General features: G+C 51.3%; 51 protein-coding genes and 1 pseudogene (2 of these 52 only partly in view). 22 read left to right on the forward strand and 30 right to left on the reverse strand.

Translation table 11 applies throughout. The features are described from left to right. Positions 1–934, reverse strand: partial view of a YadA-like family protein gene (locus RSJ68_08085; GenBank protein WNU96411.1) — the 5' portion only. The gene continues 164 nt to the left of window position 1, outside the view; 934 of the gene's 1,098 nt are visible here — the first part of the coding sequence; the start codon lies at positions 932–934; its stop codon lies beyond the left edge, outside the window. 830 nt (positions 935–1,764) lie between these two features. Between RSJ68_08085 and waaA the strand changes: the two genes are divergently transcribed. After that, entirely contained in the window at positions 1,765–3,027 is a 1,263-nt protein-coding gene (waaA, locus tag RSJ68_08090) for a lipid IV(A) 3-deoxy-D-manno-octulosonic acid transferase (GenBank protein ID WNU98377.1), read from the forward strand. Positions 3,028–3,175: 148 nt separating this feature from the next. On the opposite strand, the gene RSJ68_08095 is transcribed toward waaA, so the two are convergent. Then, the gene (locus RSJ68_08095; protein ID WNU96412.1) at positions 3,176–3,397 is read right to left on the reverse strand and encodes a glycine zipper 2TM domain-containing protein; all 222 of its coding nucleotides are present in this window, start codon (positions 3,395–3,397) and stop codon (positions 3,176–3,178) included. A gap of 238 nt (positions 3,398–3,635) precedes the next feature. Next, positions 3,636–4,685 (reverse strand): 3-deoxy-7-phosphoheptulonate synthase AroG, encoded by a 1,050-nt coding sequence (gene aroG / locus RSJ68_08100; GenBank protein WNU96413.1) that lies wholly within the window; start codon positions 4,683–4,685, stop codon positions 3,636–3,638. A gap of 424 nt (positions 4,686–5,109) precedes the next feature. Between aroG and tsaD the strand changes: the two genes are divergently transcribed. Next, the gene (gene tsaD / locus RSJ68_08105) at positions 5,110–6,171 is read left to right on the forward strand and encodes a tRNA (adenosine(37)-N6)-threonylcarbamoyltransferase complex transferase subunit TsaD (GenBank protein WNU96414.1); all 1,062 of its coding nucleotides are present in this window, start codon (positions 5,110–5,112) and stop codon (positions 6,169–6,171) included. A gap of 73 nt (positions 6,172–6,244) precedes the next feature. Here tsaD and RSJ68_08110 read toward each other — a convergent pair whose 3' ends face one another. From RSJ68_08110 to grxC, 3 genes are all read right to left on the reverse strand, one after another. Continuing rightward, entirely contained in the window at positions 6,245–6,967 is a 723-nt protein-coding gene (locus RSJ68_08110; protein WNU96415.1) for a hypothetical protein, read from the reverse strand. Positions 6,968–7,131: 164 nt separating this feature from the next. Continuing rightward, the gene (secB, locus tag RSJ68_08115) at positions 7,132–7,566 is read right to left on the reverse strand and encodes a protein-export chaperone SecB (GenBank protein ID WNU96416.1); all 435 of its coding nucleotides are present in this window, start codon (positions 7,564–7,566) and stop codon (positions 7,132–7,134) included. A gap of 25 nt (positions 7,567–7,591) precedes the next feature. Continuing rightward, positions 7,592–7,849, reverse strand: coding sequence for a glutaredoxin 3 (gene grxC, locus RSJ68_08120; GenBank protein WNU96417.1), 258 nt, complete (start codon positions 7,847–7,849; stop codon positions 7,592–7,594). Between the two features lie 338 nt (positions 7,850–8,187). On the opposite strand from grxC, the gene rng reads away from it, so the two are divergent. From rng to RSJ68_08135, 3 genes are all read left to right on the forward strand, one after another. Continuing rightward, positions 8,188–9,681, forward strand: coding sequence for a ribonuclease G (gene rng, locus RSJ68_08125; GenBank protein WNU96418.1), 1,494 nt, complete (start codon positions 8,188–8,190; stop codon positions 9,679–9,681). A gap of 258 nt (positions 9,682–9,939) precedes the next feature. Next, positions 9,940–10,611, forward strand: coding sequence for a response regulator (locus RSJ68_08130; GenBank protein ID WNU96419.1), 672 nt, complete (start codon positions 9,940–9,942; stop codon positions 10,609–10,611). A gap of 76 nt (positions 10,612–10,687) precedes the next feature. Continuing rightward, positions 10,688–12,022 (forward strand): ATP-binding protein, encoded by a 1,335-nt coding sequence (locus RSJ68_08135; protein ID WNU96420.1) that lies wholly within the window; start codon positions 10,688–10,690, stop codon positions 12,020–12,022. A gap of 61 nt (positions 12,023–12,083) precedes the next feature. Here RSJ68_08135 and fabG read toward each other — a convergent pair whose 3' ends face one another. The 9 genes from fabG to RSJ68_08180 form a co-directional block, all read right to left on the reverse strand. Continuing rightward, positions 12,084–12,830: a 3-oxoacyl-ACP reductase FabG gene (fabG, locus tag RSJ68_08140; GenBank protein ID WNU96421.1), complete on the reverse strand. Its 747-nt coding sequence runs from the start codon at positions 12,828–12,830 to the stop codon at positions 12,084–12,086. Between the two features lie 201 nt (positions 12,831–13,031). Beyond that, a complete protein-coding gene (locus RSJ68_08145; protein WNU96422.1) occupies positions 13,032–13,169 on the reverse strand; it encodes a hypothetical protein in 138 nt (45 codons plus the stop codon). A 507-nt stretch (positions 13,170–13,676) separates the two neighbouring features. Continuing rightward, positions 13,677–14,741, reverse strand: coding sequence for a hypothetical protein (locus RSJ68_08150; GenBank protein WNU96423.1), 1,065 nt, complete (start codon positions 14,739–14,741; stop codon positions 13,677–13,679). A 117-nt stretch (positions 14,742–14,858) separates the two neighbouring features. Beyond that, positions 14,859–15,863 (reverse strand): hypothetical protein, encoded by a 1,005-nt coding sequence (locus RSJ68_08155; protein ID WNU96424.1) that lies wholly within the window; start codon positions 15,861–15,863, stop codon positions 14,859–14,861. A gap of 189 nt (positions 15,864–16,052) precedes the next feature. Next, positions 16,053–18,113: a glycosyltransferase gene (locus RSJ68_08160; protein ID WNU96425.1), complete on the reverse strand. Its 2,061-nt coding sequence runs from the start codon at positions 18,111–18,113 to the stop codon at positions 16,053–16,055. Positions 18,114–18,143: 30 nt separating this feature from the next. Next, the gene (locus RSJ68_08165) at positions 18,144–19,268 is read right to left on the reverse strand and encodes a glycosyltransferase family A protein (protein WNU96426.1); all 1,125 of its coding nucleotides are present in this window, start codon (positions 19,266–19,268) and stop codon (positions 18,144–18,146) included. A 112-nt stretch (positions 19,269–19,380) separates the two neighbouring features. After that, a complete protein-coding gene (gene msbA, locus RSJ68_08170) occupies positions 19,381–21,234 on the reverse strand; it encodes a lipid A export permease/ATP-binding protein MsbA (protein WNU96427.1) in 1,854 nt (617 codons plus the stop codon). Between the two features lie 302 nt (positions 21,235–21,536). After that, the gene (gene fabD, locus RSJ68_08175) at positions 21,537–22,463 is read right to left on the reverse strand and encodes an ACP S-malonyltransferase (protein ID WNU96428.1); all 927 of its coding nucleotides are present in this window, start codon (positions 22,461–22,463) and stop codon (positions 21,537–21,539) included. Between the two features lie 19 nt (positions 22,464–22,482). Further along, positions 22,483–23,772 (reverse strand): DUF1294 domain-containing protein, encoded by a 1,290-nt coding sequence (locus RSJ68_08180; GenBank protein WNU96429.1) that lies wholly within the window; start codon positions 23,770–23,772, stop codon positions 22,483–22,485. A 422-nt stretch (positions 23,773–24,194) separates the two neighbouring features. On the opposite strand from RSJ68_08180, the gene RSJ68_08185 reads away from it, so the two are divergent. Together RSJ68_08185 and RSJ68_08190 are read left to right on the forward strand one after the other, a co-directional pair. Then, a complete protein-coding gene (locus RSJ68_08185) occupies positions 24,195–25,025 on the forward strand; it encodes a hypothetical protein (protein WNU96430.1) in 831 nt (276 codons plus the stop codon). 388 nt (positions 25,026–25,413) lie between these two features. After that, a pseudogene (locus tag RSJ68_08190) lies at positions 25,414–25,524 on the forward strand (IS5/IS1182 family transposase). A 22-nt stretch (positions 25,525–25,546) separates the two neighbouring features. Here the strand turns inward: RSJ68_08190 and RSJ68_08195 are convergent. Further along, positions 25,547–26,509, reverse strand: coding sequence for a beta-ketoacyl-ACP synthase III (locus RSJ68_08195; protein WNU96431.1), 963 nt, complete (start codon positions 26,507–26,509; stop codon positions 25,547–25,549). Positions 26,510–26,708: 199 nt separating this feature from the next. Continuing rightward, a complete protein-coding gene (locus tag RSJ68_08200; GenBank protein WNU96432.1) occupies positions 26,709–27,434 on the reverse strand; it encodes a 16S rRNA (uracil(1498)-N(3))-methyltransferase in 726 nt (241 codons plus the stop codon). Between the two features lie 75 nt (positions 27,435–27,509). Here RSJ68_08200 and RSJ68_08205 point away from each other — a divergent pair, with 75 nt between their 5' ends. Then, on the forward strand, positions 27,510–28,304 hold the full coding sequence (locus RSJ68_08205) for an inositol monophosphatase family protein (GenBank protein ID WNU96433.1): 795 nt from the start codon (positions 27,510–27,512) through the stop codon (positions 28,302–28,304). Positions 28,305–28,506: 202 nt separating this feature from the next. Here the strand turns inward: RSJ68_08205 and purH are convergent, their stop codons facing one another. Further along, positions 28,507–30,087, reverse strand: a complete 1,581-nt coding sequence (gene purH, locus RSJ68_08210) for a bifunctional phosphoribosylaminoimidazolecarboxamide formyltransferase/IMP cyclohydrolase (protein ID WNU96434.1) — start codon at positions 30,085–30,087, stop codon at positions 28,507–28,509. A gap of 428 nt (positions 30,088–30,515) precedes the next feature. Between purH and RSJ68_08215 the strand changes: the two genes are divergently transcribed. The 3 genes from RSJ68_08215 to RSJ68_08225 are packed head-to-tail and all read left to right on the forward strand — an operon-like array spanning position 30,516 to position 32,222. Next, the gene (locus RSJ68_08215; GenBank protein WNU96435.1) at positions 30,516–31,181 is read left to right on the forward strand and encodes a CsgG/HfaB family protein; all 666 of its coding nucleotides are present in this window, start codon (positions 30,516–30,518) and stop codon (positions 31,179–31,181) included. 13 nt (positions 31,182–31,194) lie between these two features. Beyond that, positions 31,195–31,554: a DUF4810 domain-containing protein gene (locus RSJ68_08220; GenBank protein ID WNU96436.1), complete on the forward strand. Its 360-nt coding sequence runs from the start codon at positions 31,195–31,197 to the stop codon at positions 31,552–31,554. After that, positions 31,551–32,222, forward strand: coding sequence for a DUF799 domain-containing protein (locus RSJ68_08225; GenBank protein WNU96437.1), 672 nt, complete (start codon positions 31,551–31,553; stop codon positions 32,220–32,222). Before RSJ68_08220 ends, RSJ68_08225 begins: the two co-directional genes overlap by 4 nt. A 279-nt stretch (positions 32,223–32,501) precedes the next feature. Here RSJ68_08225 and RSJ68_08230 read toward each other — a convergent pair whose 3' ends face one another. The 8 genes from RSJ68_08230 to lptE form a co-directional block, all read right to left on the reverse strand. Continuing rightward, on the reverse strand, positions 32,502–33,728 hold the full coding sequence (locus RSJ68_08230; GenBank protein ID WNU96438.1) for a chloride channel protein: 1,227 nt from the start codon (positions 33,726–33,728) through the stop codon (positions 32,502–32,504). 139 nt (positions 33,729–33,867) lie between these two features. Next, positions 33,868–34,731 (reverse strand): EamA family transporter, encoded by an 864-nt coding sequence (locus RSJ68_08235; GenBank protein WNU96439.1) that lies wholly within the window; start codon positions 34,729–34,731, stop codon positions 33,868–33,870. Between the two features lie 46 nt (positions 34,732–34,777). Next, positions 34,778–35,551, reverse strand: coding sequence for a gamma-glutamyl-gamma-aminobutyrate hydrolase family protein (locus tag RSJ68_08240; protein ID WNU96440.1), 774 nt, complete (start codon positions 35,549–35,551; stop codon positions 34,778–34,780). A gap of 31 nt (positions 35,552–35,582) precedes the next feature. After that, complete coding sequence (locus RSJ68_08245; protein ID WNU96441.1) at positions 35,583–35,822, reverse strand: Fis family transcriptional regulator; 240 nt, start codon at positions 35,820–35,822, stop codon at positions 35,583–35,585. Between the two features lie 459 nt (positions 35,823–36,281). Next, positions 36,282–37,286 (reverse strand): tRNA dihydrouridine synthase DusB, encoded by a 1,005-nt coding sequence (gene dusB / locus RSJ68_08250; protein WNU96442.1) that lies wholly within the window; start codon positions 37,284–37,286, stop codon positions 36,282–36,284. Between the two features lie 158 nt (positions 37,287–37,444). Beyond that, positions 37,445–38,095 (reverse strand): site-2 protease family protein, encoded by a 651-nt coding sequence (locus tag RSJ68_08255; GenBank protein ID WNU96443.1) that lies wholly within the window; start codon positions 38,093–38,095, stop codon positions 37,445–37,447. A gap of 196 nt (positions 38,096–38,291) precedes the next feature. Next, positions 38,292–39,293 carry a DNA polymerase III subunit delta gene (gene holA / locus RSJ68_08260; GenBank protein ID WNU96444.1) on the reverse strand — a complete coding sequence of 334 codons (1,002 nt, stop codon included), beginning with the start codon at positions 39,291–39,293 and terminating at the stop codon, positions 38,292–38,294. Beyond that, entirely contained in the window at positions 39,293–39,772 is a 480-nt protein-coding gene (lptE, locus tag RSJ68_08265) for an LPS assembly lipoprotein LptE (GenBank protein ID WNU96445.1), read from the reverse strand. Before lptE ends, holA begins: the two co-directional genes overlap by 1 nt. A 157-nt stretch (positions 39,773–39,929) precedes the next feature. On the opposite strand from lptE, the gene pip reads away from it, so the two are divergent. The 3 genes from pip (at position 39,930) to RSJ68_08280 (ending at position 42,155) form a co-directional block, all read left to right on the forward strand. Beyond that, positions 39,930–40,865, forward strand: a complete 936-nt coding sequence (gene pip / locus RSJ68_08270) for a prolyl aminopeptidase (protein ID WNU96446.1) — start codon at positions 39,930–39,932, stop codon at positions 40,863–40,865. Positions 40,866–41,128: 263 nt separating this feature from the next. Next, positions 41,129–41,548, forward strand: a complete 420-nt coding sequence (locus RSJ68_08275) for a hypothetical protein (GenBank protein WNU96447.1) — start codon at positions 41,129–41,131, stop codon at positions 41,546–41,548. 97 nt (positions 41,549–41,645) lie between these two features. After that, positions 41,646–42,155 (forward strand): RDD family protein, encoded by a 510-nt coding sequence (locus tag RSJ68_08280; GenBank protein ID WNU96448.1) that lies wholly within the window; start codon positions 41,646–41,648, stop codon positions 42,153–42,155. A 402-nt stretch (positions 42,156–42,557) separates the two neighbouring features. Here the strand turns inward: RSJ68_08280 and putA are convergent, their stop codons facing one another. Continuing rightward, positions 42,558–46,163 carry a bifunctional proline dehydrogenase/L-glutamate gamma-semialdehyde dehydrogenase PutA gene (gene putA, locus RSJ68_08285; protein ID WNU96449.1) on the reverse strand — a complete coding sequence of 1,202 codons (3,606 nt, stop codon included), beginning with the start codon at positions 46,161–46,163 and terminating at the stop codon, positions 42,558–42,560. 276 nt (positions 46,164–46,439) lie between these two features. Continuing rightward, positions 46,440–47,966 carry a sodium/proline symporter PutP gene (gene putP, locus RSJ68_08290; protein ID WNU96450.1) on the reverse strand — a complete coding sequence of 509 codons (1,527 nt, stop codon included), beginning with the start codon at positions 47,964–47,966 and terminating at the stop codon, positions 46,440–46,442. Between the two features lie 522 nt (positions 47,967–48,488). Here putP and ubiB point away from each other — a divergent pair. The 6 genes from ubiB (at position 48,489) to RSJ68_08320 (ending at position 55,423) form a co-directional block, all read left to right on the forward strand. Then, positions 48,489–50,000 carry a ubiquinone biosynthesis regulatory protein kinase UbiB gene (ubiB, locus tag RSJ68_08295; protein WNU96451.1) on the forward strand — a complete coding sequence of 504 codons (1,512 nt, stop codon included), beginning with the start codon at positions 48,489–48,491 and terminating at the stop codon, positions 49,998–50,000. A gap of 348 nt (positions 50,001–50,348) precedes the next feature. Further along, positions 50,349–50,669, forward strand: coding sequence for an accessory factor UbiK family protein (locus tag RSJ68_08300; protein ID WNU96452.1), 321 nt, complete (start codon positions 50,349–50,351; stop codon positions 50,667–50,669). A gap of 13 nt (positions 50,670–50,682) precedes the next feature. Then, on the forward strand, positions 50,683–52,179 hold the full coding sequence (locus tag RSJ68_08305) for a YifB family Mg chelatase-like AAA ATPase (GenBank protein ID WNU96453.1): 1,497 nt from the start codon (positions 50,683–50,685) through the stop codon (positions 52,177–52,179). A gap of 457 nt (positions 52,180–52,636) precedes the next feature. Beyond that, a complete protein-coding gene (locus RSJ68_08310; GenBank protein ID WNU96454.1) occupies positions 52,637–53,731 on the forward strand; it encodes an SPOR domain-containing protein in 1,095 nt (364 codons plus the stop codon). A gap of 10 nt (positions 53,732–53,741) precedes the next feature. After that, positions 53,742–54,386, forward strand: a complete 645-nt coding sequence (locus RSJ68_08315; GenBank protein ID WNU96455.1) for a thiol:disulfide interchange protein DsbA/DsbL — start codon at positions 53,742–53,744, stop codon at positions 54,384–54,386. A gap of 212 nt (positions 54,387–54,598) precedes the next feature. Beyond that, entirely contained in the window at positions 54,599–55,423 is an 825-nt protein-coding gene (locus RSJ68_08320) for an undecaprenyl-diphosphate phosphatase (protein ID WNU96456.1), read from the forward strand. A gap of 123 nt (positions 55,424–55,546) precedes the next feature. Here the strand turns inward: RSJ68_08320 and RSJ68_08325 are convergent, their stop codons facing one another. Further along, entirely contained in the window at positions 55,547–56,257 is a 711-nt protein-coding gene (locus tag RSJ68_08325) for an SAM-dependent methyltransferase (GenBank protein ID WNU96457.1), read from the reverse strand. A 59-nt stretch (positions 56,258–56,316) separates the two neighbouring features. Beyond that, positions 56,317–56,907 carry a nucleoside triphosphate pyrophosphatase gene (locus RSJ68_08330; GenBank protein ID WNU96458.1) on the reverse strand — a complete coding sequence of 197 codons (591 nt, stop codon included), beginning with the start codon at positions 56,905–56,907 and terminating at the stop codon, positions 56,317–56,319. A 54-nt stretch (positions 56,908–56,961) separates the two neighbouring features. On the opposite strand from RSJ68_08330, the gene RSJ68_08335 reads away from it, so the two are divergent. Both RSJ68_08335 and rpmF read left to right on the forward strand, forming a co-directional pair. Next, positions 56,962–57,462 carry a YceD family protein gene (locus RSJ68_08335; GenBank protein WNU96459.1) on the forward strand — a complete coding sequence of 167 codons (501 nt, stop codon included), beginning with the start codon at positions 56,962–56,964 and terminating at the stop codon, positions 57,460–57,462. 34 nt (positions 57,463–57,496) lie between these two features. Continuing rightward, positions 57,497–57,671 carry the 5' portion of a 50S ribosomal protein L32 gene (gene rpmF / locus RSJ68_08340; protein WNU96460.1) on the forward strand. It continues 5 nt past the right edge of the window, so 175 of the gene's 180 nt are visible here — the first part of the coding sequence; the start codon lies at positions 57,497–57,499; its stop codon lies beyond the right edge, outside the window.

Genomic DNA, 57,671 nt, shown 5'->3' on the forward strand with positions numbered 1-57,671 from the left:
TACCTGCTTCATTCGGACGTTGTAAGAATGCAATCGCAGTCGCACCGGCGATACCTGCACGCAAATCCTTATCCATATCATTCAAGCGGTTATCAATACCATTAACTTGATTTTGTAAATTGGTGATTGCAGTAGAGTTGCCTTGAGAACGTGCAGCAACTTGATACAGTTGGCTACCGTTAATAGCATCAGTACTGGTTGCATTAATACGTCCAGCAGCAACATTAGTGATAGTACGCTCGCCACCCGTATAGCCAACGCTAACGGTAGAACGGGGATTAGTACCTGCAAAACCACTATAAGATACGTTATTTACAGTTGCACTATTAGTGCCCACTGCTTCATCAGTTGTAGAACCTGCACCCAAAGCAACGGAACCCACATGAGAAGCTGTCGCACGGGAGCCAATCGCCACTGCCGAATTAGCAGAAGCTTTAGACTGCAACCCATAAGCCACACTTGACTGACCTGAAGCAGAAGATGCTGCACCTGTAGCGGTAGAATACATTGCAGAAGCTAGAGAACCAGTACCCAAAGCAGTAGCACCTTGAGCAGTTGCTTGAGCTTTTTGACCGGCAGCAGTCGTTGTATTGCCAAGTGCTTTCGCGCCTTGACCAAAGGCAGCAGCGGTAACACCATTAGCCTCAGCATAAGAACCAACTGCGATGGCAGATTCCCCTGCAGAAGTGGTACTGGTACCGATAGAAATACCGCTATGACCTGTTGCCGTTGTATTCACACCGATAGCCATACCAAAACGATCGGTTGCGCCATCGTTGTTATAGTTAGGACGTTGAACACCAGCATCACTACTGATACTAATGTAATTTTCAGCGGAAGCGGCAGATGCTGCAAACAAACCGAAAGCAGCAAACGATAGAGACATTGCCTTATTGAGCGGGGTAAAACGATTCATGTGTGCTTTGTGTTTCATATTTTATCTCCCTGATAAAAACACATAATGATAGTTATCGAAAAGACCGAACCAGAATGATATATGTTTTGCATATTATGATTGACAAATATTTGCCGTTTATCTAATATACATGCCACTTATCTGACACTTACAAAAAAATGTAACCGATTCAATCCATCTAAAACAAATAAATCAGTACAATCAATATACTGGATCGATTTAGAATCCAATTAATCTATACATAATTGCATTATATTGGACTAGCTGTCTTCTCATTTATTATTTTTTTTTATCATGGCTTAACGCGTTCTCTATATTATTAATTATTAACAGTATTGTTCGTTATGAATATATAACTCAGAACATATTAACAATTGAAATTAGTAGAAAAATATATAATATCCTGCAATTTTGTGTCTAATTTTCATATAAAAAGCAATTTAAATTTAAAATAAAACAGAAATTTGCCAATAAAGTTTTTGAAGGCTATTTTTTTCTAAAGAATAATTTCCATACATATAACCACAAATTCTCATCTGTTATATCTATAACCCTGACTTTCACACATCTTTTTACTACTGAAATATGTCAAAAAAGTGTTGTATTTAGACAAATATCATCTTTTTTACAGATGATGATCCTACTGATTTCATCAATCTTATCTAAACATACCTATTTCCACCAACTACAATATCAAGTATTTCAAAATCACAAGCCTTTCTTTTCAGCTATTTTCATTAGCTTTTAGCTTTGGGACTGCTCATCCCGTCCTGTTTTAGATTGAATCGTCTATAATCTCTCCTGATACTTTTTTCATACGCCCCCTTACATCTTGGAATACCACTATGATGATACGTTGGTTATACAATCAACTTTGGCATATCGCTCCTTTGTTTATTCGCTGTTATCTAAAAAAGAGAGCTGAAAAATCAACATCCTATTTGGAACACTGGGATGAAAGATTCGGCAAAAAAATGAGCAATCCGCTGCAACATCCGATTTGGATTCACGCCGTTTCTGTCGGGGAGACCCGTGCAGCTCAGCCACTCATCGAAGCATTACAGAACCATTTCCCAGATGCCCCTTTATTACTGACTCAAATGACACCGACCGGAAGGCATACGGCGCAAACCCTATATCCCAATGCGCAATGCCGCTATATTCCTTACGACAAACCAGAATGGGTTGGGCAATTTTTAACCGACCATGCCCCTCGTTTCGGTATTTTGATGGAAACAGAAATTTGGCCGAACCTGATGCATATGTGTGCTGAAAAACAGGTGCCGCTTTTTCTTGCCAACGCCCGCCTGTCTGAAAAATCGCAACGGGGATATTTGAAAATACGCGGCTTGGTTGAGCCTGCTATGCGCATTTTGAGCGGATGCTTTGCCCAAACTGCCGAAGATGCAGAACGGTTGCACTTGATTGGAGCTTCTAATGTCCACGTCTGCGGCAACACCAAGTACGATGTATCGCCTCCCGAAGGGATGAAAGCACTTGCAGCCGCATTTAAAGAACGGATCGGTAACCGCCCTGTCGTCGTGTGTGCCAGTACCCGTTTCTATAAAGGTCAGGATGAAGCGGAAATGTTGCTTGACGCATGGAAACGCTATAAAGGGGATGCACTGCTGGTGATTATCCCTCGACACCCCGAGCGTTTTCAGACGACCTTTTCCCTTGCGGAAGATATGGGCTACCGTGTGCAACATCGCAGTGATAACCTTCCTGTCGACAAAGAAACGCAAATATGGGTCGGAGACAGCATGGGAGAACTGTTTGCCTATTATTTGGCTGCGGATATTGCCTTCGTCGGCGGCAGCCTTGTGGATGCGGGTTGTCAGAATGTTATCGAACCGATTTCCTGCTGCATTCCGACCTTATTCGGTTGTTCAACCTACAATTTCACCACTGTATGCCAAGATGCGATCCGGGCAGGGGCGGCAGAACAGGTTGTTTCTGCTGAAAGATGGTATGAAAAAACCACATCATGGCTTGCCTACCCATTAGAAAAAGAACGTTGCTCCCAAAAAGCCCTTGAGTTTGTCGGCAAGCACAAAGGAGCAAGCAAACGCATGGCGGACCAAATCGCCAAAGCAGTCATCCGCCAATAAGTTATCCATCCTTCTTATTGCTAAAAGGTCGTCTGAAACACGATAACCCTCGTTTCAGACGACCTTTTCCCATTGCCCCCATCAAAGAAAAACCGTTCCGACAAATGAAACGATCGGAACGGTTTGCATAATGATATTAATGAACTACTTAGCGATAGCGATGTCCGCGATGAACTTGGCTGCCGATAACCCCGCCCAATGCCGCGCCACCCAAAGTAGCACCGGTATCGCCGCCAATCAGGTTACCTGCTACACCACCCAATACTGCGCCGGCAGCGGTATTGCGTTGGGTTTGGTTCATATCTGCGCATGCACTCAAAGAAGCGGCGATAGCAATCAAGGTAACGGTTTTAGTCAAAGCCTTTTTCATGTTGTATTCTCCATCAGTAGGTTAAACAATACGCAGGCAGTATCTCACAAGGTTTCATTAATATGTCTTCTGATAAGTAAAGACTGTTTAAACTACGATAATTTACCCGTAGACCACCCTGAAGCTCTTGTAAATAAACAATTTATACAAAACAAAAACAAAAGTCGTCTGAAAAACTGTCTGTTTTTACCCACACACAGACTTTTCAGACGACCTCTTTTTCGCCACACAAACCGATTTAAGGCGCGACCCGTTTACGGTTTGCCGCAGCCAAAAGCGCGAGCATTTCTTCGGTGGTATCCCAGCCGATGCAGGCATCGGTAATGCTTTGCCCGTAAACCTCGGGCTTGTCCTGTCTGCCTTCAACCAAATGGCTTTCCACCATCACGCCCATAATATTGTCTTCGCCGTTTTCCAGTTGCGCGGCAACATCTTGGGCAACTTCCATCTGCCGTCTGTAATCTTTACGGCTGTTTGCGTGGCTGCAATCGACCATCAGCTTGGGCGACAAACCCGCTTTTATCAATTGCTCCGCCGCCGATTTGACGTGTTCGGTACTGTAATTCGGCTCTTTGCCGCCGCGCAGGATAACGTGGCAGTCGGGATTGCCGCCGGTATGCACAATGGCGGAATGCCCCGCTTTGGTTACAGACAGGAAGTGATGCGGATGACTTGCCGCGCCAATCGCGTCGATGGCGATTTTCAGATTGCCGTCCGTACCGTTTTTGAAACCGACCGGACAAGACAGGCCGCTGGCGAGTTCGCGGTGTACCTGACTTTCCGTCGTCCGCGCACCGATCGCGCCCCAAGAAATCAAGTCCGCGTAATATTGCGGCGTAATCATGTCGAGGAACTCCGTCGAAGCGGGCATACCCATATTGTTCAGCGTCAGCAGCAATCTGCGCGCCTGACGCAGGCCGTAGTTGATGTCGAACGTGCCGTCCAAGTGCGGGTCGTTAATCAGACCTTTCCAACCCACCGTTGTACGCGGTTTTTCAAAATACACGCGCATCACAATCAGCAATTCTTTTTCATATTTCTTGCGCAACACCAGCAAACGTTCGGCGTATTCCAAGGCGGCTTTGGGGTCGTGGATGGAACACGGACCGATAATCACCAGCAGGCGGTTGTCCTTGCCGTGAACCAAATCGGCGATTTCATGCCGCGTGCGGTGTACCAGCCCCGCCGCTTCATCAGAAATCGGCAGCTCGTACAAATGGGCAATCGGCGGCAGCAGCTCTTTGACTTCTCTAATCTTAATATCGTCGGTAGGGTGTTGTTTGGTCATTGTTATTGCTTTCAAATTCAGATAAATCGGAGCATAGATTACCTTCTTTACCTGTTTTAAACAAGCCTTCTCTCAACTATTCAGCAATTTTATTTCAAAAAAACAATTTTTACGTATTTTAAAGCATTAAAAATTATAAAATATAAAAATATAAGCAATAATATTTCCATCAATTAAATCTAAAAATCAAAATTGCCGACAATCCTCCCACCTGATGCTTCTTTAGTATGTCTAATATAATCAAATTTAAATAACAAAAACCCAGACAATAAAAATACTCAGTATAACCGGATAGCAAACCCAACTCCGTATCATATATATATGATATAGCCTCTACCACTGCATATTCCCTAACCGCAAGCAAGCCAAGCCCACCTGAAATCCGTTAAAATACCGCATCCTTATTTTCAGACGACCTCAAACCATGTTGGTACTTGGAATCGAATCATCCTGCGATGAAACGGGCGTTGCGCTTTACGATACCGAACGCGGCCTGTTGGCGCACCATCTTCACACCCAAATGGCGATGCACGCCGAATACGGCGGCGTTGTCCCCGAACTTGCCAGCCGCGACCACATCCGCCGTGTCGTGCCGCTGACGCAGGGCTGTTTGCAGGAAGCGGGCGTTTCCTATGACGACATCGATGCCGTCGCCTACACCCAAGGGCCGGGCTTGGGCGGCGCGCTTCTGGCGGGTGCGGGCTACGCCAACGCTTTGGCGTTTGCCTTGAACAAACCCGTCATTCCCGTCCACCATCTCGAAGGCCATTTGCTCTCCCCGCTTTTGGCGGACGACAAACCCGAATTTCCGTTCGTCGCCCTGCTGGTTTCGGGCGGACATACACAGTTTATGGCGGTGCGCGGCATCGGCGATTACACGCTGATGGGCGAAAGCGTCGATGACGCGGCAGGCGAGGCGTTCGACAAAACCGCCAAACTCTTAGGTTTGCCGTATCCCGGCGGCGCGAAGTTGTCCGAACTGGCGAAGCTGGGCAACCCCGATGCCTTCTCGTTCCCGCGCCCCATGCTCCATTCGCACGATTTGCAGATGAGCTTCTCTGGTTTGAAAACCGCCGTTCTGACCGCCGTCGAAAAAGTCCGCGCCGAAAACGGCGGCGAAATTCCCGAGCAAACGCGCAACGACATCTGCCGCGCGTTTCAAGACGCGGTGATTGACGTCCTCGCCGTCAAAGCCAAAAAAGCCTTGTTGGATACCGGATTCAGAACTTTGGTCGTCGCAGGCGGCGTCGGGGCAAACTGGAAGCTGCGCGACGAATTTTCCCGCTTAAGCGTCAAACAGCCGTCTGAAAAAGGCAAACCCAAGCCTAAGGAAGAAAAAATCAAAGTCTGTTTTCCGCCTATGGAATACTGCACCGACAACGGCGCGATGATTGCCTTCGCCGGCGCGATGAGGTTGCAGGAGCGGCAGCCCGTCGGCGCGTTCAACGTCAAACCGCGCTGGCCGCTGTCGGATATTGTGAAATAGTGTGCGGCAAAGAAAAAAGGTCGTCTGAAAACCCAAACCCAAGTTTTCAGACGACCTTTTTAGAGCATCCCCATTATTCGATATTTTTTTGTCCTTGCGGCAACTCCTGTTTTTCAACTGTCCACTGACTTTCTGCCGTCTCCTGCTCTTTGAATACGTCCTCTCCTCCTTGTTCTTTAAATATTTCCTGTACGTTTAACAACTCTGGTTCTCCACCTGATTTCCGTTGCAGCAATAACTCCTGCTCTTTCAACAATTCCTGTCGGCGTAAAAGTTCTTGTTCCTTCAACAACTCCTGCCGATGCAAAGACTCTTGCTCTTTCAGTAATTTTTGTTGACTCAAAGATTGTCGCTCTTGAGGCTGCTCCTGACCTTCAATCTGTTCACTTTCTTGCTGCCGCTTAAATATTTCACCTTTTTTATATACCTGCCCTTTTCCATATGGCCGATAATATTCAACCAGATCACCATTCCATCTGACGAAATAGCCCCTGTCTTGTTCATATTTCGGACAAGGCGTATACCAAGAATTATCTCCTTCCGAACAGTAACTCAAATACAGTTTTCCGCCTTTTTTCACATACCCCTTTACCTTACCGCTACCACCGGGACCGTCTGAACGCCCTTCATGCCATTCGCCCGTAATTATATATCTTGATGATTGTTTAATATTGAAATACTTACCGTAAACACCATCCGGAATATCACGAACATACCCCCAACTACCTGTAAAATCGGCAGATATTGCATTACCCACGAGCAAAGCAGCATACACCCCAAAAATATATTTTTTCATCGTAACCTTTTTATTCGATAAATAATAAACGTTTGGAATTTTATGACGTTACAGATTTTATGTCTATGCCATTCAAGATGAAATTCGGAAGGGCATTTTCACAATCATAAAAAAGTCGTCTGAAACATTTTTCAGACGACCTTTTGACAAACAGGGAACGCGGATTATGCGTTGCCTTCTTGTTGTTGCTGGTACATAGCTTCGAAGTTGATCGGAGCAAGCAGTACGGGCGGGAAGCCGGCGCGGGTTACGCTGGTGGAAATGGCTTCGCGTGCGTAAGGGAAGAGGATGTTCGGGCAGGCTACGCCTAAGAGCAGTTGAACGTCTTCTTCAGGGATATTTTCCAGACGGAAGATGCCGCTTTGAGTCACTTCGTTGAGGAACATGGTGCGTTCGGCGTTGAGTTTGGCGGTTACGGTAACGGTTACGTCAACGTTGTAGTAGCCGTCTTCCAGCTTCTCGCTGTTGGTGGAAACGCGCATATCGACTTCAGGCTCGCCTTGTTCCAAGAAGATTTGGGGGGCATTGGGCACTTCCAAAGACAGGTCTTTGACGAACAGGCGTTCGATGCTGAATACGGGTTGCAATTCTTCGCTCATTTTGTTTTCCTAGTTGGGTTTAAAGTTACGGGTTTAATAAAGAATCCAGCCTGCCTTCGCGGTGCAGGCCGTACAAATCGGTGAAGCCGCCGACGTGGGTATCGCCGATGAAAATTTGCGGTATGCTGCGCTGCCCGGAAAGCTGCTGCATTTCGGCAAAGGCTTCGGGGCTTCGGTCTACGCGGATTTCGTTGATTTCGGCGACGCCCAGCGAATGCAGCAGCTTTTTGGCCATGGTGCAGTAGGGGCAGAATGCGCCTGTATACATCGTAACGGTTTGCATGATTGTTTTCAGAGTTCTAATGGGGTTCACTATATGGGCATATGGTTTATTTTACAATACTTGAAATCGGCTATTTTGCCTGAATCTTTGTTTTCGGGGCGTAAGGGCTGCCTGCCGCCCATGTGCCAAAACGCCGTTTTTAAAGTATGATAAACGGCAATCCGAACCGCTTTTGTCATTTGTTTTCCACAAAACCGACGGCAAGCGGATGGTAGATTAAATTTGAGTCAGAAGAGCAACACAATCAGCCGATCATTTTTCAGGTTTGGGCAAAGCAAAACCGGGCTGGTTCAAATTTAATCTACTATATTTCTTATTAAAAATCAGGAACTAAAACCATGCTTTCAGGAATCCCTATCCCGAAGGATGCTATCCGCCCGCCCGAAACCGTGCTCGTCAACATTACGCCGCAGGAAACGCGCGTGGCGGTGTTGGAAGAAAACAATATCTGCGAGCTGCACATCGAACGCAACAGCGGCCATAGTCTGGTCGGGAATATTTATCTGGGCGTGGTACGCCGCGTGTTGCCGGGAATGCAGAGCGCGTTCATCGACATCGGTTTGGAACGCGCCGCGTTTTTGCACATCGTCGATGTTCTCGAACAACGCCGCAATCCCGAAGAAACGCAGCGCATTGAGCATATGTTGTTCGAAGGGCAGTCGGTTTTGGTACAGGTCATCAAAGACCCGATTAACACCAAAGGCGCGCGCCTTTCCACTCAAATTTCGTTAGCAGGGCGATTCCTCGTCCACCTTCCGCAGGAAGACCACATCGGCATTTCCCAGCGCATCGAAGACGATGCCGAACGCAACAGCCTGCGCGAACGTCTGACCAACCTGCTGCCCGAAGATGCGTGCCACGGCTACATCATCCGCACCAACGCCGAAAACGCCACCGACGAGCAGCTTCAGTCCGACATCCACTACCTGACCAAAGTGTGGGAACACATTCAAGAACAAGCAAAAATCCAGCCGCCGGAAACCCTGCTTTATCAGGATTTGCCTTTGAGCCTGCGCGTGTTGCGCGATATGTTCAGCCTCGACACGCAAAAAATTCTCGTCGATTCAACCGAAAACCACCGCCGCATGACCCGTTTCGCCGAGCAATACGTCCACGGCGCCTTGGGCAAGATAGAGTTGTTCAAAGGCGAACGCCCGCTGTTTGAAACCCACAACGTCGAGCAGGAAATCAGCCGCGCCCTGCAACCGCGCGTCAACCTCAACTTCGGCAGCTACCTGATTATCGAGTCCACCGAAGCCATGACCACGATAGACGTGAACACCGGCGGCTTCGTCGGCGCGCGCAACTTCGACGAAACTATCTTCCGCACCAACCTCGAAGCCTGCCACACCATCGCCCGCGAATTACGGTTGCGCAACCTTGGCGGCATCATCATCATCGACTTCATCGACATGGCGCAGGAAGCGCACCGCGAAGCCGTGTTGCAAGAACTTGCCAAAGCCCTCGCCTTCGACCGCACCCGCGTTACCCTCAACGGCTTCACCAGCTTGGGTTTGGTCGAGCTGACCCGCAAACGTTCGCGCGAAAACCTCAGCCAAATCCTCTGCGAACCCTGCCCCTCCTGCCAAGGCAGGGGTCGTCTGAAAACGCCGCAGACCATCTGCTACGAAATCCAGCGCGAAATCGTCCGCGAAGCCCGCCGTTACGACGTGCAGTCCTTCCGCATCCTCGCCGCGCCCAACGTCATCGACCTCTTCCTCGACGAAGAATCGCAATCGCTGGCGATGCTCATCGACTTTATCGGCAAACCGATTTCGCTGGCAGTCGAAACCGCTTACACGCAGGAACAATACGATATTGTGTTGCTGTAAAGACAAAAGGTCGTCTGAAAACAGAATCGGGTTTTCAGACGACCTTTTGGCAAGATTGGCAAACAATTCAAGTGCAGTATTCCTTTAGATAAACAATTTCCAACATACCAAGCAGAACCCACGCCGAAGGAACCCAATAAAGTACGGAAAAAACAACAAAAAGGTCGTCTGAAAACCAGCCGCCCCTTTCAGACGACCTCCCGCTAAACCCTTCCTAATTTTCCCCTGCTATCCTTCCCGCTGATTAAGGAGAACACCATGCGCGTATTGCTTGCAGAAGACGACCACATGATTGCCCAAGCCGTAGCCGCCAACCTCAAAGACAGCGGCTATGCCGTCGATTGGGTCAAAAACGGCAGCCAAGTTTCTACCGCCCTTCAGGCGCAGAACTACGACTTGCTGCTGCTCGACCTCGGACTGCCTGGCAAAGACGGGTTGGACGTCCTCACCCAAATCCGACACGAAGGCAGCAAAACCCCTGTCCTCATCGTTACCGCCCGCGACGACCTCCACAGCCGCCTCAACGGACTGGACGGCGGCGCCGACGACTACATCGTCAAACCCTTCGACATGGCGGAGCTGCAAGCCCGTATGCGCGCCGTCCTGCGCCGCCACAGCGGCCACAGCCAAACCCTGCTGACCAACGGCGCGCTCACCCTCAACCCCGCCACCTACCAAGTCGAAGTCAAAGGACAAGACAAACCCGTCCTCCTGAGCAACAAAGAATTTGCCGTCCTCCAAGCCCTGATGATGCGTCCCGGCATCATCCTCTCCCGCAGCGACCTTGAAGACAAAATCTACGGCTGGGGCGAAGAAGTCGAAAGCAACGCCGTCGATTTCCTCATCCACGCCCTACGGAAAAAGCTCGGCAAAGAACACATCCAAAACGTACGCGGCGTAGGCTGGCTGGTAGCCAAAGAGGTCGTCTGAAACCCCAATCCGCGCATCCATGCCCGCCCATGCCATAATTAATAACAAAACCTAAAACAGCCTCACCAAACACACTATGCATCACTTCATCCAGACCCTCAAACAATCCCTGCAAGTCCGTATCAGCATCGCCCTGATACTGATGTTCCTGCCTTTGTCCATCATCGCAGGCGCATTCTCCTATTACCAAACCTACCATGAAGCCGAAGAGCTTCAGGACGACCTGTTGCGCCAAACCGCCGCCTACATCAACCCCAAAACCACCGACTACACAAAAATAGGCAGCGAAAACCACATCCTCATCCAAACCTTCGGACAAGAAGACACCGTCCCTTTGTCCGACACACTCGGCGAAGGATTCCACACCATCAAAGGCAGCGTTGATGACGACGATGACGATGATGACGACGACGAATACCGCGCCTACATCCGCCAAACCCCGCAAGGCAAAATCGCCGTACTCCAAGAAACCGAATACCGCGACGACCTCGCAGCCACCGCCGCCTACCAAAGCGTCCTCCCGCTGCTCATCGCCCTGCCCCTCATGATCCTGCTGACCGTATGGATCACCTACCGCGCCATGCGCCCCGTCAAAACCCTTTCCGCCTCACTCGGCAAACGCCGTTCAGACGACCTCTCGCCGCTGGACGGAGAAGGCGTGCCCAGCGAAATACAAGGCTTCGTTACCGCCATCAACCAACTGCTGCAACGCACAGGCGAAAACATCCGTCGCCAGCAACGCTTCATCGCCGATGCCGCCCACGAACTGCGCAGCCCCCTGACCGCCCTCTCCCTTCAGGCAGAACGGCTCACCAAGCTGCCCCAATCGGACGAAGCCCGCGAACAGACCGGACTCATCCTCCAAAGCATACAGCGCAACCGCCACCTGCTCGAGCAGCTCCTGACCCACGCCCGCGCCCAAGGCTCCGAAACCCAACGCAACCTGACCGACATCAGCCTGCAAGCCCAGTTTCGCCGCGTGCTGCAAGAACTCATGCCCCTCGCCCTTAACAAACAGCAAGACATCGGCGTCGCCGTCGAAAACGACCTGCGCATCCGAGCCGACGACACCGAAATCTACACCCTCATCAAAACCTTCACCGACAACGCCATCCGCTACACCCCCGCAGGCGGCCGCATCGACATAGGTTTCAGCGAGACCCCGACCACCCTCACCATCTGGGTGGAAGACGACGGCCCCGGTATCCCCGCCGCCGAACGCAGCCGCGTAACCGACGCCTTCTACCGCATACTCGGCACGGAACAACAAGGCACCGGACTCGGACTCTCCATCGCCGACGCCATCGCCAAACGCTACGGCGGCAAACTCATCCTCGCCGACAGCCGCAACTTCGCCCACGGCCTGCTGATACAGGCGGAACTCAACAAACAACTGCTAGAAGCAGACTAAGCAAACAAAAAGGTCGTCTGAAATCCGTTTTCAGACGACCTTCTTTATTTTCCAAGCCGAATCAAGGCATCAACATACCGCCGTTGACGTGCAGCGTTTGACCGGTGATGTATTTCGCTTGGTCGGAAGCGAGAAACAATACCGCATCCGCGATGTCCTGCGCTTCGCCGAATTTGCCCAGCGAAGTTTGCGCTTCGAAGGTTTTGCGGGTTTCTTCAGGCAGGGCGCGGGTCATGTCGGTATCGATAAAGCCTGGTGCGACGCAGTTGACGGTAATGCCGCGACTGCCGACTTCGCGCGCCATGGATTTGGAGAAACCGATCAAGCCTGCTTTTGCCGCGGCATAGTTGGTTTGACCGGCATTGCCCATCACGCCGACGACGGATGTGATGTTGATGATGCGGCCGGCACGCTGCTTCATCATGCCGCGCAATACGGCTTTAGAGGCGCGGAACACGGATTTGAGGTTAACCTGCATGATGTCGTCCCACTCTTCTTCTTTCATACGCATCAGGAGGTTGTCGCGGGTGATGCCGGCGTTGTTGACCAGAATATCCAGCTTGCCGAACGCTTTTTCGATGTCGGCAATCAGATTTTCGATGGTTTCGGGTTCGGCAGAATTCAATGCACGGCCTTCACCGCCCCATTGCGCCAGACGCTCGCTAATCGCTGCCGCGCCGCTTTCGCTGGTCGCCGTGCCGATGACTTTGGCACCCGCCGCCGCCAGTGTGTCGGCAATCGCCGCGCCGATACCGCGCGATGCGCCTGTTACCAATGCGATTTTGCCGCTTAAATCTTGTGTGCTCATGTTTACTTCCTTGTTTTGGGAATGGAGTCTGTTCATTTCAGACGACCTTATAGCATAAATAGTGTGATGAATCTAATTTTTGAGGTCGTCTGAAACAAAATAAGAAGCCTCCGTATTGTCATTCCCGCACAGGCGGGAATAACAGTGCAGGCATTGCCTATTTTATCTGCTATATCGTCAAATTTCAGACGACCTTTCCGTTTATTCGGGCAGGGTTATTTTTTGATGGGGCGGTATGTCTAGAATATAGCGCAACCAGTTGCCGAAGCTATATTTTTGGTAGATTTCGGGCGACAGTTCGCAGTAGGGTTTGGCGACAAATTCTGCCAAACCGTCCAAACTTTTACCGTCCCAATTATAGATATTGTCGGAATGATAAAAATCGTATTTGGCAACTTCGGCATTGGTGGTAATGAGCTTTTCCGATAGCCGACCGACTCGATTGTCCGAAACGATAAACCCGTATGCACCGCTGCTTTAAAATCCAGCAAGACGCAGCTTTGCATTTCGCGTTTGATGTTGTCTTCGAACGTGAGCGGCTCTGCTGTCGCTTTGATACTGTCGGGATAAACATCGGAATGTTCGTTCAAACTGCCGCCGTTGACATGGAATATCGTGAAATCGACTTTCCAGCCTTTCTTTTCGGCGTATTCGGAAAAAGTCGAAATGGCTTTTTCCCTGTCGAGATCGGGAACATGCGACCCTAGGAAATAAAAATCGTAGCGGTTTTCGGTATCGGCGTCCGCGCTGCATCGTTTATTGTGAATAGACTGTGAAAGTGCTGAAGCACTCAGTGAATATTTTCCCTTTTATTTGTACTGCCTATCCCGCAAATCTGCTTCTCCGCTATATCTGTTGAATGGCATCCCTGTCGATATGCGGCAGCCCGATCGGTATGTTCGGCTCGATATCGAATGCGCAGTTTATCCAGTTGCTGAAGCTGTATTTGCGTTTCAATTCCGGCGCGATGGGGACGAACGGTCGGGTCAGAAAGTCTTTGAGTTCGTCGAGATTGCTGCCGTCCCAGTAGAACATATTGTCGGGATGGTAAAAATCGTAATGCACGATGGTCGGATTGGTGGTAATCAGTTTTTTATCCAAACCGATGGCTTCAAAAATCCGCAAAGACAAGCCGTAATGCTTGCGGTTGAGGAAGTCGACCAATACGGAGGACTTGGCGGCTTCTTCTAAATTCTGGCGGTAAGACAACGCGTTGGCAAACGAGAAGAACTGTACTTCGGGGATGCCCAGTGCGGCTTGCTCTTCGGCGATTTTCTTGCTCGCCAGTCGGAAGTCGATATCCAAACCGATGGCGCGTGCGGCATCGCAGAAGGCGCGGATGTCGCTGTTGCGGTCTTCTGCGTACGATCCGATAAAGAGGATTTTGTTTTCGGTTTTTTCAGACGGCGTAAAGCTGTCGAAATAGAAACTTGTGGTCGGATGCAATACATGGTCGTATTCGGGCAGCTTGTTTTGATCAAACGGATCGAAGAAATAAAATTTGTCGAAAAATTCGATATTTTCAAAATCTTCTTTCAAGAAAGTCAGCGCTTCCCAGTTGTAATAGACCATCAGTTTGGCGTGGTTGCGCAGCTTGGAAATAAACTCTTTCGGATACGCGCCCAGCCAAATCATGAAGCAATAATCCGCCTGCTCGGGATATTGTTCCAACAACGCTTCCAGCCGCTCTTCCACCAAACGGAACATCACCCGTTTCTTGAAATCCATTCGTCCGAGGACGTTGCGATACCAGATTTTCTGCATGCGTTGGAAGATGCTTTTGTATTTGAATTCTTTTTCTTCGTAAGTCAGGGACAGCACGTCGAAGCCGCATTTTTCCAGATTTTCAATGATGAGCTCGTGGATTTTAAACAGCTCCGGCATAGCCAGGATAACGGTTTTCTTTTTCATAATCTCGTACGGTAAAGAGGAAGGGTCGTCTGAAAATATAGTGGATTAACTTTAAACCACTATACAATCAGGCAATGATGAAATTCTTAAAACGGCTACGGCACAGGTTCGCCTTAATTAATTGCCGATACCGAGCATACGGTTGAGCCATTGGGTAAACGAATATTTTTCTTTGATATCCGGACTGACCGGCTGATACGGACGCGCCAAGAAATCAGGCAATTCGTCCAAGCTGCCGCCATCCCATAAAAACACATTGTCGGGATGATAAAGGTCGGTATCCCGTATGCTTTGGTTGGTCGTAATCAGTTTTTTATCGAAACGCAGGGCATCGAAAATGCGGAATGACAAACCGTAATGGTCAAACTGGGCAAAATCGACCACTGCCCCGCAGCTTTGTACCTTGCTTAAATTGTTTTCAAAACTCAGGATGCTGCTGCGGTCGAGATATGTGATGCCTTTTGTGCCGAAGGCTTTTTCGGCGCGGTCGTCTTTGCAATAAATATGGAAATCCAAAGGCAACCCGAGGCGTTCCGCTTCGCTGATGAAATGCTTGGTCTGCCCTTCCCTCCTCAATTCGTAGCCACCGAGGAAATAGAGACCGTCGTTTGACGGCAGTTCGGGGACAGGAAAATCGAAGTAGAAATTGGTCGTGGCTTTGAACCCGCATTCCGGATATTGCTTAATATCTTGCGGGTCGAAAACCCAGCATTGGTCAAAATAGTCCAAATATTCCAAGATATCGGGGAATCTTCCAATGCCGTCCCATTGGTAATTGACACATATTTCACTGTGCGCACGGATGGCGGCAATGATTTCTTTAGGATAGATGTTGGCACGGATACACAAGGCGTAATCCGCTTTTTTGCCGTTTAACGAACCCAGCTTGCGTGCAATGTCATCCCGATAACGGCTATATTTCAAAACCTTTTTGTAGTCGCCGTCTTTGGCAACATATTTGTAATATAGGTTTTTCACCCTGCTCGCTATATTGGGATAAAAAGAATCCCTGTCGTCGTAACAAAGGTTGACGACGTCGAACCCCAAAAAACGCAGATTTTTTTCGATGCACTTGTCGAGTTCGTACATATAGGGAACGGCAAGGATGATGGTTTTGTTCATTTGAAACGCCCAAAAGGTTGTACTGAACGGATACTAGGAATAATCACATTGTTTATAATATTTAGTTAATTTCTTTATTTATTAACAACTAAGTTACATCGCAGTAACTTTTGACATTCTTGACACCACTTTAAAATACCAAATGGGTTTTCATACAAAAAATTATAAACAACGCTAAATTTCTTACAATCAAATTTGATAATATTCATCTTCAAGAGATGAATATACATATTCAATTGTTTTCCCTTTTAAAATTTCTTTCTCTTTCAACAAATATTGAATAATGCTACCTGGATTTAACATACACTCCAAAGGGACAGGAATATAATTTTTTACACCACTTAATCTCCTACCAATAGCTCCAAAATCAAAAGCAATAATCGGCAATCCTGTGATGAGACAAGCACTGAGTGTATAAGAATATGTTTCAGGACATATTGCAGGAAACCATATAGCATCTAAATGTTCTTTATTAATGATTTCTATTAATTTATCATCTTGATATTTCCCAAGTATCTTCACATTTTTCTGATTTTTTAAAGAAATATCATCCTGTGTATAGCCAATAACAATAAATTCCAAATTAAAACCATACCGAGAACAAATTTCTGAAACTTCCTTCAAAATATAAAATCCTTTATGTAACCCTATTGCACCAATAATACCTATTCTTTTTATTTTAGAGTTACTGTGGGTATTTTGAATATTATTGAAAGTGGATTCATCATATTGCCAAGAATCAAAGTGTGGTCGAACCACAAAGTCCATATTGTCAAAATATCTCATAAATCTCCATTTAACATCTAAGTCAGGAACAAAAATTTTATATGCATTTTCTAAAATTTTTTGATACCAACCTCTCCAACGTTCAATTGAATAGCCCATTGAATCATTACATGACCGAATACAAATATTACATTGTTCGTTATCAGGTTCCCCACAAAATAAACCAGTATCATCAATTAAATTAATTCTTGGGCAAATAGCATAATAATCATGAAGTGTAAAATAGTATGGTATATTGCTTTTAATGGCAGCTTCTAAAAAATTGTCTACAAAATTATTGGAAAATCCTTTAAAATGGTGTATATGTATAAAATCTAATTCCATATCATTCAGAAAATTATATATTTCTTCTACACTTTCCAACTTAAACTTCAAATTAGGCAAGGGATATTTATTTTCTATTGACAATAGAATATTATTTTTTATGTCAGGCTGCAAAGACAGTACAGAAAATCCTTCAGATATTAGTTTGTCTGTTATTTCTAGAACATGCTTTTCCGTACCTCCGCCAAGAGAGTGAGTCACATTTAAAATTAATTTTTTATTTTTATTGTCAACGTAGTTTTTTAGCCTTTTTATATCTATTCTATTACGATATTCAAATATAGGATCTTCTTTTATAAATCTTTCCACATCCTTCAAATATTTAGGATGCTCATCATTTATAACATTAAGAGCATTCTCAACGCGCTCCAATCTTTGAGTATTACTAAAAGAACTGCTACCATAATGCCGAACAAATAGTCCCATTGCGATTAAATTATCCCAACCCGCCTTCTCGGCTCTAATACATAAATCATTTTCCTCCCCATAACCTTTCCCAAATAGTTCATAATTAAAATATCCAATCTGATTTAAACATTTTCGACGGACGTACATACAAAATCCAACCCCCGTAGGAGCTTTCACAGTATTAATTTTATTTTCGCTAAAAAATAATTTATTTAACTCTGAATCAGGTATTTCATAGCAATAAGAAAAATCTTCGCAGAAAAGAGGATAACTACAAATAGTCGCATTATTTGACATTGCCGTTATAGTTCCTGCTTTAGGGTTTTGTATAGCACAATTAACTATAGTATCTACCCAGCCATCAAAGACTTCAGTATCTGAATTTAATAAGATTAAATCCCTTTGAGGATGAATTTGAAAACCAAAATTACAAGTTAAGACAAAACCTTTATTTTCTTTATTTTCATAATATTCAAATGAAAATTTTTCACTTAAATCTCTCAATATAGTTCGAAGTTCTGGCACAGGGCCTGCATCTTCAATAACAACCAAATTAAACGGGGTTTGGTTTTTTGTTTTCAATACACTATAAATACACCGCAAAGTATCATCAGGAGCACCATATACAGGAATAATAATATCAACAGCAGCTTCTTGATTCTTTTTTTGAGTTGAAAGATTATTCCAATCTTCTGTTCTAGGGCGAATAGGTTTTACATTATCTCTTTTCATGTTCATTATTTCATATTTAATTGGTTAGTATTAAAAATTTCTCTTACCTTTTAAAATCCTGTAGAGACCATGTAGGGGAGCTAACATACTCCAACTTACGGATGATAATATTTTAATGGCTTCCAAGTAACCGTCTATATTACTATTTGGATAATAGATTTGCTTTTTAGGTTTTTTTCTTATCCTCCAGTTAATTTTTTTAAATAATCTAATTATTTTATAACTAGGAGATTTATAAATTTCCATTAATAATGCAGTGTGATTAACATATGAAGAACTATAATTCTGTAATTTTTGAATACGGAAATGGAGATTCTTATTCTCTTGAACTAATTTATTAAATTTATCTATATTCGCTTCATTTTTTTGCTGCAACATTTTAGCTCCTTCTTTTAGTTTATTTATTTCATTATACAAATCTAAATATCCCAATTGATTATTTAATAGCAGACTTTGATGTTTATTACAAACTTTTTGCCAATTAAATCTATTAATTTCAGGATTTTTATTTAGCTTATCTATCAGCGATGACCCGTCACGGCGTTTGCGGTAGCGGAACAACACTTCCGGAATACGGATGACTTCTCCGCCGTTGCTTAAGAGGCGTATCCAAAAATCCCAGTCTTCATGTGTTGTCAGGTTTTCATCAAACCCACCCAAAGAGACGAAATCCTCGGCACGATGCATAGAAATGATAGGGATGCGATTCCCCTTCAACAGGCTTTCCAAACCGTCATAATCCGGCAGATTCCATAAGCCTTCTTGCGCATCGAAATATTCCGCCAACGGATACACCAGCTTGCAGTCGGGATTGTTTTCCAAAACCGCGACGCATTTTTCGATGTAATCCGGCAGGATGAGGTCGTCTGAATCGAGAAACAGGAAGTATTTGCCTCCCGCCAGCCGCGCCACATGGTTTCGGGCGGCGGCAACGCCTTGATTGTTTTGTACGGCGTAACGTATTTCGGGCTTGTCCGCCAGAAACTCCCTCAAATAATCGGCGTGTTCCGGGGCGGAGCCGTCGTCAACAATGATGATTTCAAAATTCTGATAACTTTGGTTAAGGACGGACTGGATGGTTTCTACAATGTATTCCTTACAGTTGTAGTAAGGGATCATCACAGAGACGGTGGGGGACTGGGTTTGATGATTCATGCGGATAGTTCCTTTCTGTCTGTTCGGCAGCCTTCCTTGTCCTTCGGCTCGGTGTTTTCAGACGACCTCTTAGGCAAATCGTCCTTCAACTGACCGGCAGGTCGTCTGAAAATCAACCTGCTGCCTGCTTCGGCATATTGCGCAGCATGGCATAATAGCCGTTTTGCGCCATCAATTCATCGTGTGAACCTTGCTCAACGATATGCCCGTCGTCCATAACAATAATGCGGTCGGCTTGCTCGACGGTGGTCAGGCGGTGGGCGACGATGATGCTGGTGCGGTTTTCCATCAAGCGTTCAAGGGCTTGCTGCACAAGGCGTTCGGATTCGTTGTCCAGCGCGCTGGTGGCTTCATCCAAAAGCAGGATGGGGGCATCTTTCAAAATGGCGCGGGCAATGGCGACGCGTTGACGCTGACCGCCGGAGAGCTGATTGCCGTTTGCACCTATCGGTTGGTTCAAGCCGTATGGCGAACTTTCAACCAAGTCTTGCAAATTCGCGGCTTTGAGGGCTGCCAATACTTCTTCTTCAGTGGCATCGGGACGGCTGTAACGGACGTTTTCCAAAAGGGTGTCGTCAAACAGGAAAACATCTTGGGAAACAAGGGCGAATTGGGAACGCAGGTTGTCGAGTTTGATATCTTCGATGTTGGCATCATCCAAATAAACCGTGCCCGAGCTTGGTTCGACAAAACGCGGAAGCAGGTTGACGACGGTGGATTTGCCGCTGCCTGAGCGACCGACCAAAGCAACGCGTTCACCTTGGCGGATGTCAAGATTGAAGCCGTCCAAGGCTTTTTTACCGTCTTCGTGGTAGCGGACATCGACGTTTTCGAATTTCAGACGACCTGAAACGTTTTTCAGATGTTTGGTACCCTTGTCTTGTTCAGGCTCGGTATCTAGGAATTGGCAAACCGCATCCGAAGCGATAAACATGGTCTGCATGGGGATGCTGATGTTCGCCAAGTTTTTGATCGGACCGAGCATTTGCAACATGGCAACGATAAACGCCATAAATTCGCCGATGGTGGTATAGCCTTGCTGACTCTGCCAAAGGGCGATAAAGATGACGACAGCCAAAGCAAACGACGCAATCAACTCGCTGAACGGAGAACGCGCCGCGCTGGCTTGTGTGATTTTTTTACCGAGACGGACAATGGTGTCATTGACTTCGGCAAAGCGTTCGGACGCTTTCTTCTGACCGCCGAAGAGTTTGACCACGCGGTGTCCTTGGTGGACTTCGTTAACGACGTTATTGAGCGTACCGATACTTTGCTGCGCACTGGCAATGATATCTTTCAGACGGTTGCGGTAATAACGGGACAGTAAAGACAGCAACGGGAACATCAGGGCGACAATCAGGCTGAGCTGCCAGTTCAAATACAGCAGGACGCAGACCAAACCGATGACAATCATGGTATCGCGGGTCAAAACGATAAAGACATTACTGGCGTTGCTGATGGATGATTCCGCCATTTGCACCATGTTCATCAAAACTGTGCCGGAAGGGGTTTCCTGATGGAATTTGGAAGAGAGTTGCAGCATTTTGGCAAACATATCGCGGCGCAGATGACTGATTGCCATAACGGAAACCCAAGTCAAGAGATATGTGCTGACGAAGCGGCTGATGCCTCGAATGATGACCAAAAAGATAAAAAATACCGGCACGACCCAGACTTTATAGGGCGTACCCCAAATCAGGTAGGTAAATTGGTCTTTCCAGTTTTGCAGCGTAGCGATGATGCCGCCTGCGGTATTGAGTTCGGGCGGCGCAGAAGGCGGGGCGAAGCCTTGGTTGACCAAGGGGGCAATAAAGGCGGCAAGATAGCTTTCGGTGGCGGCGACACCGAAGATAGCAATTAACGCAAAAATGATGCGGACTTTATAAGGACGGATGTAAGCCATCAAGCGCATGAAGCTGCGCGAATCTTCTTGGGTAAACAGGCCGAAGGTCAGTTTTTCTATCATTGGCTCGGTGTTCCGGATTAATGCAGATTGAATATTTTATCAATCTGTCGGATTGGTAAAGCCTATGATTATATCGCAACGAAGTTACCGATGCGACGAAATTGCTGTTTTTAAATGAATAACGATTTTTATTTCTGTAAAGTTTTTTCAGACGACCTTAAATGTTCAAAATAAATTGATAGTGGATTGGAATAAGAAACACCCTCCTGCTGTCTGCACCTCCCTATGCGAACACAACCGACAGGCATTAAAAAACGACCTTTCATTAAGAAAGGTCGTCTGAAACACAAAAGGCGGCAAGTTTAATGCGCTTCGATAAAGGTAGCGACTTGTTCGGAATTGGTCAAAGCGCTGCACACGGCTTCTTTGTTGATGCGTTTTGCCAAACCTGCCAACACTTTGCCCGGTCCGCATTCGGCGGATTCGGTAATGCCTTCTGCAACGAGTGCGTTGACGGTTTCCGTCCAGCGTACAGGGCTGTAAAGCTGGCGGACGAGTGCGTCTTTGATTTTCTCTGCATCGTCGTAAGCGGCAACATCGGCATTATGGATGACGCGGATTTGCGGTTGTTTGATTTCGACGGTTTGGAGCGCTTCGGCAAGTTTTTCCGCAGCAGGTTTCATCAGGCTGCAATGCGAAGGAACGGATACAGGCAGCGGCAGCGCACGTTTGGCCCCCGCTTCTTTAGCGGCATTCATGGCGCGCTCGACGGCGGCGGCATTGCCCGCAATCACGACTTGTCCGGGTGAATTGAAGTTGACGGCTTCGACCACTTCGCCTTGCGCGGCTTCTGCACAAATGGCTTTAACCTGTTCATCTTCCAAGCCGAGGATCGCCGCCATCGCACCTACGCCTTGCGGTACGGCAGACTGCATCAGTTCGGCGCGCAGGCGGACGAGTTTGACTGCATCCGCAAAATCCAATGCGCCGGCGGCAACAAGTGCGGTGTATTCGCCGAGACTGTGGCCGGCAACGACAGCAGGCGTTTTGCCGCCCGCTTCAAGATAGGCACGGTAAACAGCAACGCCGGCGGCCAACATAATAGGCTGCGTATTCACGGTCTGTCCGATGAGTTCGGCGTCTGTACCGTTAATCATCGCCCACAAATCTTGACCCAATACGGCGGAAGCTTCGTCGAAGGTGTTTTTTACGACCGATTGTCCTGAGAAGCCGTCCATCATATTGAGGCTTTGCGAACCCTGACCGGGAAAGAAAAATGCAAAAGACATGATATTCCTTTGTTTCAGTTTAGTTTTTCAGAAAATTCGTCAGAGGATTATCGGCGTAATGTATCAGCAGGGCATAGGTAATGGCAACATTTATTGCCACTGTCAGCCAGAAAATCTGAACAAAAGGGACTTTCTTGGTTTTATGTCGGAACGCGGCGCGCGCAACCAATGCGCCGGGCCAACCGCCCAGCAGGCTGAATGCGTGCAGTTTGTTTTCTGGGATACGGTTTTGGTATTCGTTTTTACGTCTGATTTTGCGCGCGGACTCCATCGCCGTCTGCTTGTCCTGTTGATAGAGGATGAAGGCGGCGATACTGATAAGGACGTAAATGAAAAACAGTTTATTGGAAAGTACGGCGACAACGGTCAGGAAAACGACGGCGATGACGCTGTTGATCAGGAGTGCCTGCATATCGATATTGAGCCTGTTGTAGTCGGGTGGCAATTCGTCAAACAGGAATGCTTCGTCGCCCAGCCGGACAACCTTGACGGCTTGTTGGCGGTTGCCTTCTATCGGGCGGTTGCAGTAGAAACTGACGCGCTGTCCTGTTTGCGGACGGCAGGTATTGTAATGGTACGCGCTGATGTGGAAGAAAATATTTTGGGATTCGTCGCCGAAACGGATAAAGCCGTAGCCTTTGGCATCATCCCATGTGGTAATCGTACCGCTCATAACCTGATTGGGCGGCAGCAGATTCTTTTGGGCGGATTTCGGAGCGGGATAACGGGTTTCGGCAACCAACGGCTGCTTAATTTTGACTTCAACTTTAGGACCGTGTTCCGGACGGAAAAAGTGTACGGTTTGACCTTGCGCTTTTTGGGCGGACGCAGCGTGTATCGATTCAGGCTCGGGTTCGGACTCAGGCGTACTGCGGATAACGGCATTGACCAGCAGCCATTGTCCGTTGGGATGGCGGCGGAGCGTGCCTTCAAGGCGGTCGCCTGCCCTAGGCGTACGGGTTTGGTCGGCAAGAAACTGTCCCAGCACAAACACCGGCTGCCCTTCATTTGAAACGTCCATTCCATAACCACCATTCTTCGACCAATCCCAGTCGGTCAGCGTAATAACCGCGCTGTCATTATTTTTATAACCCGGATTGACGCGCTCGACATCCCTTGCGACGGCGCGGTTGTTTTCCGTTTCTATTTGAAAGCTGACACGGTGTCCGGTTTCAGGTTCTTGATAATCGGGGTGGAGGGATTGGCGGTTGGCAAAGATGCGTTGCGAAGACTCGTCGCAAATAATGGAGCCGCGGCTCATTTCCCCGAACCAATGGGCGATTGTCCCGTAATGTTTATTATGGTTCATTTTATTTTTATATTAAGGAAAAAATGTATTGGATAATCAGTTTTGAAATTATACCAATTTATCATAATCCATGTGGATTTTAACCATAATAAATAAAAGGTCGTCTGAAACGGTGTCGGTTTGAAGCAACTACACGTTTTCAGACGACCTTTTTTGCGTGAAAAGAATTAGGAGGTATCTACAAGCATTGAGTTATGCATTTGAAAAATAAATTGACGCATACAAAAAGCTTTTCCCCTTCCCTGCTTCAATGTAATCAAATGAAAAACTCCCCTCTTAACCCCCTATCAAAAAACTGACCAAAATCTAAAATAACTTCTTGAAAAATTATAAAAAACATAAGAGAATGAACATCTTCGCACCCGAAGAAAATCTTTACATTATCCTTTACATTGTCCATAAACGAGCTTAGGGAAAATATCATGACATACCTATCACGCGCCCTCTCTTTGTCTATCCTCGCAGTCGCACTTGCCGCCTGTGGCAGCAGCGGTGGAGACTCTCCCTCAACCCAAGCAGCAAATAACGCCAAGCCGCAAACGCCTGCAACCACACCGGCCGCAAATCAATCAGGTGGCAGCAGCGGCGATTCACCTACAACCCAAGCAGCAGACAACACCAAACCGCAAACGCCTGCAACCCAAGCGCCAACAGACCAGACAGCAGGCAACGCTCCCAAAGAGCCGAAGCTGACGTTGGCAACCATGCCGGATAAAAGTGCCAAGCGGATTTACGAACTGCCTTACTCGACAGTTACAGGCATTACGCAAACGAAGCTGAAAGCTAACGGCTACACTGGAGAGGTTACAGATATCCAAATCAGCGGCACCCCGACACTTGAGTCAGCCTTGCCTAAAATGGGCAAGGTGGTTTATTACGGCGATGCTTTTAACGAACGAACCGATCCTGTAGAAGGTACTATTGGCTACGGCACAAGTCCCGGTTCTTTGGAATACACCATAGATTTCGACGAACGTACCGGCCATGGAAAAATTTCCTCGCTTGAATTGGATTTTGGAGACATCATGCTGAGACAGGGCAAGCTCGAAAAAATCAATCTGGACGGACAGGAAGTCATGGGTGTACGAAGCAATGTCGATGTTGCCAGGTCGGGCAATCCTGATAATCCGGAATATGCTCCGGCAGGTAATTACGAACTGGGCGTCTTTGGTCCGAATGCCGACTCGATTGCAGGAAAACTCAAAAATTCGGCCTTCGATATCGGTTTCGGCGGTACGCGGGACGGTAAATAAATACCCTGTACGAGGCAGAAAAATCATACGGTAAATGCCATCTGTGTCTGATCGAACAGCGCATTTTTTGGACTTTCATAAGGTCTGAATGATGAAAGGTCGTCTGAAAACCCAAAGCATCAGGTTTTCAGACGACCTTTCATGTTTTAAGCGGATATAGGGCTGATCATCTTCTTTTGATATGACACTTGCCGTCTGCCTTCCCACACAGGCAGGAATTCATCGGTAAGCTCAAGAAATCTTTGTTTGAAAAGAAATTGCTGCAATTCAAAATTGGATTCCCGCCTGCGCGGGAATAACGACATGGATAACCCCTGCTTGAATTCACTATACGGACACGCATCCATCAAAAAGGTCGTCTGAAACCGCACCGGCGCAGTTTCAGACGACCTTCTATAGTGGATTAAATTTAAATCAGGACAAGGCGACGAAGCCGCAGACAGTACAAATAGTACGGCAAGGCGAGGCAACGCCGTACTGGTTTAAATTTAATCCACTATAAGTTTGAAACAAACAAAAAATCAATATTTCACCAACACCGCGCCCCACGCGAAGCCGCCGCCTATGCCTTCGAGCAGCAGGTTTTGTCCGCGCTTGATTTGACCGTTTTGAATGCCGACATCAAGCGCGAGCGGGATGGAAGCGGCGGATGTGTTGCCGTGTTCCTGTACGGTCAGGATGACTTTTTCCATGTCCAGACCCAAGTGTTTGGCGGTGGAGTCGATGATGCGTTTATTGGCTTGGTGCGGCACGAGCCAGTCGATTTGATCGGGGGTATAACCTGCCTCGCTGATGACTTCGTCGGCGATTTTTGCGAGCATTTTGACTGCGAATTTGAACACGCCCGGTCCGTCCATCGTAATGTAGGGCGAGCCGCAAACTTGTCCGTTGGCGATTTGACCGGGCACGTTGAGCAGGTCGAGGTAGTTGCCGTCGGCTTTGAGTTTGCTGTGGATGATGCCCGCTTCGTCGGATGCGCCCAACACTACTGCGCCTGCGCCGTCACCGAACAAAACGCAGGTCGTGCGGTCGTTCCAATTCACGATGCGGCTGAACGTTTCTGCGCCGATGACCAAAGCCTTTTTCGCCATACCGCTTTTGATGTAGGCGTTGGCGGTGGACAGGGCGTACATAAAGCCCGCGCAGACAGCCTGTACATCAAATGCAGGGCAGCCGTTTGCTATGCCGAGCTTTTGCTGGACGATGGTCGCGGTGGACGGGAACTGCATATCGGGGGTAGCAGTCGCCACGATAATCAAATCGATTTCATCGGCAGCGACACCGGCAGCAACCAGCGCGCGGCGCGATGCTTCGGCGGCAAGGTCGCTGGTTTTTTCGCCTTCGTCTGCAATATGGCGAAACTTGATGCCGGTACGGGCGGTAATCCACTCGTCGGACGTATCGACTTTTTTCGCCAAATCGTCGTTGCTGACGCGGTTGGCGGGAAGATAGCTGCCGGTACCTAAAATTTTGGCGTATTGCATGTGAAGGCCTTTGAGCGTTGATTCGGATAGTCGGCTATTGTAAGCGAAAACGGATGAATTGCCCAACGCCGCGAAGGCGTAAAACAGGTAAAGCGGGCAATGGCTTGAAAAACAAATATAAGCATATGATTTCAATAAAATTTACTTTTCAAACCATCTAGGGATTTACGCTTCCCATCCCGTTTTCAGACGACCTCGGTTACACAAAATCCCCCCAAAGCGTCTGCATCGCCGCAATCGCCGCCAGAGAAGCGGTTTCCGTCCGCAACACCCGCTTGCCCAGCGTTACCGACTGGAATCCCGCCTCAAACGCCAACCGCTCCTCCTCGTCCGTCCAGCCGCCTTCCGGCCCCACCATAAAAATCAGATCGTCTGAAAACGGCTTGACGGTACGCAAACTCTGGGCGCGGTTCAAACTCATCAACAGCTTGGTCGTTTCAGACGACATCTGTTTCAAAGCCTCGCGGTAAGGCAGCAGCGGGCGTACCTCCGGCACAATATTCCTGCCGCTTTGTTCGCAGGCAGACACCACAATTTCCTGCCAACGCGCCACCCGTTTGTCCGCCCGCTCGCCGCTCAGGCGCACGACGCAGCGTTCGCTGATCACCGGCTGAATCGCGACTACGCCCAGTTCCACGCTTTTCTGCAAAGTAAAATCCATACGTTCGCCACTCGATACCGACTGCACCAGCGTGATTTTCAGCGGCGACTCGTTGTCCTTCTCCTCCTCGCGCAACACTTCCGCACAGGCGCGGCGTTTCTCAAAAACATCCAAGCGCGCGGGATACGCCTTGCCATTGCCGTTAAACAAAACGACCTCCTCCCCGCAGCGCACGCGCAAAACATTCAAATGACGCACAACATTATCAGGCAGTTCAACGACTTGCCCCGCATATAAATCATCAGGCAGATAAAATCTGGACATGGTTCTTCAAGTGAAAACGGATATAATAACGCGATTATACGATTTCGCACCCCAACCGCAAAAACAGGACAAAAAGTGTTACACCGATTGCAAAAAGTCGTCCGGCACATCGCGCAAACCGAAGTCATGCCGCGCTTCCTGAATACCCCGTCGCACCGCAAAGAAGACGGCTCCATGCTCAGCGAAGCCGACCTTGCCGCCCAAACCGCCTTCGCCGCCGCCCTGCCCTTGTTGATCGACAGCCCCATGCTCGGCGAAGAAATGAGCGTACAAGAACAAACCACCCTTTGGAAACTGCACGCGCATACCGACGGGCTGTGGGTCGTCGACCCCATAGACGGCACCAACAACTTCGTCAACGGACTGCCTCATTTCGCCGTTTCCGTCGCCTTCGTCAAAAACGGCCGCGCCGAACTCGGCATCATCTATAACCCCGTCAGCGGCGAATGTTTCTACGCCGAACGCGGCAAAGGCGCATACCTCAACGGCACACCACTGCCCCTGCGCACCGTCGATAAAAAACTCAGCGAAGCCATCGCAGGCGTCGAAATCAAATACCTGCGCTCCGGCAAACTCACCAGCCGCATGAGCACGCTCGCCCCCTTCGGCACCATCCGCAGCATGGGCAGCAGCACACTCGACTGGTGCTACCTCGCCAGCGGACGCTACGACGTTTACGTCCACGGCGGGCAAAAACTGTGGGACTACGCCGCCGGCGCGCTGATTTTCGAAGAAGCAGGCGGCAACCTGTCCACTTTGGAAGGCGACGACTTTTGGAGCGGCGAACACGTTTTCAAACGTTCCGTCATCGCCGCCCTGCAACCCGCCCTGTTCGAGCGGTGGGAAAAATGGATACGGGAGAACCAATAAACAGGACAACCCGTCTATCCGTACATTCGGTACATTCAAATCAAGAGTACCCTTCCCGTCATCCCTGCTTTACATCTTAAATAGCGGCAATCGGGATACCCTTCTGCTCATCTTGTATATTCGTTTCCTATGTCGCCATGCAAAAAGGTCGTCTGAAAATAGTTTTTCAGACGACCTTTGTTCACATTATTTATTTCCCGAATCAATGCCTAAAATGGCGAACACCCGTTACCACCATGGCGATGCCGTGTTCGTCCGCCGCATCGAAGACTTCCTGATCGCGCATCGAGCCTGCGGGGTGGATGATGGCTTTGATGCCCTGTTCGGCAATCACGTCCACGCCGTCGCGGAACGGGAAGAAGGCATCGGAGGCAGCGCATGCGCCGTTTAAGTCCAAACCTGCGTCCTGCGCTTTGCGGGCAGCGATGCGGGTGCTGTCCACGCGGCTCATTTGGCCTGCGCCGATGCCGTAGGTTTGACCGCCTTTGCCGAACACGATGGCGTTGGATTTGACGTATTTGGCGACGTTCCAAACGAACAGCAAATCGTTCCATTCCTGCTCGGTCGGTTGGCGTTTGGAGACGACTTTCAAATCGGCGCGGCTGATGCGGTGGATGTCGGGCGTTTGTACCAACAGCCCGCCACCGACGCGTTTGAGTTCGAAGCGGTTCGCGCCTGCCTCAAACGGCACTTCCAACACACGCACGTTTTTCTTGGCGGCGGCGATTTCGAGGGCTTCGGCGGTGAACTTCGGCGCCATCAAGACTTCCATAAATTGGTTGTCGGTAATTTGTTTGACGGTTTCGCCGTCCACTTCGCGGTTGAAGGCGATGATGCCGCCGAACGCGCTGGTGGTGTCGGTGGCGTAGGCGAGTTTGTAGGCGGTCAATGTATCGGCTGCAACGGCGACGCCGCACGGATTGGCGTGTTTCACAATCACGCAGGCGGGCGCGTCGAAGGATTTGACGGCTTCCCAAGCGGCATCGGCATCGGCGATGTTGTTGTACGACAATTCTTTGCCTTGGAGCTGTTTGTAGGCGGCGAGGCTGCCTGCGGCGGGGTACACATCGCGGTAGAACGCAGCGCGTTGGTGCGGGTTTTCGCCGTAGCGCATGTCTTGCACTTTAATCCAGCTTTGGTTGAACTGGCTTGGGAATTCGCCGATTTCGGGCGTGCCGCTCAAGACGTCGTCTGAAAGCGAGGTTAAATAGTTGGAAATCATGCCGTCGTATTGGGCAGTGTGGCTGAACGCTTTGCGCGACAGGTTGAAGCGGGTTTTGTCGCTCAACGCGCCGCCGTTGGCTTCCATTTCGGCGGCGATGGCGGGGAAGTCGGCGGTGTCGGTAACGATGGCGACGTGTTTCCAGTTTTTCGCGGCGGAGCGCACCATGGTAGGGCCGCCGATGTCGATGTTTTCAATCGCGTCTTCCAGCGTGCAGTTTGGTTTGGCGATGGTGGCGGCGAAGGGGTAAAGGTTAACGCAAACGAGGTCGATGTTGCCGATGCCGTGCTCTTCCATCTTGGCGACGTGTTCGCCCAAATCGCGCCGCCCCAAAATACCGCCGTGGATTTTCGGATGCAGCGTTTTCACGCGGCCGTCGAGCATTTCGGGAAAACCGGTGTAGTCGGCGACTTCAATCACGGGAACGCCCGCATCGGCAAGCAGCTTTGCCGTGCCGCCGGTAGAGAGGATTTCGACACCGAGTTTGTGCAGGGTTTGGGCAAATTCGACTGCGCCTGTCTTGTCGGACAGGCTGATCAGGGCGCGTTTGATGGAAGGCATAAGGATTCCTTTTAAACAGAGATTTATATAGTGGATTAACTTTAAACCAGTACGGCGTTGCCTCGCCTTGCCGTACTATCTGTACTGTCTGCGGCTTCGTCGCCTTGTCCTGATTTAAATTTAATCCACTATAACTGGAAACAAACACTTTCAGGGGCGGTATTATCCCCTAGTTTCGGCTTTTTAGCAGCAGTTTTCTGGAAAAATTGTTGACAATTTTTCGATAAAAAAGGTCGTCTGAAAACCGTGTTCATAAGTTTTCAGACGACTTTCGCATATCCAACTACTTAACATTTTTAAATATTTTTAAAATTTCATACAGTTAAATCTTGCATATATTAACAAACAGCCATAGAATGCAAAATCGGTCGGATTGCATAATCTACCCTACAAAGTCCAAATTCCGAGTTACCCAGGAGTAATCAAATATGTACAGAAAATTCCTCTGCATTTTCGCAACCGCGGCCTTGGCAGCCGGCTGTGCGACCGAGTCTTCCAAAACCATCGAAGCCGTCAAAGTCAGCAGCTACAATACCCCTTATCACGGTGCGCGCGCGCCTATTTCCATCGGTAGCTTCGACAACCGCTCCACTTACCAGCGCGGCGTATTTTCCGACGGTGAAGACCGTTTGGGCAGTCAGGCGAAAACCATTTTACTGACCCACCTGCAACAGACTAACCGTTTCAACGTACTCAACCGTACACAATTGAGCGCGCTGAAGCAGGAAGCAGGCATCGGCGGCAAAACACAAGCCCTTAAAGGTGCGGATTATGTGATTACCGGCGATGTAACCGAGTTTGGCCGCAAAGATGTCGGCGACCATCAGCTTTTCGGGATTTTAGGACGCGGCAAATCCCAAGTCGCCTATGCCAAAGTAGCGTTGAACGTCGTGGATGTACGCACTTCCGAAGTGGTTTATTCAGCGCAGGGCGCAGGGGAATTTTCATTGTCCAACCGCGAAGTCGTCGGCTTTGGCGGCACTGCGGGCTACGATGCGACGCTGAACGGCAAAGTATTGGACCTGGCCATCCGCGAAGCAGTCAATAATTTGGTTGCCGGCATCGAAAGCGGTGCTTGGACGCCTGCACGCTGAAAGGTCGTCTGAAATGGACAAACTCATCAAAACAGGCTGCCTGGGCGCATTCTGCCTGCTGCTTGCCGCATGCGGCAGCCCTCAGCAAACCCTTTATTATTGGGGAAACAACAATGCCGATGTTTACGAACGCCTCAAAAGCGACGGCAAACCCCTAGGCGAACAAATCGACGCAATGGAAAAATATTTCCAGAAAACCCGGAGCGAAAATAAAAAAGAAGCACCCGGCACACACGCCCATTTGGGAATGCTGTTGAGCGAAGCGGGGCAGGATCAGTCGGCAGCGGAACACTTCGAAACCGAAAAACGCCTGTTCCCCGAATCTTCCGCCTTCATGGACTTCCTGTTGAAAAATAAAGGAGCCCGAAAATGAGCAGCCTGAAAACCGCCCTTTTTGCCTCTGCAACCGCTATCATACTGTCAGCCTGTTCCGCTACCGCGCCGCAGCCTTTCGACTATTCCGCATTCAGGGAAAGCAAACCCCGCTCCATTTTGGTATTGCCCCCCTTAAACGAATCGCCGGAAGTCAAGGCAAGTGCGGGGATGCTCGCCTCTTCCACGCAACCGTTGGCAGAATCAGGCTATTACGTGTTCCCGGTTGCCGCAGTGGCCGAAACCTTCAAGCAAAACGGTCTGGACAATGCGCACGACATCCATCAAGTCAGCCTTGAAAAACTCAATCGGATTTTCGGCGCGGATGCCGTACTCTATATAAAAATCAACCAATACGGCACCAGCTACCAACTCATCCAAAGCGATACCCGGGTTACGGCGGAAGCCAAACTGGTTGACGCGAAAACCGGAAAAGAGTTGTGGCACGGTTCTGCAACGGCTTCCAGCACCGAGAACAACAATACTGCCGGACAAGGCCTGCTCGGCGCAATGTTGAGCGCAATCGTCCAACAGATTGCAAGCTCCGTCGGTGACAAAGGATTCGATATTGCCCAAGTTGCAGGCACGCGCCTGCTTTCGGCGTCCGCGACGAACGGCATCATGTACGGCCCTTATTCGCCCCACTATGAAGCCCAGCCGGGTAAATAATCCCCAAAGCAAAGGTCGTCTGAAAACAAGTTTTCAGACGACCTTTTTTTCTGCTGCGACATTCTCAATTCCGATCCCGCCATCGTTTACAGCCGATTCACCTTGCTCTCGATATGGCACCCCGCCAGCTACCGCCATTTATAGTGGATTAACTTTAAACCAGTACGGCGTTGCCTCGCCTTGCCGTACTGTCTGTACTGTCTGCGGCTTCGTCGCCTTGTCCTGATTTAAAGTTAATCCACTATATCCTTTTTAAACAACTACTTTTCCCCGCCCTGCTTATTCAAACCCCATTTTCCTTGCCGTTGCCACTGCGCCCGCCATCGTGATACACAAAGGCATCAGCAGGGCGGCGGGGGCGTAGGTGAGTTCGAGGATGAAGACTATGGCGGTCAGGGGCATGTTGAGGGAAACGCCGAGAAATGCCGCCGCGCCGATGACGGCGGCACTTTCAGACGACATGGCGGGGAAGAAGGTGTTCCACGCGGCTGCGGCGGCGAAGGCGATGGTGCTGCCGAGCATCATGGACGGGGTAATCAGCCCGCCGTATGCGCCTGCGGCGAGTGCGAGCAGGACGACGAACCATTTGACGGCGGTCATTTCCAAGCTGTACCGCCAGTCGGTCATGCCGCCGAACGTAAGCTGGTTGCCCGCCTTGCCATTGCCCAGTATTTCGGGAAACCAAACGGAAACGATGCCGATAAGGGCGAACAAGGCAATCGCCAAAGGAATGATTTTCGGGTCGTTGCGCTTGAAGAAGGGAAATTTTTTGGCACTGCGCTGAAACCATACCGCCGTTGCGCCCAAAACGGGACCGATGGCGGCGGCAAACCACAGCAGCGGGATGTTCACATCGAGATGGGCGGGATGGTATTGCTGCACATCGCCCAAGCCGATGCGGGCGACGGCGGTGGCAGTGGCGGAAATCAGCAATGCGGCGGCTACTGCCTGTTGCGTCCAAATGCCCAACATGGCTTCGAGGATGAAAAGTGTGGAGGCGAGCGGGACGTTATAGACCGCCGCCAAACCTGCACCTGACGCACAGGCAAGCAGCAGGCGCATTTCGTCTTCGTCCAAACCCAAACGCCTGCCACCGACGGATGCAAACGCGGCGGTCATTTCACGCGGGGCGACTTCGCGTCCGAGCGGGGAACCGAGTCCGACGGTGATGATTTGCAGCAGCGCATGGGAAACGGTGGTCAAAAACGGCAGCCCCTGCAAGGGCTGCTTCAAGGCTGCCTTGATTTCGATTTGCGGCCTACCGAAACGTTTGATCGACCACCAGCCGAACCCTACCGCGACGCCGCACAAAATCAATACGAGGACACGGCGTTCAGACGACGTTTGAACCACGCCTTCCCGAAAGGAAACATGCCCGCCGCCCGCGCCGTAACCGTAAGCCGTGTGCTGGATAAAGTGCATAAGCTCCGTCAAGGCAATGCCGACCATGCCGCCGACGATGCCGGTGAGGATGAGGGCTATCCAAAGTTTGTGCGTATGTTTCATGGGGATTTTGTTTGAATGACACAATGTACAGATGAAAACCGTTTTCCAGAAAATCAATTGTTAAGAGTAGTTTTACTGCATGGCGCAATCTGCTTTCAGGTCGTCTGAAAACCCGGTTCACACGTTTTCAGACGACCCCTTACGCATTCTTTCCTCTGTTTGACAGCCATCCTGCGACAAACGTCGCGGCGATGACGATGAACACGCCCAAAGCGGACACGGCGGACAAATGTTCGCCCAGAATCCATACCGCCATGATGACGCCGACGACGGGTTCGAGCGAAATCAAGAGGCCGGAGACATTGGCAGGAACTTTGTTCATGCCCTTGTTCCATAAGAGATAGGCAAGCCAACTGCATCCCACCCCCAAATACAAAACCGACAGCACGCCGCCCCACGACCAGTGGACTTCATAGCTCTGAGCCAACACCAGCGAAAACGGCAGGCACAACACCGCCGCCGCAGCCATGGAAGCAGAAGTAAATGCAGGCGCGCCGATGCGGGCAATCATCTGCTGACTCGGCCGTATCACGCCGGCGAAACCGAATCCGGCAAGCAGAATCAGCAAACAGCCGAACCAATCGACCGCGCCGCCCTCTTCCGCACCGCCCAGCACCATCATCCCGATGCCGGCAAACGCCGCCGCCCCGCAAATCCAGTGGTAAATCTTGGCTTTATCGTTAAAAACGAAATGACCGACAAACACTACTAACAAGGGTTCCAGCCCGACCATGGTAATCGCGCTGGCGGCGGACGTGTATTTCAAGCCGATAAACTGAAGCAGCAACACCACGACGTAGTTGATAAAGGCGATACACAACAAAGGCTTCCACTCGCGGCGCGGAATCTTGCCGAAATGGCGGCAACAGGAAGGCAGCACCATCAACGCGGCAATCAACAGCCGCGCCTCGACCATCAGCGCAGCATCAAGCATCTCGTAAGTATATTTGGCGGCGATAAACGAGCTGCCCCAAATCAATAAGGAGAGTATTTGGTAAATCATGGCTCAAGTCGTCGGATAAAAGGATGCACTGATGAAAGGCGGAACATCACGCCCCACCCTGCCCCGATTCGGTCAACGAATCCAAAAAGGCAAAGAGTTTCGCGTTCATCTGCGTAAAATCGAAACGCTCGATTTCATCAGGATGCTGCACATAAGCCTGCGTCCTGCTTTGCGCCGCCAAGTTTTCGCGCCCGTCGGCGGCAATCAAGAGACCGACGGCGGCGCGGTCGAATTCCAAATGCGCCTGAAACGCATAATGCTTGGGAGAGAAGCGGACAATCTGGCGCGGACAACCTTTGCTCGCCGCCAATACTGCCGCCCCATCCGTCAGTCCGGGCATATCTCCGTGCCAATGCCCCGCAAGGAAAGACGCGCCCAACAAGGCGGTATGCGGGTCGTTCAAACCTTCCTGCGTCAACTCGACCGGATACACGCCGATTTCACGGTGCGGGCTACGTCCGTGCCGTGCACCGTAGGCGACGGACAAAAGCTGCGCGCCCAAGCACACGCCGACAATGTACTTATCCGCCGCCACCGCCTGACGTATCAGGCGCAGCTCGGCTTCAGGGTCGTAATACGGAAAAGCCTGCCTGTCTTCATCGGGCGACTGCGGTCCGCCCATGACAATCAGGAAATCGATACCGTCCGCGTTTTCGGGCAACGCCTCCGATTCATAAACCTTAGTCAACGCCGTACGATGCCCGCGCGACCGCGCCCAATCCCAATACGCGCCCGGCACTTCAAAATCCTCGTGCAGGATGAAATGGACGTTCAACGTTTTCCCCCGCGTACCGCCGTCATGGCGAAGTTCCTGCTTCATCAGTTTTCTCCCTTTGCAACAAGACCGATATTTACAGCAAACCGTGCTGCAACAGTTTCTTACGCAGCGTATTGCGGTTCAGTCCCAAAATCACCGCCGCTTTGGACTGATTGCCGCCGCATTGTTCCATCACGCACGCAAGCATCGGCTTTTCCACTTGGTGCAACACCATGTCGTACACGCCGCAAGGCTCCGTACCGTTCAAGTCTTTGAAATACTGTTGCAAATTCTGTTCAACGCATTGCGCAATATCGGGGATGGGTTGTTTCATAACATATCCTCCTTCGTTGTTTTTAAAGATGACAGGTCGTCTGAAACGGAGTTCAGACGACGTTTGTTGAGTTTATAGTGGATTAACTTTAAACCGGTACGGCGTTGCCTCGCCTTAGCTCAAAGAGAACGATTCTCTAAGGTGCTGAAGCACCAAGTGAATCGGTTCCGTACTATCTGTACTGTCTGCGGCTTCGTCGCCTTGTCCTGATTTAAATTTAATCCACTATATATAGATAATTTGTTTTTTATTTCGATGAAACTGTGTTTTCAGACGACTTGATATTGCCGCCATTGCCGCGCAGGCGGAACCCGGTAATTTGAAGCTGCGGCAATTTCTGAACATTTCGGAAAAATCAAAGCCTGGATTCCCGCCTGCGCGGGAATGACGGTACAGTTTTTTTAATAATTCACAATGGCTTATCCGCTTCCCAAAAACCAAAGGTCGTCTGAAACACCCCTACCCTTCACGATATGCACACATCCAGCGGTCGGTTTTTTCCGAAAGAGCCTCAAGATAGGCAGCTAGGGTATCGTATTGTGCCGCAGCGCTGTCCAAGCGGTTGATGTCGCGGCGCGTCTGCTCGCCGTCGGGCATTTCGTCGATGTACCAGCCTATGTGTTTGCGGGCGATGCGTACGCCGGCGACTTCGCCATAAAACGCGTGCATGGCACGGATGTGGTTCAAAATGGTGGCGTTGCATTCTGCCAAGCTCAAGGCCGGCGGCAAAACGCTGTGTTCGGCGTAATGTTTCAAATCGCGGAAGAGCCACGGCCTGCCTTGTGCGCCGCGCCCTATCATGATGCCGTCGGCGGCGGTTTGTTTGAGGACGGCGGCGGCTTTTTGCGGCGAAGTGATGTCGCCATTGACCCAGACGGGGATGTTCAGACGACCTTTGGTTTCGGCAATCAGATCATAAGCCGCTTCGCCCTTATACATTTGCGTGCGCGTACGTCCGTGGACAGCAAGGGCGGCGATGCCGCAATCTTCGGCGATGCGGGCGATGGCAGGCAGGTTTTTGTGGTCGTCGTGCCAGCCCAAACGGGTTTTGAGGGTAACGGGAACGTCCACCGCGCGGACGACGGCTTCGAGAATGGCGGCAACCAGCGGCTCGTTTTGCATCAGCGCGCTGCCGGCTTGAACATTGCAGACTTTTTTGGCGGGACAGCCCATGTTGATGTCGATAACCTGCGCCCCGAGGCTGACGTTGTAACGCGCGGCATCCGCCATCTGCTGCGGATCACTGCCGGCAATCTGGACGGCAACGATGCCGCCTTCATCGGCAAAATCGCTGCGGCGCAGGGTCTTTTTGGTATTTCTAAGCGTCGGGTCGCTGGTCAGCATTTCGCACACCGCCCAACCTGCGCCAAAATCCCGGCAAAGTCGGCGGAACGGTTTGTCCGTAATGCCCGCCATCGGGGCGAGTGCAATGGGATTGTCGATAATGTAGCCGCCGATGCGCATGTTCAAACCGCCGTATGGAAAGGGCTGCCATTGTACAATTTTTAAGCAGGGTTTCCAATGGGATTTACTTTGGAAACAGGTAAAACAAAGGGCGCAATCATGCGCCCTGCGGGTGTGTTTAAGGTTTCAGACGACCTTTTCGCCGTCTTGCGGACGGTTCAGATTAACAAGGTCATAAAGAGGTACACAGCCGTCTGTATCAGTGCAACGATAGGCAGGATGATTTTTGCCAGCAGCCCTGTGAACATCAATATTAGGACAATCCACATTCCGTAAGGTTCGATTTTGCGAAACTGCATGGACTGTTTGGCAGACAGGAAAGTATCGATAAAGATGCCGCCGTCCCAAGGCAGGATGGGAATCAGGCTGAAAGCGACCCAAATCGCGTTCACGATAACGCCGTATTGCGCCATTCGGACCAACGGTTCCTGATAGGATTCGGGCGCGTAAACGGCAAAGGCGGCAACAAAGCCCCAAAAGAACGCCAAAATCAGATTGGCAATCGGACCGGAAATAGAAACCCAACGCCAAGCGCGGCGCGGATCGCGGAAATTGCGCGGGTCGATGGGCATCGGGCGCGCCCAACCGAAGACGAACGGGGTCAGCAGCAGGCTGATTATGGGGACGACGATCGTACCTACCGGATCGATATGCGGCAGGGGGTTAAGCGTCAGCCGCCCGTATTGTTGGGCGGTACTGTCGCCCCAACGGAGGGCGGTATAACCACGCGCGACTTCGCGTATGGTCAGGGCAAGGAGGACGGGCGGAATCGCGAGCAGGACAGTGCCCAAGTCAAAGTTTTGAAACATGGTTTTCCTTTGAAAGGTCGTCTGAAAACGACGGTGTATGTGCGGATGGCCGATTTATCGGAAACGGGAAGATTTCTGCCTCATTCAATATGTTCTTTTTTGTCGGGTTTTCAACCCCTCCCCAGTCTTCATCATGCCCGAGCAGGCTCTAATAACGGGATGTGTCTCGCCGCAAGCGACCCGGCTATACACACCTTCACACCGCCAGCCCCGTTACCAACTGCTTAAATTCCGTCCACGCGTCGCCATCTTCCGCGCCTTTGATGATGCGGTCGATTTTGGCGCAGGTTTTGAGGGCTTCGATCAGGCGGACGGCGGGAATGCGTTTGACGGCAATCGGCGCGAGGGTTTGCTTGTCGCCCCACAGGCGCAGGCTGTTGCGGACCGATTGCACGCTCTGCCCTTGTTTGAGCGCGGCGGTCAGGCGGATGAGGGTGCGGATGTCTTCGGCAACCGCCCACAACAGCAAGACGGGTTCTTCGCCTTCTTCTTCAAGTCCGTCCAGAAGGCGGGCGACGCGCAGGGCATCGCCTTTCATCCATGCGCCGGAGAGCTGGAACACGTCGAAACGGGCGACGTTGGCGACGGCGGCTTCGGCATCGGCGATGTTGACGGTATGGTTTTGCGGGTGCAGCAGCGCGAGTTTGTCGATTTCTTGGCGGGCGGCGAGCAGGTTGCCTTCGACGCGTTCGGCAAACAGGGCGAGCGCGTCAGGTTCGATGTCGAGTCCGGCCTTTTTCAGACGACCCTTTATCCACTGCGGCAGGGCTTGCGCGCTAATGGCTTTGGCTTCGAGTACCGTGCCTTTGGCAGCGAGCGCGGTGAACCATTTTGCCTGCGTTTGGGCTTTTTCGAGCTTGGGCAGCAGAATCAGGGTAACGGTGTCTTCAGGCAGGCGTTCGGCGAAGGTTTGCAGCGCGTCGCCGCCGGTTTTGCCGGGCTTGCCGTTCGGAATGTGGATTTCCAAAAGTTTCAAGTCGGCGAAAAGCCCCGCGCTGCCTGCGCTTTGCAGGAGTTCGTCCCAGTCGGCGCCGTTGTCCGCCGTAAAGACTTCGCGGTTGAGGTAGCCTTGTTTTTTGGCGGCGGCGCGCAGGGTGTCAAGGGCTTCGATGCGCAACAGGTCTTCTTCGCCGTGAATGATGTACAGCGGCGAAAGCGGCATATCCGCGCTGACCTGTTCGATATTCATGACCGCCATCAATACGCTTTCAGGAACGTCAGGCGGCGGACGATTTGGTCGGCGGCGTCGGCGCGCATTTCCGCCCAGATGGTTTCGCTTTCTTCCTGTTTGCCCAACACTTCGCTATCGTTGTAGTCCATCGTGCGGTTGACGAGGATGGTCATCGGTTCGCCCACAGGCTCGCCGTTGCGCATGGCTTGGGCTTCGACGCGCAGCGTCAGCAGGTATTCGTTGACCAACGCGGCGCGGGTGATGGTGTAGATGTCCTGACGGGTTTCGATGCCCTTGATGTTCAACGTCATTTGCGCTTCGGCGGCGGAAACGGGTTTGCCGTCAGCGCGGCGCAGGGCGTTTTCCAAAGCCTTCTGCATGACGGAGGCGTTTTGGATGTGCCAAGCGGGATACGGCAGCGTGCGTGCGGTGCCGCCCATGCCTTTGAGGTGGAAGCCGCAGGCGGACAGAAGCAGCACGGCGGCGGTCATCAGGATTTTGTTCATTTCATTCTTTCGGTTGCGCGGGTATCGGGGAATTATAGCGGATAGTCGGGCGGTCGGGAAACGCGGCGGCGCAAGCGGATTTCAGACGACCCCTTGCCGTTTGTCGTTTGCCTGCCCGATGGGTACAATCCAAACGTCAGACAACAGGAGAAACACCATGCACCCCATCCGCGAACCCATCCGCAGCGGCCTGCTGCCCGTATCGGACATCCATCAAATCTACTGGGAAGAATCCGGCAACCCCGACGGCCTGCCCGTCATCTTCCTGCACGGCGGCCCGGGCGCGGGCGCATCGCCTGCCTGCCGCGGCTTTTTCAATCCCGACGTGTTCCGCATCGTCATCATCGACCAGCGCGGCTGCGGCCGTTCGCTGCCTTACGCCTGCACCGATGACAACACGACTTGGGACTTGGTTGCCGACATCGAAAAAGTCCGCGAAATGCTGGGCATCCGAAAATGGCTGGTGTTCGGCGGCTCATGGGGCAGCACCTTGTCTCTGGCGTATGCCGAAACCCATCCCGAACGCGTTGCCGGACTCGTCTTGCGCGGGATATTCCTGTGCCGCCCGTCCGAAATGGCGTGGCTCGACGAAGCGGGCGGCGTCAGCCAGATTTACCCCGCACAATGGCAGAAATTCCTCGCGCCCGTCGCCGAAGAAAAACGCGGCAGCCTGATTGCGGCATATCACGAAATGCTGTTCGGCGAAGACGAAGCAGGTCGTCTGAAAGCCGCCAAAGCCTGGGCGGACTGGGAAAGCTACCTGATCCGCTTCGAGCCGCAAGACGTCGATGAAGATGCGTACCAATCGCTCGCCATCGCCCGCTTGGAAAACCATTATTTCGTCAACGAAGGCTGGCTGAAGGGCGACAAAGCGATTTTGGCGAACACGGACAAAATCCGCCATATCCCGACCATCATCGTACAAGGACGCTACGACTTATGCACCCCCATGCAAAGCGCGTGGGAACTTTCGCAGGCGCTCCCCGACGCTGAGTTGCGCGTGATTCAGGCGGGACACTCGTCTTTTGATCCGCCATTGGCGGCGGCGTTGGTGGAAGCGGTGGAAGATATGAGGGAACGTGCGGTGTGGTAATAATAAGCAATTGAAATCATAAAAGCATGGTTTGCCGTTATTTCTGTTCGAATGGGAATAACGGCAAACAAACAATATTGTTTTCTTTGACTTTGCGGCAGGAAGATCCGCCTGCCGCCACCTTCCCACCACATTCCGAAAATACTGTAAAATAGCGTTAATTACGAGATTCAAGGTCGTCTGAAAACCGACGCGGCAGGTTCTCCGAAACCAGCCTCCGTTTTTCAGACGACCTCCCACCCTTAATAAGGAACCACAACTTCATGGACAACCAAACCAAACTCCGCATCGGCGGCCTGCTCGTGCTGACCACCGCCGTTTTAAGCCTGATCATCGTCTTAATCGTCGATTCGTGGCCGCTTGCCATCCTGCTTGCCGTCATCATCGTCGCCGCAGCCGCCGGCGGCTTTGTTTGGACTTCGCGCCGCCAGCAGCGCCAGTTTCTCGAACGCCTGAAAAAATTCGACATCGACCCTGAAAAAGGCCGCATCAACGAAGCCAACCTGCGCCGTATGTACCACAGCGGCGGCCAACACCAAAAAGACGCGATAACGTTGGTCTGCCTGTCGCAAAAATGTTCGGCCGACGAAGCGCACGCCATGTTCAAAAAACGCCCGACCCGTCAGGAAATGAACCAGATGGCAGCCCAGCAGGCGCGCGGACAAAAACGCCCCCACCGCTGATTCCTCCCACACAAAGGTCGTCTGAAAACGGATGCGGCGGTTTCGCCCAAACCAAACATTCCGTTTTTCAGACGACCTTTTTACCGAGCAGACCGTCATGACCGTCTTTCCCCCCGCCCCCGTCAAACGCCGCCTTGCCGCCCTGATGTACGAATTGCTGCTGACCGGCGCCGTGACCGCCATCGCCGCCCTCCTTGCCGGCATCGCCGCGATTTTCCTCAACCCCGTCTCCCAGCTCCTTTCCAGCTTGGTTACCTGCGTTATCTTTGTAGGCATCTGGTGGCTCTACTTCAAAACCAACTGGACGAAAACCGGCCGCACCCTCGCCATGCAGACTTGGAAAATCGGGCTGCACGGCAAAAACGGCACGCTGCCGCCATTGTCGCAACTGCGCATCCGCTTTATTTGGTCGTGTATCTTCGTCGTCTTCATCCCCCTGCTCGCCTACGCCGGCCTGCGCCACCTGCTCGCCATCCCGCCCGTGCCAGCCTTCGGCGCCGCCCTGATCTGGCTTATCCTGCCGTGGGGCTTTGCCCTGCTGAACCCCGACCGGCAGTTTTTATACGATTTTTTGGCGGGAACGCGATTGGTCGATTTGAAACAGTAAGCATCCGAAAACTGATGGTTTCGCTGCCGTGCAACTTTAAAAAGATCACCTGAAAACGTAGGGTCAGGGTTTCAGACGACCTTTTTTCATATTTCCGGATAAACTTCATCATACGCCCATAAAAGTCGTCTGAAACCGCCGTTGCCGTCATTCCCGCGCAGGCGGGAATCCAGACCTCTGCATTGCGGAAATATCTCAAAGCTGCTGCAACTTCAAATTTCCGAATTCCCAGCCGTACGGAAATAACGACGATAGGTTAACCATCAATACCTGACGGAAAAACAGTATCTGCCCTGCTTATTTAATTTACAGAAAAAGGTCGTCTGAAAAACGGACTTAGCGGGTTTTGCTAACGTTTTCAGACGACCTTTGTTCAAACGCTCTGGTGTTTATTCAATCCTTTTAGTCGGAAACGGCCATCAGGCTGGCGTTGCCGCCGGCGGCTGTGGTGTTGACGCTGCAAGAGATTTCTTCAAACACTTGCAGGATGTCCAAGCCTTGTTCGGACGGGAGGATGCGGATGAGTGCGCCGTCGCGGTTTGCCAGCTCTTGCTTGCGGCTGCTGTCCAGCGGACTTAGGGCGGCGACGTGATGCACGCCTGTGCTTTCAGGTTTGCTGTTGACTTGCAGCAGGCCTTCGAGGTCGGCGGTGTAGGAGGCAAGCGGGCTGTCGGGTTCGACGACGGTTACGATGCCTGCGGCGGCAAGTTCGGTCAGGGCGCAGAAGGCTTGCAGGAGGCTGCCGCCGTGTACCCAGACGCGTTTGGGCGCACGCCAGCTCATGGCGTTGCGTTCGCCGGTCGGGCCGACCAAGACGGATTCTGCTTGGCGCAGGGTGCGGATGCGGGCGTGTCCCAATGCCGATGCCGCTGATTTTTTCTCTTCCGCATTAAACGGCAGCTTGTGAATCAGGGCTTCGAGGCGTTTGAGCGCGGCTTCGTCCGCTTGCCCGATACGGCTCAGCGGCGGTGCAACCCATTCGGGGATGCGGGTCAGTTTTTGCAGATAGAACGAGCCGCCCGCTTTCGGACCAGTACCGGACATACCGTGTCCGCCGAACGGTTGTACGCCGACGACGGCGCCGACGATGTTGCGGTTGACGTAAACGTTACCCGCTTCGATGCGTTCGCGGATGCGTTTGACCGTGCCTTCGATGCGGCTGTGTACGCCGCTGGTGAGCGCGTAGCCTTTGCTGTTGATTTGGTCGATGATTTGGTCAAGTTCGTCGGCGCGGTAGCGGACAACGTGCAGGACGGGACCGAAGACTTCGCGGGTGAGTTCGTTCAAATTGTTGAGTTCGAACAAAATCGGCAGCACGAAAGTGGATTTCGCAGGATCAACATTGGAAGCGGCTTTGACTTCGTGGTAAGACTTGGCAACGCCTTTCATTTTATTGATGTGCGATTGCAGGTTTTGCTGCGCTTCAGCATCGATAACGGGGCCTACGTCGGTGGTAAGTTGAACGGGTTTGCCGACGACCAATTCGTCCATTGCGCCTTTGATGATGGCGAGCATCTTGTCGGCGACATCTTCTTGAACGCAAAGGATACGCAAGGCGGAGCAGCGTTGTCCCGCGCTGTCGAAGGCGGAGTTGAGCACGTCCAAACAAACCTGCTCGGGCAGCGCGGTGGAATCGACAATCATGGCGTTTTGACCGCCGGTTTCGGCAATCAAGACGGGGCTGTCGTTGCGTTTGGCGAGGGCTTTGTTAATCAGTTGCGCCACTTCGGTCGAACCGGTGAAAATCACGCCACCGATACGCGGGTCGCCTGTCAGCGCTGCGCCGACATCGCCTGCGCCGAGGACAAGTTGCAAGGCGGAAGTCGGGATGCCTGCTTCGTGCATCAGGGAAACGGCGTAGCTGGCAATCAGGCTGGTTTGTTCGGCAGGTTTGGCGATGACGGTGTTACCGGCTGCCAATGCGGAAACGACTTCGCCGGTAAAGATGGCGAGCGGGAAGTTCCACGGGCTGATGGCGACGATGGCGCCGACGGCCTTGGCGTCTTGGGACAGGGTGTTTTCGGCTTCGCCTGCGTAGTAGCGGCAGAAATCAACGGCTTCGCGCACTTCGGCGACGGCGTTGTTCAGCGTTTTACCGGCTTCGCGCACGGCAAGCATCATCAGCGCGGGGGTGTGCTGCTCCAGCAAATCGGCGAAACGGCGCAGGCATTCGGCGCGCTCGGCGGCTGGCGTCGCGCTCCATTCGGGAAATGCGGCAACGGCTGCACCGACGGCTTCTTGGGCAAGCGCAGCGTCGGCAAAGCTAACTGTGCCGACGATGTCATCGTGGTCGGCGGGGTTTTTAATCGGTTGCGCTTCGCCGACATCGCGGGCTTTGCCGTTGATAATGGATGCGGCATGGAAGTCTTGCGCGGCGGCGCGGTTGAGTTTTTCTTGAAGCTGTTGCAACACGGTTTCGTTGCTGAAATCGACGCCTTGAGAGTTCAGACGACCCCTGCCGTACAAATCGCGCGGCAGCGGCAAGGCGTTGTGCAGGTGGATGCCTTGTTCGGCGATGGTGTCGAACGGGCTGCGGATCAGCGTGTCGATGCTGATGTTTTCATCGACGATTTGGTTGACAAACGACGAGTTCGCGCCGTTTTCCAACAGGCGGCGCACCAAGTAGGCGAGCAGGGTTTCGTGCGTACCGACCGGGGCGTACACGCGCACGCGGCGGCCTAAGTTTTGCGGGCCGACCACTTGGTCGTACAAGGTTTCGCCCATACCGTGCAGGCATTGGTGTTCAAAGTCTTTGCCTTTGCCCATTTGGTAAATCGCGCCCAAGGTGTAGGCGTTATGGGTGGCGAATTGCGGGAACACGGCGTCTTGCGCATCCAGCAGTTTGCGTGCGCAGGCGAGGTAGGAGATGTCGGTATGGACTTTGCGGGTGTAGGTCGGATAGCCGTCCAAGCCGTCCACTTGCGCCCATTTGATTTCGCTGTCCCAGTACGCGCCTTTAACGAGGCGGATCATCAGTTTTTGGTTGTTGCGGCGGGCAAGGTCAATCAGATAGTCGATGACGAAGGGGCAACGTTTTTGATACGCCTGAACGACAAAGCCGATGCCTTTGTAACCCGCCAAATCGGGGTCGGAAACGAGTGCTTCCATCAAATCCAAAGACAGCTCCAAACGGTTGGCTTCTTCGGCGTCGATGTTGATACCGATATCGTATTTTTTACCCAAAAGGAACAGCTCTTTCAGACGAGGTAAGAGTTCGCTCATGACGCGTTCGTGTTGGGCGCGGGAATAACGCGGATGGATGGCGGAGAGTTTGACGGAAATGCCGTTGCCTTCATAGACGCCTTGTCCGGCGGCGTCTTTGCCGATGGCGTGAATGGCTTGAACGTAGTCATTGTAATAGCGGTCAGCATCTTCTTGGGTAAAGGCAGCTTCGCCCAACATGTCGAAGGAGAAGCGGTAGCCCATTTTTTCGCGCTCTTTGCCGTTTTGCAGCGCTTCTTCAATGGTTTGTCCGGTAACAAACTGTTTGCCCAAGAGGCGCATGGCGTAGTTCACGCCTTGGCGGATCAGGGGCGCGCCGCCTTTGCTGATGAGTCGGTTCAGGGCAGAACCCATCTGTTTGTCGTTTGTCGCGGTCAGTTTGCCGGTAACCAGCAAGCCCCATGCCGCGGCGTTGACGAACAGGGAGGGGCTGTTGTTCAAATGGCTTTTCCAGTTGCCTTCGGAAATTTTGTCGGCAATCAGGCGGTCGCGCGTTGCATTGTCGGGAATGCGCAGCAAAGCTTCCGCCAAACACATCAGCGCAATGCCTTCTTCGCTAGAGAGCGAGAACTCGTGCATCAACGCATCCACGCCGCTGGCTTTGGTGCGGCTGGCGCGAACCTGCGTAACCAAGCGGCGTGCGAGTTCGGACGCCGCCCGACGCTCCTCATCGCTCATCTGTGCGCGTTGCAGCATATCCTGAACGGCTTCGATTTCGTCGCGGCGGTAAGCATCGGTAATCGCTTGGCGCAGTGGCGTTTGTGTCGGAAAAGCAAAGTCAAACATTTTAAGGTTCTCCAAAGTTTTTATGATGATTTTCAGACGACCCCATCCCTTTTCGAGGTCGTCTGAAAAGATTTAAAGCATATAGATAATATCGTAATAAATTTATACGGGGCGAACAAGTAATTTACCTTGAAAACAGGATTTTTTGCTTTGATAAAAAGCAGATAAAGCCCAAAGACCGAATTATCAGCATGAGCATCAATATAAAAATAAAGCCTGCCTTCCCGTATAAAAATTCAGACGACCTACGGTCAACGGCAGGTCGTCTGAAAACACTTATTTCGCCTCGCGGTATTCCGCGTCCGCTTTTTCAAAACGTTCTTGAATTTCACGAGACGGCTCTTTGTCGGTCAGTGAAACCAGAACAGCGATAATCAAGCAGGCGATGAAGCCGGGGACGATTTCATACATGGTCAAAAGACCGGTTTCATGTGCAGCCAAAGCAGGTTTTTTGACCCACTCTGCCCATGCCACCACAGTCAGCGCGCCGGCAATCATGCCCGACAAAGCACCGTATGCCGTGATGCGTTTCCACAATACCGACAGAATCACAATCGGACCGAACGCCGCGCCGAAACCTGCCCACGCATAAGACACCAAGCCCAAAACTTTGCTCTCAGGGTCGGAAGCAATCAGAATCGAGATAATAGCAATCGCCAATACCATCAGACGACCAATCCACACCAATTCTGACTGCGGCGCATTTTTGCGCAAAAAGCCTTTGTAGAAGTCTTCCGTAATCGCACTGGAGCAAACCAAAAGCTGGCAAGACAAAGTGGACATGACTGCCGCCAAAATCGCGCTCAAAATAATACCTGCAATCCAAGGATTGAACAGCAAAGTAGATAGCGCGATGAAGATACGTTCGTGGTTGCCCTTCATTGAAGCGACTTGATCGGGGTTTGCACCAAAATACGCAATGCCAAAATAACCGACCGCTACCGCGCCTGCCAGACACAACACCATCCAAGTCATGCCGATGCGGCGTGCCGACACCAGCGATTTCGCGCTTTCAGCCGCCATAAAGCGCGCCAAAATGTGCGGCTGACCGAAATAGCCCAAGCCCCATGCGGCTGTGGAAATAATGCCGATGACGGTCGTACCGGCAAACAAGCTGTCGTATTCCTTGCCCGTACCTGCGGCAACGCTTTGAATTGCGGCAGACATTTGTTCTGCGCCACCCAGCCCCAGATACACCATTACCGGCGTCAAAATCAGCGCAAAAATCATCAAAGAAGCTTGCAGCGTATCCGTCCAGCTTACCGCCAAGAAACCGCCCAAGAAGGTATAAGCAATGGTCGCACCCGCGCCCAGCCACATCGCCTGATTGTAAGTCATGCCTTCAAACAAGCTTTGGAACAAAGTTGCACCCGCCACAATGCCCGAAGCGCAATAAATCGTGAAGAAAAACAAGATAATCAGCGCGGAAACCACTTTCATCAAGTGTCCGCCCGCGCCGAAGCGGTGGAAGAAATAATCCGGCAGCGTCAGCGCATTATTGGCATATTCGGTATGCACGCGCAGACGGCCCGCCACCAAAAGCCAGTTGAAATACGCGCCGACGACCAAACCGATGGCAATCCAAGCCTCATTCAGACCGCTCAAATAAATCGCGCCGGGCAAACCCATCAAAAGCCAGCCCGACATATCGGACGCACCCGCCGACATCGCCGTAACGAACGGGCCCAAGCTTCGACCGCCCAAAATATAATCATCGAAATTGCGCGTGGAGAAATACGCGGCCAGACCAATCAAGAGAACAGCAACCAGATAGATTGCAAAAGTGATATACATGGGATTCATGTACTATTCCTCATCTAAAACTTCAAAATCACGGGCTGATGAAATTGCAGGCAATCCACGCCCAAACATTTTTCTAATTAAAATACAGCGGAAATTCTCGCGTTTTTACGGATACGCGGAACAAATTATTTTCAATTACAACAAGATAAGTAAACAAATCCTATTGATTTGTAAATAATCCAATCCAGCATACCGTAAAAACTTCCACTTGCAAAGGCAGCGGAAACAGGTTCACCGCACAATGCAGACAAACCAATCAAAATACCATGTAAAACAAAATATTATGAAAATCCATTAAAAAATCTTGTTTTTAAACACTGAAACTATCTTTCCTAATACCCAAACAATCCGCACAATTTTTCAGTAGTTAAACAACACCCAAAACGGATCAACCCAAATTCCGCTTTAAAACTACCTTGCTTCATTTTCAGACGACATTTTCAAAAACCAGCCCGCCAACGGCCTGCCGTTTCCTATATAATTCCCGCATTACCGACTGTCGCGCAATATCAATATATCCTTATGAAACGGCTCAAACGCATCAAAACCATCCTCCGCACGCTTTACCTCTACCATCTCGCCGAGCTGTTTGCCGCGCTTGTCCGTCCGGGCTGGGCGCGGACGCTGTTGAAAATGTTGCCGCAGTCGTCTGAATTTGAAAACGAACCGTCGGCCGTCCGCCTGCGCCTTGCCCTAGAAAGCCTGGGGCCGATTTTCATCAAGTTCGGACAGGTTCTCTCTACGCGCCCCGATTTGATTCCGCATGATTACGCGGTCGAACTGGCAAAGCTGCAAGACAAAGTCCCACCGTTTGACGCACAACTTTCACGCTCGCAAATCGAAAAATCGCTGGGGCAATCCATCGAAACGCTGTATGCGGAATTTGAAACCGAACCCGTCGCCAGCGCGTCCATCGCCCAAGTACACAAAGCCCGCCTACATTCGGGCGAACAAGTGGCGGTCAAAGTCTTGCGCCCCAACCTTTTGCCCGTTATCGAACAAGATTTGTCGCTGATGCGTTTCGGCGCAGCTTGGGTCGAGCGTCTGTTTGCCGACGGCAAGCGTTTGAAACCGCGCGAAGTAGTGGCAGAATTTGACAAATATCTGCATGACGAGTTGGACTTGATGCGCGAAGCCGCCAATGCCAGCCAGCTCGGCCGCAATTTCCAAAACAGCGATATGCTGATTGTACCTAAAGTGTTTTACGACTACTGCACCAGCGACGTACTGACCATCGAATGGATGGACGGTACGCCCGTATCGGAAATCGCCAAACTCAAAGCCGACGGCATCGATTTGCACAAACTCGCCGATTACGGCGTGGAAATCTTCTTCACACAAGTCTTCCGCGACGGCTTTTTCCATGCCGATATGCACCCCGGCAACATTCTGGTCGCCGCCGACAACCGCTACATTGCCCTCGATTTCGGCATCGTCGGCACGCTGACCGACTACGACAAACGCTATCTCGCCATCAACTTCCTCGCCTTTTTCAACCGCGACTACCACCGCGTCGCCACTGCCCACATCGAATCGGGCTGGGTGCCCGCCAACACGCGTGCGGAAGAATTGGAAGCCGCCGTCCGCGCCGTGTGCGAACCGGTGTTCAACAAACCGATTTCGCAAATTTCCTTCGGCTTGGTGCTGATGCGCCTGTTTGAAGTCAGCCGCCGCTTCAATGTCGAAATCCAGCCGCAGCTTGTATTGCTGCAAAAAACGCTGCTCAACATCGAAGGCTTGGGACGGCAGCTTGATCCCGATTTGGACCTGTGGAAAACCGCCAAACCGTTTTTGGTGAAATGGATGAACGAACAGGTCGGTCCTAAAGCCTTTTTGCGCAACCTCAAAAACGAAGCCCCCGACTGGGCGCAAATCATCCCTTCCCTGCCGCGCAAAATCAGCGCACTGGTTGACGAAAACCGCCAGCAGGAAATGCGCGATGCCTATATCCATTTGGTCAAAGTGCAGCAGCGGCAAAGCATGTGGCTGGGCGTGATTGCGATTGTGTTGCTGCTGATTTTGCTGTTTGATTAAAAATCTATAAACACAAAAGGTCGTCTGAAAACGAAATAGTGGTTTTAGAAAAAATCGCTATCCGCATTTTCAGACGACCTTTTATTATGAATTTGCATAAAACGCGCACCTCAACCGCAGCGTGGGCTCCGCCCACGAAAATCAGGATATTTTGCCACTCGCCCAAGAAACAGAATAGGTCAATATATTTCTCGTAGGCAAAGCCCACGCTACTTTTATACTCATTACCGAGGTCGTCTGAAAACACGGATTACGGCGAGGCAAGCCTGCTACCACTGTTTTCAGACGACCTTTTTCCTTATACAATACGCTTGGATTTTATATATTCTGATATGAAGGATACGGATTATGTTCGGCAAACAACTCTTTGAAGAAGTCAGCGCAAAAATCAGCGAAACCATCGCCAACAGCCCCGCCAAAGACATGGAGAAAAACGTCAAAGCCATGCTCGGCAGCGCGTTCAACCGTATGGATTTGGTCACGCGCGAAGAATTCGACATCCAGCAGCAGGTTTTGATTAAAACCCGCACCAAACTGGTCGAGCTGGAAGAGCGTCTGGCAAAACTCGAAGCCGCGCAAGAGCCTGAGCAGTCTGCCTTGGAAGCTGCCGAAGCCGCAGCCGAAGAAGCCGTCGAAGAAATCAAACAGCAAACCGAAGCCGGCGAATAAGGTCGTCTGAAACATGTCGCTTGCCTTGGTTTACAGCCGCGCCTTGAGCGGCATGAATGCGCCGTTGGTCGAAGTGGAAGCCCACCTTGCCAACGGCCTGCCTCATTTCAATATCGTCGGATTGCCCGACACCGAAGTCAAAGAAAGCCGCGACCGCGTACGCGCCGCCATCATCCAAAGCGGTTTCGACTTCCCCGCCAAAAAAATCACCGTCAACCTCGCCCCCGCCGACCTGCCCAAAGAATCGGGGCGTTTCGACCTGCCGATTGCGCTGGGCATCCTCTCCGCATCCGGACAAATCGCACCCGAAAAGCTCGCGCAATACGAGTTTGCCGGCGAATTGGCGCTTTCCGGCATGTTGCGCCCCGTGCGCGGCGCGTTGGCGATGGCGTGGCAGGGCATGCAGGCTGGGCGTTCTTTCGTCCTGCCGCAGGAAAACGCAGAGCAAGCCGCCGTGATGCGCGGCATTACCGTTTACGGCGCGCGTTCGTTAGGTGAAGTCGCCGCCCATTTGAACGGCATCGAACCCTTGGTGCAAACCGACTGCCAAGTCCCGCATAGGTCGTCTGAAAACGCCAAACTGCCCGACCTTATCGATGTCAAAGGCCAGCACACTGCCCGCCTTGCGTTGGAAATCGCCGCTGCGGGCGGGCACAGCCTCTTGATGATGGGCCCGCCGGGAACGGGCAAGTCCATGCTTTCCCAACGGCTGCCCGGCATTCTGCCGCCTTTGACCGAAGAAGAATTGGTCGAGGTATGGGCATTGCGTTCGCTTCTGCCCAATCATCAGCAACAACTCGACAGCCACCGTCCTTTCCGCAGCCCGCACCATAGTGCCAGCTCGGCAGCCATGGTCGGCGGCGGTTCCGATCCGCGTCCGGGCGAAATTTCATTGGCGCATCACGGCGTTTTATTTTTGGACGAGCTGCCTGAGTTCGACCGCAAAGTTTTGGAAGTTTTGCGCGAACCTTTGGAAAACGGCGAAATCCACATTTCCCGTGCGGCGCGCCAAGCCGTCTATCCCGCCAAATTCCAGCTTGTCGCCGCCATGAACCCGTGTCCGTGCGGTTATCTCGGGCATCCCGTCAAACCCTGCCGCTGTACGCCCGAAAGCGTTGCGCGTTACCGCAGCAAAATTTCCGGCCCGCTGCTTGACCGCATTGATTTGACCATCGAAGTCCCCAGCCTGTCCGCCGCCGAACTGATGCAGCAGGAAGCGGGGGAAAGCAGCGCCGTCGTGTTGGCGCGCGTGATCGCCGCCCGCGACAAGCAATACGCGCGGCAGGGCAAAGTCAATGCCGCCTTGAGCGTCAGTGAACTCGACACGTCCGCCCGCATCCAAAAAGAAGCGCAGGAAGCCTTGGGCAGCCTGTTGGAAAAACTCTCCCTCTCCGCCCGCAGCTTCCACCGCATCATGCGCGTGGCACGTACGCTGGCGGATTTGGCGGGCGATGAAGAAGTCGGCAGAAGCCATGTTTTGAAAGCCGTCAGCTTCCGCCGCGCGTTGTAAGTTTTTTCAGACGACCTTGGGTACTGAAAACGGAAGATTCAAAGTATAGTGGATTAACTTTAAACCATTACGGCGTTACCTCGCCTTAGCTCAAAGAGAGCGATTCTCTAAGGTGCTGAAGCACCAAGTGAATCGGTTCCGTACTATCTGTACTGTCTGCGGCTTCGTCGCCTTGTCCTGATTTAAAGTTAATCCACTATAAAAGTTTAGACGGGTCGGGTATCTTGCTGGTGTGTCCAATGCGGAGTATTCTGTTCGGGCAAAAGAAGCCCGTCGTCGGTCAATTGTCAGCGCGTCCTAACATCACGGCGGTTTTCGTAAAAACCATGTAAACAAACGGCGCATTTTTGCCCAATATAAAGGATATTGATAAAATGACCCGTCCCTGCCGATGGCAGCAGCAGATTCCTCTGCCGCCAAAAGGTCGTCTGAACGGCATCATCAATATAGGTATCTCATGAATAAGAACACTCAATACGGCAAAGGCCTTTTCGGCTTTTTCTTCGGCCTCATCCTCGCCACCGGCGTGATCGGGGGCATCCTGTATTTTCTGAATCAAGACACCCCGAACGCCTTCAAGGGCACGACCGAGCCTCAAAAACAGCAAACCGAGCCTGAAATCCTCAAGCCGCAGGAAAAATCCAAACCTGAATCCAAGCCTGAGGCTGAAGAGCAGCCTGTCGTCGTTCCCGTAGAGAAAGAGCGTCCGGCAGAAGAAGCCAAGCCCGAACAGAAACGCAGCGAAGCCGACGACGATGCGGCAGCCAAAGAAAAAGAACGCGCAGACAAAGAAGCGAAAGAAAAGTCAGATAAAGCCAAAGCCGAGAAAGAACGCGCGGACAAAGAAAAAGCGGAAAAAGAGCGTGCCGTCCATGAAGCGGAAGACGAAGCCCGCGAAGCAGAAAAAGCCCTGCGCGAAGCTGAAAAAGAAGACAAAGAATCTGCCGAACGCGAGTTGAGACAAAAACTCGCCGAGAAAAAGGCAGAGCTTGCGAAAAAACGTGCAGAAAAAGAAAAAGCCGACAAAGAAGCCGCCGATAAAGCCAAAAAGGCAGCCGAGTTGACGGACAAACAAAAAGCGCGCGCCGAGCGCAAACTTGCCGAGAAAAAAGCGGCTGAGAAGAAAGCCGCCGAAGCCAAGAAAACCGAAACGGCCAAAACCAACAAACCAACCCCCGAGCAAATCCTGAACAGCGGCAGCATCGAAAAAGCCCGTCAGGAAGCAAATAAAGGCGCGGCGAAAGAAGCGAAGAAAGCCGAAGCGGACAAACAAACCGCCAAAGCCGACAATGCCAAAGCCGAAGCCAAAACTTCGGAAGGCGGTAAGAAAGTCATCCTGCAAATGGGTTCGTACGCCGACCGCAACAGCGCCGACGCGCAACGTGCCAAACTCGCCATGCTGGGCATTTCGTCCAAAGTGGTCGAGCGCACCAACGGCGACAAAACCGTTTACCGCGTACAAAGCAACAGCATGTCGTCTGAAGCCGCAAAAAACGTTCAGAAAGACTTGCAAAAACACAATATCAACAGCCTGATGCGTTCGGCTCAATAAGGAGGCAGCAATGAAACGGACAACCAAACCGGCAGCCGTCCTCCTCAGCCTTGCGCTTGCCTTTTCCGCAAGCGCGCAGGCTGCGGTCGAAGGTGTGGATTACACGGTTTTGAACAAACCGATTCCACAACGAGACGCATCCAAAATCGAAGTTTTGGAATTTTTCGGCTATTTCTGCATACATTGCCAAAACTTTGATCCCGTCTTACTGTCATACAGCAAAACTTTTCCGAAAGACGTTTACCTGCGTACCGAACACGTCGTCTGGATGCCTGAAATGTTGGGCTTGGCGCGGGTTGCCGCGGCGGTTAACGCTTCGGGTTTGAAGTATCAGGCAAACCCCGCTATTTTCAAAGCCGTACACGAACAGAAAATCAATTTGGCGGATACCGCCACTTTCAAAAGCTGGGCGGCGGCACAAAAAAGCTTTGACAGCAAAAAACTGATTGCCGCATACGACGCCCCCGCCAGCCTCGCAGCCGCTAAAAAAATGCAAAGCCTGACCGAGACTTACCGTATCGACGGCACGCCGGACGTCATCGTCGGAGGCAAATATCGGGTCATATTCAGCAGCGATTGGGCGAATGGGCAGAAAATCATAGGCGAGCTGATTAACAAAGTCCGCCAAGAGCGTTCCGGCAAAGCCGCGCGCTGACGGAATTTAGCCAGACAGTTTCGGAATGACTGCAAAAGATAAGGCGGTTTCCGAACTGTCTGTTTGTTTTGGGCGGCGTAAAATCCATAAAAACGATACTGCTGAGGGATGGGGCAAATACCGTCATACCGCAGCAGTTTTCCGATTCCGATACCGCTTCATCCTGAAATCCAGACGGGCAAACGTCGTCTGAAAACCAAAAAGAAAGCAATATGGACATTTTGACTCTATTAAAAGCCCTGCTTATGGGCATTGTGGAAGGCTTGACGGAATTTCTGCCGATTTCAAGTACCGGCCACTTGATTGTATTGGGCGACCTGCTCAATTTCCACAGCAACGGCAAAGTATTTGAAATCGCCATCCAACTGGGCGCGGTACTTGCCGTGATTTTTGAATACCGTCAACGTTTTACCTCCGTTTTATCCGGACTGGGCAAAGACCGCACCGCCAACCGCTTCGTGTTGAACCTTGCCGTCGCGTTCGTGCCAGCGGCAGTCGTAGGTTTGCTGTTTAGCAAACAAATTAAATTATATCTGTTTAACCCGATTACCGTCGCCACCATGTTGGTATTGGGCGGATTCTTTATTTTATGGGTCGAAAAACGCCAAAGCACAATCAAACCGAAAGTCAAAAGTGTGGACGAAATGCGCCCGATCGACGCGCTTGTGGTCGGCTGCGCCCAAATCTGCGCGCTGGTGCCGGGGACTTCGCGTTCGGGCAGTACGATTATGGGCGGTATGCTGTGGGGCATCGAGCGCAAAGCTGCGACCGAATTTTCTTTCTTCCTCGCCGTGCCGATGATGATTGCCGCCACCGGCTATGACGTATTGAAACACTACAAACTCTTTACTTTGCAGGATGTCGGCCTGATTGCCGTCGGTTTCATCGCTGCCTTCTTGGCAGGCCTCTTGGCGATTAAATCGCTATTGAAATTCGTGTCCAGCAAAAACTATGTTCCGTTTGCCTATTACCGCATCGTCTTCGGCGGATTGATTCTGCTGACTTGGGCGATGGGCTGGGTCAAATGGGCAGCATGATGTTGAAGCAGGGATAAGCTTTAGATAAAACAAAGGTCGTCTGAAAACCTTATCTGGAAGGTTTCAGACGACCTTTTTCAGTATGGCAGGCTCTAATCCGTCCAACCGCCCACCCCTACTTTCCTAACCCGCGTGCAACACAAATATCGTCGGGCGTTTTTTCAAATTCGGCAGCGTTTTCGATTTCTGCCAAGCGGCAACGGTTTGGCTGATGATTTCCTGCGTCGGCAAAGTCAGGTCGGTTGCAGTGCAGAGGCGGGTTTCAGGGTGCAGCGTTTCCAGCGCGTCGGCGAGCAACGCGTCGTTGCGGTAAGGCGTTTCGATGAAAAGCTGGGTTTCATTTTGCTGGCGCGAACGCTGTTCCAAGCTCTTCAAAGCGGCGATACGCTCGCTTTTCTCGGACGGCAGATAGCCTTTAAACGCGAAATTCTGCCCGTTCGCCCCTGACGCCATCAACGCGAGCAACAGGCTGGACGGGCCGACCAGCGGACGGACTTCATAGCCGTGTCGGTGCGCCAATGCCACTAAATTCGCGCCGGGATCGGCAACCGCGGGACAGCCTGCTTCACTGAGGATGCCCATGCTGCGCCCTTCCTGCAAAGGTTTAAGAAGTTCGGGCAGGGTTTTCAAGTCGGTGTGTTCGTTGAGGGTTTGCAGGTTCAGCTCGCGGATGGGGGTCGTGATGCCCAAATGTTTCAAATGGGCGCGGGCGGTTTTTTCGGCTTCGACGACGAAATCGGTCAAGCCGGTAATCTGCGCCTGTTCATGCGGGAGCAGGCAGGGCGTATCGGGCGCGCCCAAAGGGGTAGGAATCAGGTAAAGAATCGGGGACATGATGGTGTTTCCTATACGGAAGGTCGTCTGAAACCGTCAAACGGCTGTTTTCAGACGACCTAAATGACTTCTACGCCTTCGTTTTTTAAAAACTCGACCAGTTTGAAGATGGGCAAACCGATAAGCGCGTTCGGGTCGCTGCTGTCTATGCGCTCCAACAACGCCGCGCCCAAGCCTTCGCTCTTCGCCGCACCCGCGCAGTAAACCGCGTCCGGCTCGCGCGCCAGATAACGCTCAATCTGCCCGTCTGTCAGCGCGCGCATCATGACCGACGTGTTATCGACATGGCGCTGAATGCGTCCCGAAGCAGTATTCAAAAGTACGATTGCGCTGTAAAATTCAATCTTTCTGCCGCTCAAACCCCTGAGCATTTGTTGTGCATTTGCGACGTTCATCGGCTTGCCCAACTGGCGGTCATTGCACCATGCCACTTGGTCCGCGCCGATTACCAACGCGGCAGGAAATCGAGCCGCCAGCGAACGCGCCTTCCCTTCCGCCAAACGTAAGGCAGTATCCGCCGCGTTTTCACCCGCAGCAGGCGTTTCGTCGAAATCAGGCGCGACAGTTTGAAAATCAATGCCCAAACGTTCGAGCTGCGCGCGGCGGAACACCGAACCCGAACCCAATATCAAAGGCAGTTTTGCACTCATATTTTGCTTAAAAATATTGACGTTAGACTGTCGAAATTATATCATAGCCCGTTTATGTCAGACCCTAATTTGATTGACCCAGAAGTTTTCGCCTCCGAAAAGCAGACCCTGCAAGGCAGCTTCCTGCTTGAGGAATTGGACGAACGAGTCCGTTCGCACGATTATCCGGCCGACAAACAGACCAAAGTGTCGTTTACGCTGAGCGGCGGACGCGACCGACTGCAGCGTTTGTTTCTCGATTTGAACGTCAAAGCCGATATGCCGCTGATTTGCCAGCGATGTATCCGCCCCATGCCGTTTACGCTCGACGAAACCAGCCGTATTGTTTTGTTCGCCAACGAAGAGGACTTAGATGAAGCAATGCTTGCCGATGAAGAGTTGGAAGGCATGCCGATTGAGAAAGAACTCGACGTACGCGGGTTGGTGGAAGACCAAATCCTAATGTCGCTCCCCTTCTCCCCGCGCCACGAAAACTGCGACAATGCCGCGCTGGAACAAGTCAATCAGGACAAACCCAACCCTTTTGCTGTTTTAGCAGGTTTGAAAAGCAGTTAATCAGGACACAGTTTTATTTATCTAGGAGCTTGAAATGGCCGTTCAACAAAACAAAAAATCCCCTTCCAAACGCGGTATGCACCGCTCTCACGACGCTTTGACCGCGCCTTCTCTGTCTGTTGACAGCGTAACCGGCGAAGTACACCGCCCGCACCACATTTCCCCCAACGGTATGTACCGCGGCCGTAAAGTAGTGAAAGCCAAAGGCG

This window comes from Neisseria sp. DTU_2020_1000833_1_SI_GRL_NUU_006 (assembly GCA_032388755.1).
Lineage (GTDB): Bacteria > Pseudomonadota > Gammaproteobacteria > Burkholderiales > Neisseriaceae > Neisseria > Neisseria sicca_C.

What these genes read in the sequence shown, in the direction of transcription:
- RSJ68_08305 (WNU96453.1), top strand. Translation starts at nt 50,683, where the DNA reads ATGTCGCTTGCCTTGGTTTACAGCCGCGCCTTGAGCGGCATGAATGCG.
- waaA (WNU98377.1), top strand. Translation starts at nt 1,765, where the DNA reads ATGATACGTTGGTTATACAATCAACTTTGGCATATCGCTCCTTTGTTT.
- RSJ68_08155 (WNU96424.1), bottom strand. Translation starts at nt 15,863, where the DNA reads ATGAACAAAACCATCATCCTTGCCGTTCCCTATATGTACGAACTCGAC.
- rng (WNU96418.1), top strand. Translation starts at nt 8,188, where the DNA reads ATGCTTTCAGGAATCCCTATCCCGAAGGATGCTATCCGCCCGCCCGAA.
- RSJ68_08310 (WNU96454.1), top strand. Translation starts at nt 52,637, where the DNA reads ATGAATAAGAACACTCAATACGGCAAAGGCCTTTTCGGCTTTTTCTTC.
- dusB (WNU96442.1), bottom strand. Translation starts at nt 37,286, where the DNA reads ATGCGCATCGGCGGCTACATTATCGACAATCCCATTGCACTCGCCCCG.
- RSJ68_08245 (WNU96441.1), bottom strand. Translation starts at nt 35,822, where the DNA reads ATGAAACAACCCATCCCCGATATTGCGCAATGCGTTGAACAGAATTTG.
- pip (WNU96446.1), top strand. Translation starts at nt 39,930, where the DNA reads ATGCACCCCATCCGCGAACCCATCCGCAGCGGCCTGCTGCCCGTATCG.
- grxC (WNU96417.1), bottom strand. Translation starts at nt 7,849, where the DNA reads ATGCAAACCGTTACGATGTATACAGGCGCATTCTGCCCCTACTGCACC.
- RSJ68_08320 (WNU96456.1), top strand. Translation starts at nt 54,599, where the DNA reads ATGGACATTTTGACTCTATTAAAAGCCCTGCTTATGGGCATTGTGGAA.
- fabD (WNU96428.1), bottom strand. Translation starts at nt 22,463, where the DNA reads ATGTCTTTTGCATTTTTCTTTCCCGGTCAGGGTTCGCAAAGCCTCAAT.
- putP (WNU96450.1), bottom strand. Translation starts at nt 47,966, where the DNA reads ATGAATCCCATGTATATCACTTTTGCAATCTATCTGGTTGCTGTTCTC.
- RSJ68_08330 (WNU96458.1), bottom strand. Translation starts at nt 56,907, where the DNA reads ATGAGTGCAAAACTGCCTTTGATATTGGGTTCGGGTTCGGTGTTCCGC.
- RSJ68_08110 (WNU96415.1), bottom strand. Translation starts at nt 6,967, where the DNA reads ATGAAAAAATATATTTTTGGGGTGTATGCTGCTTTGCTCGTGGGTAAT.
- RSJ68_08300 (WNU96452.1), top strand. Translation starts at nt 50,349, where the DNA reads ATGTTCGGCAAACAACTCTTTGAAGAAGTCAGCGCAAAAATCAGCGAA.
- RSJ68_08230 (WNU96438.1), bottom strand. Translation starts at nt 33,728, where the DNA reads ATGAAACATACGCACAAACTTTGGATAGCCCTCATCCTCACCGGCATC.
- RSJ68_08095 (WNU96412.1), bottom strand. Translation starts at nt 3,397, where the DNA reads ATGAAAAAGGCTTTGACTAAAACCGTTACCTTGATTGCTATCGCCGCT.
- putA (WNU96449.1), bottom strand. Translation starts at nt 46,163, where the DNA reads ATGTTTGACTTTGCTTTTCCGACACAAACGCCACTGCGCCAAGCGATT.
- RSJ68_08275 (WNU96447.1), top strand. Translation starts at nt 41,129, where the DNA reads ATGGACAACCAAACCAAACTCCGCATCGGCGGCCTGCTCGTGCTGACC.
- RSJ68_08185 (WNU96430.1), top strand. Translation starts at nt 24,195, where the DNA reads ATGACATACCTATCACGCGCCCTCTCTTTGTCTATCCTCGCAGTCGCA.
- holA (WNU96444.1), bottom strand. Translation starts at nt 39,293, where the DNA reads ATGGCGGTCATGAATATCGAACAGGTCAGCGCGGATATGCCGCTTTCG.
- RSJ68_08165 (WNU96426.1), bottom strand. Translation starts at nt 19,268, where the DNA reads ATGAATCATCAAACCCAGTCCCCCACCGTCTCTGTGATGATCCCTTAC.
- RSJ68_08315 (WNU96455.1), top strand. Translation starts at nt 53,742, where the DNA reads ATGAAACGGACAACCAAACCGGCAGCCGTCCTCCTCAGCCTTGCGCTT.
- fabG (WNU96421.1), bottom strand. Translation starts at nt 12,830, where the DNA reads ATGAGCACACAAGATTTAAGCGGCAAAATCGCATTGGTAACAGGCGCA.
- aroG (WNU96413.1), bottom strand. Translation starts at nt 4,685, where the DNA reads ATGACCAAACAACACCCTACCGACGATATTAAGATTAGAGAAGTCAAA.
- RSJ68_08160 (WNU96425.1), bottom strand. Translation starts at nt 18,113, where the DNA reads ATGAAAAGAGATAATGTAAAACCTATTCGCCCTAGAACAGAAGATTGG.
- RSJ68_08255 (WNU96443.1), bottom strand. Translation starts at nt 38,095, where the DNA reads ATGTTTCAAAACTTTGACTTGGGCACTGTCCTGCTCGCGATTCCGCCC.
- RSJ68_08180 (WNU96429.1), bottom strand. Translation starts at nt 23,772, where the DNA reads ATGAACCATAATAAACATTACGGGACAATCGCCCATTGGTTCGGGGAA.
- RSJ68_08135 (WNU96420.1), top strand. Translation starts at nt 10,688, where the DNA reads ATGCATCACTTCATCCAGACCCTCAAACAATCCCTGCAAGTCCGTATC.
- RSJ68_08225 (WNU96437.1), top strand. Translation starts at nt 31,551, where the DNA reads ATGAGCAGCCTGAAAACCGCCCTTTTTGCCTCTGCAACCGCTATCATA.
- secB (WNU96416.1), bottom strand. Translation starts at nt 7,566, where the DNA reads ATGAGCGAAGAATTGCAACCCGTATTCAGCATCGAACGCCTGTTCGTC.
- RSJ68_08220 (WNU96436.1), top strand. Translation starts at nt 31,195, where the DNA reads ATGGACAAACTCATCAAAACAGGCTGCCTGGGCGCATTCTGCCTGCTG.
- RSJ68_08200 (WNU96432.1), bottom strand. Translation starts at nt 27,434, where the DNA reads ATGTCCAGATTTTATCTGCCTGATGATTTATATGCGGGGCAAGTCGTT.
- purH (WNU96434.1), bottom strand. Translation starts at nt 30,087, where the DNA reads ATGCCTTCCATCAAACGCGCCCTGATCAGCCTGTCCGACAAGACAGGC.
- RSJ68_08235 (WNU96439.1), bottom strand. Translation starts at nt 34,731, where the DNA reads ATGATTTACCAAATACTCTCCTTATTGATTTGGGGCAGCTCGTTTATC.
- RSJ68_08325 (WNU96457.1), bottom strand. Translation starts at nt 56,257, where the DNA reads ATGTCCCCGATTCTTTACCTGATTCCTACCCCTTTGGGCGCGCCCGAT.
- ubiB (WNU96451.1), top strand. Translation starts at nt 48,489, where the DNA reads ATGAAACGGCTCAAACGCATCAAAACCATCCTCCGCACGCTTTACCTC.
- msbA (WNU96427.1), bottom strand. Translation starts at nt 21,234, where the DNA reads ATGATAGAAAAACTGACCTTCGGCCTGTTTACCCAAGAAGATTCGCGC.
- lptE (WNU96445.1), bottom strand. Translation starts at nt 39,772, where the DNA reads ATGAACAAAATCCTGATGACCGCCGCCGTGCTGCTTCTGTCCGCCTGC.
- RSJ68_08130 (WNU96419.1), top strand. Translation starts at nt 9,940, where the DNA reads ATGCGCGTATTGCTTGCAGAAGACGACCACATGATTGCCCAAGCCGTA.
- RSJ68_08195 (WNU96431.1), bottom strand. Translation starts at nt 26,509, where the DNA reads ATGCAATACGCCAAAATTTTAGGTACCGGCAGCTATCTTCCCGCCAAC.
- RSJ68_08215 (WNU96435.1), top strand. Translation starts at nt 30,516, where the DNA reads ATGTACAGAAAATTCCTCTGCATTTTCGCAACCGCGGCCTTGGCAGCC.
- RSJ68_08150 (WNU96423.1), bottom strand. Translation starts at nt 14,741, where the DNA reads ATGAAAAAGAAAACCGTTATCCTGGCTATGCCGGAGCTGTTTAAAATC.
- RSJ68_08335 (WNU96459.1), top strand. Translation starts at nt 56,962, where the DNA reads ATGTCAGACCCTAATTTGATTGACCCAGAAGTTTTCGCCTCCGAAAAG.
- RSJ68_08240 (WNU96440.1), bottom strand. Translation starts at nt 35,551, where the DNA reads ATGAAGCAGGAACTTCGCCATGACGGCGGTACGCGGGGGAAAACGTTG.
- RSJ68_08280 (WNU96448.1), top strand. Translation starts at nt 41,646, where the DNA reads ATGACCGTCTTTCCCCCCGCCCCCGTCAAACGCCGCCTTGCCGCCCTG.
- tsaD (WNU96414.1), top strand. Translation starts at nt 5,110, where the DNA reads ATGTTGGTACTTGGAATCGAATCATCCTGCGATGAAACGGGCGTTGCG.